Origin of the sequence: Actinokineospora enzanensis DSM 44649, from assembly GCF_000374445.1 — a bacterium.
Lineage (GTDB): Bacteria > Actinomycetota > Actinomycetes > Mycobacteriales > Pseudonocardiaceae > Actinokineospora > Actinokineospora enzanensis.
On sequence record NZ_KB894430.1, the window covers coordinates 1 to 53,289 of the forward strand.

Consider the following 53,289-nt stretch of genomic DNA (forward strand, 5'->3'; position numbering starts at 1 on the left):
CCCGAGGCCGAGCCGGAACCCGAGGCCGAGCCGGAACCCGAGGCCGAGCCGGAACCCGAGGCCGAGCCGGAACCCGAGGCCGAGCCGGAACCCGACACGGACGAGCAAGCCGAGTTGGAGCTCGGGCTCGACGACGCCCCGAAGCCAGCGCAGGTACCACACGCGGACGCTGGCGAACTAGATCCGGTCAAGGAGTCGGCAGCAGGTGTGGCTGTCGACCACGTCGCGCAACCGGTCGGGGCTGCGCCGGATGTCGACCCGATCGACCTGCTTGACGACGCGGTGGTTGAGGACGTCGACCAGCTCGAGGGTTGGGGCGGTGCGCGAGACAACCTCGACCAACTGGCCGACCTGTGGGCGGCCGAAGCCGACCTGGAGAGCGCACTCGGGCCTCCACAAGCCGGTGGCGACGTCGCTGCCGCAGCGGAGGACGAGGTTCCCGCCGACGTCGCTCCCATCGTGGAGGCTGCTCAGGACGACGTCCTGCCGAGCAACGGGGAACTGTGGGCGGCACCCACCGCAGCAGAGCCGATCGACCCGGTCGCAGAGCAGTGGTCAGCCCTGGTCGCTCAGGCCGCTGAACTGGACTTCGTCGTGCAGACCCGCTACGCGGGCGCTTCCGGTGTCGATCTGCAAACGCGCACGATCCACATCGCGTTCGACCAGCCACCTCACACGCGGGTGGTCGACCTGGTGGGGAAGCTCGTCGAGGTCGCGGTGCAGCGCACGCCAGTCGAGGCCATTCCGGCGGACCTGCTCCCCAGGCAACGCTCTGAGGAGGCGGCGCCGATCGCGCCGGAGCCGGTGGCGAGCGAGTTCGATCTGCCGAGGGCGTCGACGAGGTCGGACGAGGGTTCCGAGTGGGTGCCGATGACGAACACCCCCCTCTACGAGCAGATGCAGCGGGATCTCGGGCTGGCGGACCTGGTCGAACCGAACGGCCACGCCGCACCCGCAGACGGCGGAACAACGGAACGCGACACCCCGCTCTACGAGCAGTTGCGGCGGGATCTCGGGCTGGCGGATCTGCTGGAACCGAACGGCCAGGCGGCACCCGCCGATGGTGAAACACCGGAAGTGCGCACGTCAGCGCCGCCGGAAATGTCTGGTCAGCGGGATATACAAGATCGTGCGGGGGTCTCTGCGGAGGCTGCGGTCGAGACGCCGGCCCGCAAGGAACGCACCGGCCTGCCCGGTGCGCGCCCAGCGACCGCTGGGAGCGGGGTGGCCCGGCCGACCGGTGATCCGGTCGTGACGAGCCGCAGCAGGCACAACCGATGAGCATGTCGATGGAAACAAGGAGGAAAGACCAGATGACGCAGTCGGAGGCGGGGGAGACCTCCCCGCGAGCCTCGCATGAGGCGTACGTCAAGAAGGTGGTCGCCGAACTGGTTGAGCGCGGCGTCGAGGTGACAGATCTGGAGATCATCTCCAGCGCGACGCGCCACGCGGCATTGCGGGTGGCCGAGGCCGAGCCGATGGGCACGCAGTGGGACTCCGCCGAGTGGATCCGGATGCGCTGGACCGAGCGGGACGGCTGGGCCTACCAGGTCCGCTATCACGGCGAGGACCAGCCGCGGGGCGCGGTCTACTTCGGCGTCTCGGCCGCGCCGACGCCGAGTGACGTGGCGGACTGGATGCGCATCTGCCTGGTCCACCCGGAGTTCACGCCCAGCCGCGAGGACGGCCCGTTCATCGAACCGGACCTGGACTCGGTGTTGAAGACGTACGCGGCGACCGCCGGATAACCGGATAACGAGCCGGTGCCGCAGCCGGGGGGCTCGGGCGCCGGATAACTGATCACCACCATCTGATCGAGGGGGGACGATCGTGGGTGGCGCACGCCCAAAATCAGGGTCACCACATCACATTTTGTCGCTTTCGCGAGGTTCCAGCCTCGCGTTGATCGCGCTCGTCGCGTTGCTCGGCACCGCCTGCTCGCGCACGACGCCAGGCGGGCAGGGCACCGCATCGACGACGGCGCCCGGAGCCACGGGGACGACCGGCGTCCAGCGCTCGACCGTCGTCGAGGTCTGCTCCCGGTTCACCGTCGCCGCGCTCAGTTCCGACACGACGACCGACCGCGGCCCGGCCGACGCACGAAGCCGTGCGGCGCAGCAGTTCGGCACGCCCGAGCTGATCAACCAGCTCGGCGGTGAAGGCCGCGACCAGACCTGGCCGGTACTCGTCCAGCACAACGCCCGCGTGGTGGTCGACACCTCGGAGGTCCAGGACGACCCGCCGCCGGCGCGGGGCAACCAGGTGGGCGCGGCGGTGTCCGCGTCTCGGGTCGCCGTGGGCGCCGACGGCTGGCGGCAGGAGCTGCCCGGCACCATCGCCTACTGCTCGCTGGTCAACGAGGGCGCGGGCTGGCGGGTCGCCGCCGTCTCGTTCTCCGACGCCACGTCGAGCGAAGCACCGCGATGAGCACCGGGAAGAAGGCCGGTCTCGTCCTCGCGTGTCTACCCGTCCTGCTGGTCATCGTCGTCCTGACGCTGGTCCTGGGCGGCGGCGGTGGCGGCGAGGCCGAGGCCCGGAGCTCGTTCAAGGGGCACGTGCTCGGCCAATTCGATCTCAACAAGGACGCGGTGCCCGGCTGGGCGGTCCAACCACTGCTCAACGCCGCGAAGACCTGCCCCGAGATCACCGCACCGATCCTCGCGGCGCAGATCGAGACCGAGTCGCACTGGAACCCCGACGCCTACAACGACGGCTCGAAAGCCACCGGGCTGTCGCAGTTCATCCCGTCCACGTGGGCGGCCTACGGGACAGACGGCGACGGAGACGGCAAGGCCGATCCACGCAACCCGTTCGACGCGATCAAGTCCCAGGCCGTCTACATGTGCCACCTCGTCGACTTCGTGAAAAGCACCAAGGGGCTCAACGGGGAGATCGTCGACTTGGCGTTGGCCAGCTACAACGCCGGACCGGGGAACGTGCAGAAATACGGCGGAATCCCGCCGTTTCCGGAGACAACGAACTACGTCACCAAAATCCGCAATTTGGCAAATACCAAGTACGCCAACGTGACGAGCGTCCCGACGGCTTCGGGCCGTGCCGGGCCGATTATCCAAAAGGCCGCAGAACACGTGAACAAGACGATGTACTCCTGGGGCGGCGGCACTCTCGACGGACCCAGCGGCGGCTCGTCTCCCGATGTCGGCGTGATCGGTTTCGATTGCAGCAGCCTCGTCCGCTACTCCTACTACCAGGGAACGGGGCAAGCGATCACGTTGCCGCGCACGGCGGACGCACAGTACAACGCGACGAAGTCGCAGTCGATCGCGGTGGGCGATCTCCAGCCTGGCGATCTTCTGTTCTGGGGCAGGGGGACCATGCACCACGTCGCCCTCTATATCGGAAACGGACGCATGATCGAGGCTCCGGAGTCGGGCAAGAAAATCACCGAGACCAATATCCGGACGAACGGCGACTATGCGGGCGCGACCCGCGTGTTCGGCGGACCGCTTGATTCGGCAAAAAAGGCGTGAACCCTTTCTTCGGTTCAACATCATACCCATACGAGGAGGAGTGAAAAATGGCCAAATCAGGAACGCGGCGCCCACTGGTGACCTTTGCTGACATGGCGATGCCGGAGGACCCGGCAGACCACCCAGGCGTCAACGACACGGATGAGGAGTACGCCCAGCGGATCGGCTGGATGCACGCGAGGCTGCTGGTCGACGAGATGATCACCGCGCACGTGACCGGCGCGGAGACGCCGTTCGACCTGGACAAGGCGGTCGCCGCGGTCGACCGGGCGGACACGCCGGACGCGGTGAACTACACGGCCGCCCTGTGTGAATCCCTGGGCAGGCAGTCGAGCGAGTTCCGCTCGGCCATCGAGATGTTCCGCAGTGGGCGTGACTGGCTGGAGATGGACCGCAAGGACTACCCGGCCTGGCTGGTCGACCACATGGCGCGCACGGACGGCGTGCTCGACGACGAGGCGATCTCCCTGGCTGATCGGATCCTCGGCCTGAGCCGTGCGATCGCTGAGCAGGCCGAGGTGACCTTGCCCCGGTGGCTCGCCGGTGAGGGCCGCTCGATACCCGGTGTCCAGCCTCGCTGGACACGCGCCCGGCCGGCCGACGGCGCAGCGACGTCGACGGTCGGCGGGCTGGGGCGGGCGGGAACAGCCGCCGCCCGGCACGCGTCGACGTCGGCACACCGGCCACGCAGCACCAGGTCCGCTGGCTGAGGTGCTGGTCGTCCAGCCGAGCTGGACGACCAGCACCCTCTGCGGAACCTGCTGTACCCAAAGGAAAGGATCTCCGCCAATGGGAGACACGACCACGATCGCCGTCCCGGCAGACCCGCCGCGAGAACCGGGAGCCGTCTCGGTGCTGGCGTGCGGCGACTGGCTGGTGCCGGTACCGGCCGATTCCGAGCACGATGGCTGGATCTGCGTCCAGCCCGTCGGGCACCTGCCGACGCACGACCATCGGGCCGAGGACGACACGTCATGGTGAGCCCGGCCCGCAGGGTCACCTACAGCCGCCCCTCCGCCGCAGTGTCGGAGTGACGCTGCGGCGGGCAGCGCCTGGTCGAGGCCAGGCGCTGCTCAGCGTGTCCTGGGTCGGGCCGCCGGGTCGGGCTGGGCGCCGCCCACGGTCGAGCGTTCCCCGGAGAGCATCCGGCTGATCGCCGACTCCTTCGGCTTTCGGTCGACCCCGACCAGCCGCTCCGCGTTCTGCTCGAGTTCCTCGCCGACGTCGTTCGCCGTGGCCACCGTCTCCGCTACTCCCAGGCGTCGATCGCCCACGGCCTTCTGGATCTCCTGCTGCGCCAGCCGCGCGTGCCGGGCCAATGCCGAGCGCGCCACAGTGGACACCGCGCGGCCGACGTCGCCGACCGGCTCGGTGCTCATGCTGCTCAGCTCCGCCGCGCCGAGCGCCACCCGGTCCTCGGCCCGGTAGCCGTGGCGCGGATCTGCGGCGAGAACCTCGGCCTCCCACGCCACCAGGATCGGGTCGACGGGGCCCCGCTCAGCGACCGCCTGGATCGCCCGCCAGGTGTTCTCGTGTGCCTTGGACGCGGTGAAGTCCTCCGGCCGCAACCGTTGCAGTAGTCCGGACTCCTGCACCTGCGGATCGGCGAGCACCGCCTGGATCACTTGCCGCTCGGCGCGCTCGACGAGCCGGGGCGGTAGCGCGGCCGTCGGCACGACCACCGGCGCCTCAGCGGGGTTGGACTCGATCCGGCTGGTGATGTCGCCGCGGGAGCGCCGGATCTGGACTGTCAGGTCGGACAGGTTTTCCATCATGGCCTCGCGGGTGCCCTGCAGGGCCGCGATGTCGCCCTCCGCCGCCGGTTCGGCCAGGGACGCCTGTTCCATGCGCACGCCCCATTGTTCGACCTGGCGGCGTACCGACATCTCCACGACCATCTGGCCGTACCGGTTGTACTGCGCGGGCCCGGCTCCCGCGCCGGCGATGTAGAGGTCGGGCATCAGCGTGCGGGTGACGCCGTAGGTCTCGGCGAACCGGTGGGACACCAGCGCGTCCTGGACGGCCAGCACGTTGCGCGTCATCGCCTGCTGCGTCGCCTCGTCCAGATCGGACAGTGCGGTGAACTCGGCGGCGATCGGCCGCAGCTCCCCGGCGGCGTGCAGGCCTTCGATGGTCGCGAAGACTCCTTGGTGCTGCGGGTCGACGAAGTCCTGCGCGGACAACCAGGTGCTCATCTCCGCGATGCGCTCCGGACGGCGCAGCAACGCGCCGAGAACCGCCCGCTCGGCCATCCACGTCGCCGTGCCCGTCGCGCTCTGCGTCCAAGCGGTGAGGTCCGGACCTGGGCGGTCCGGCGCGGTCATGACGATCGCGCCGCGTCTGCCCTGGCGATCTCCGTGTCGGGGATGCGCATCGTGGCGTCCGCGTCGGCCCCGGCGATCTTCTCGTCGGCGATGCTCAGCGCCTGCTGGGCCGCGGTGAGCACCGCGGCCAGCGGATCGGGAGCGGGCTGGTAGCCCTCGGCGCCATCGAGCACGACGTACCAGACGCCGTCCATGCGGGCGGCGGTCAACACCATACGGTCCGGACCCAGTTCGTGGGTCCACCGCTGAGCCCGGCCCGCGTCGATGTGCGCGGCCATTTCCTCACGGCTGATCATCACCGTGTCCCCCCATCGTTGGTCGTGCCTGTTCATCGGCTGCTGCTGTTTCGTGTGTGGGTCTGCTGGTGGGTGATCTCGCGATGCTGCTGGACAGCGGTTTTCGCGCGCTCGGCGAGCCCGCTGATGTTCTTCTTGACGTTGAACAGCGCCGACTCGACCGGCACTTCCGTGCCGGTGGACACTGCGGCGATCCCGTACTGGCTGTCCGTCTTCGCCCGCGCCAACGCCGAGGACACCAGCGTGCGCAGCGAGCGCGCGACCCGTTCCGGTTTGATCTCCGGCGGCTCCGCCATCTTCGTCAACGCGCGGTTGGTCAGCATCGGCTGGTGGGCGAAACTGCCCGCCCGGCTCTCCCGGTCCACCGCGACGTAGTTGACCGGCAGGCCGCGAGCCTGCAGATCCTTGATCGTCCGCCAGGTGTTGGCGTGCCGGCTGCTGGAGAAGTCCTCCGGGGCCAGGTTGAGGACCGCCTCCGGGATGTTCTCCATCCGCCCGGCGTGCAGGGCGAGGTGGATGATGTGCCGCTCGGCACGATGTTGCAGCGGCGCGGTGATCGCGCGGAACCGCTCGGGCATCCGTATCCGGCCCGCCGCGGACTGGGAGACGGTTTCGTCGGCAACGCGCGGGACGGCGACGGCCACGGCATCCGGCCCGGTGTGCTTGACCGCCGCGACCAGCCGCTGGGCCATCGCGTCCACTTGCGACTCGATGAGCTCCAGGTTGCTCACCAGGGTCTGCGCGTTTCGTTCGCCGCGCTGGGGCCCGAGCATCTGGGCCGGCGCGACCAGCGGCGTCGCTCGCTTCATATTCATGCCCATGCCGCCCAGCTGGCGCCGGATCGAGTCCTCCAGCACCATGCGCCCGAGCCGCATCTGCGCGCCGGGGTCGTACACGCCGCGGTAGGGCACGCTCTCCGCCGGTGCCGCAGCGGTGATCTGGCCGATCAGGCGCGGGATGTCGAAGATCGTGTTCCTGCCGTACGGCGGCGGATCCGCGCGCAACGCGGTGAACAGCTTCAGGTAGTTCTCGTTCGCTGCCTCGAGTTGCCGCGCTTCGCTGGACATGTCGGCGACGTTGATGAGCGCGCCGTCGCGGTGCAGCCCGCGAATCGCCGTGTAGACCGCTCGCGTGTCCGGGGTGGAGAAGTCGCGGGCGCCCAGGAACTCCTCCAGGTCGGCCAGCGCCGCCGGCGTGTTCAGCAGACTGCCCAGCAGAGCGTGCTCAGGCATCAGCTCCGGGTTGTACCGGTAGGGCGTGGCCGTTTGCGGGTCAGCCTCCGCCGCGGCGTCCTCCTCGACCTCGCGTTGTTCCGGGTCCGTCTCTGCCTGTGGCTCGGGCGCAGCCTCGGCGCCGGACGGGGCGGGGGAGCCGTCCGGGGACGGTTGGCTCAACTCACGGAGGTCGATGGTTCCGAGTTGCACCAGCACGCGGGCCTGCGCGAACGCCTCCGGGTCACCAACGATCCGCTCGACGTCTGCGCCGATCGCGCGCAGTTGCGCCGACAAGGGCCGTCCCTGCTCGTAGCTGCCCAGGGCGCCCCGCTGGACATCGTCGTTGGGCAGCCGAGCGTCGAGCATGTCAGCGATCTGCCCGACGCGGACGGCCACCTGCAACGGCGGCCGATCCAGGCCGGCCACCTGCTGGGCCAGCCTGTGCGCGGGGTACTCGAAGCCCGCCGCCATCAGCACGCCGTCGACAACGGCCAGCCCGCCGAACACGTCGGCGGGAAGCTGGCTCGCTTCGGCGGACTGCAGCAGCTGTTGCACCGGGCGACGCAGGCCGCGAGGACTACGCAGGTGCTGGGCCTGCAGTTCCAGCGGGATGTCGGCGGCGGAGAGATTGGCCGGTGGCGGCTCGACCGCGGTGTTCATCGCCCGCAGCCGTTCGCCGAGCGCGTCGAACACCGCTACCGCGCCCGCGCGTTCCGGCGAGCCCGGATAGACCAGGTCGGGCACCGCGATTCCCTCGGCGGCAATACCGTCAGCCGCGGCGTCCAGGTGGACAGCGATCCGGGGCACCCCCGCATCGCGCAACATCCGGCCTGTCTCGTCGTCGACGCCGGCGCGGGCGCGACCTTCCGCCGCCAGCGCCCGCAGCGCGGTCGCCACCGGCTGCGTGTCGTCGCGGCTGAGCGCCTCTCGTACAAGCAGGGCGGCGTCCAGCTCCGCGCCGGTTGCCTGGATCTGGAACGCCCGCAGCAGGAGCTGCCGGGCCGAGTCGGCGCCCAGGACGGCGTCCGGTGCGTTTCCGGACGCGGACGGCTCGCTGGCGGACCGCTCGGCCGCAGGCGGACCGGGCGCCGTATCGCTGACCGGCGCGCTGGTCGCGGCGGCCAGTCGGTCGAACCCGTTGATGACCGGCTGGGCGGTCGGTTCTGTCGTGGTGACGGCAGGATCGTCGTCGGCCATGCTTTCCCCCTGGTTGAAGTCGAGTGATGGACGGCCGCGCTCGCCCGCCCCCTGCGGACCGCGCGGCGGTGGTGATCAGGTACGGCGGCGGATCGGGCCGGGCTGCGGCTGCACGGTCCGGCGAAGGACCTCCGGCCGGGTCCCGGCGACGGTGTTCGCGATGCCGCGCTGCGAGGCGGCCAGGCCACGCTCGCCCTGGGACGCGGCTTCGGCGTCGGCGTCTTCACGCCGTAGCGTGGCCGGGTCGTCGGGCACCGCCGCCTCGGCGGTGGCGACCGCCTCGTCGCCCTGGGCGCGGTTGCGCCACGCGGCGGCGTCGGCCTCGGGAAGTCCGTCCGGGTACAAGGCCTGCACCTTCTCGACGATCTTCGGGTCATCGGAGAACTTCTCGGCGATGAGCCGGTCGATATCGGGCGCGGTACGCCCGAGCATGATGTGCGCCTCCCGCCGATGGAACGTGTTGGCCGGATCGAGCTGGTCGACCCGATCGGCGAACTCCTGCAACGTGGCCGGATCGTTCGCGGGCTCGGCGACAGCGACCTCGGCCACTGCGACCTGCTCGGCCGGGGCAGCCTTCGCGTTCTGCTTGGCGCGTTCCTTCTTCGCCGCCTCGGTCGCCTTCTGCGCCAGTCCGGGGAACTTCGAGTTGAGGACGCCGTCGACCTCGTCGCCCCAGTGCCCGAACCCGACCTTCGCCTCCAGGCGGTCTGCGGGATTGCGGGCTTCCAGCCCCTTCGCCCACGCCACGGCGTCACGCGGGGACCGCACCTCGTTCAGCCGCGGCGGACGGCGGGCACGTTCCTCGGCGGCGGCAGGGGATGGGGCTGCCGCCCCGGTCCCGGCTGTCGCGCCGGCAGCGCCCGCCCCAGGCGCGGCGACTATCCGGTCGTAGGTCGGCGAGGTGCGGGACTCCTTGATGGCCCAGTGCGCCAACGCCGGCGGGTTGATGACGTCGTCTCGCCAGTGCGGCACCGCCCGCACGAGCGCGGCCAGGCGCGCGGGGTCAGCACCGACGCGCAGCACCTCCTGGTTAGCCAGCTCGTGCAGCTCGCGCCAGGCGGTGTGATGCGGATGTGCCGGATCCTTGACGATGATCCGGTCAGCGAGGTCGGGCGACAGCTCGCCCCGCAACGCGGACTCCCAGTCGTTCTCGCTGAGCACCAGGGGAGCGGCGTGCCTGCCGAGCTGGGCGGCGGCACCAGGCTGCTGCGCGGCCTGCGGCGGCTCGACAAACTGGCCGTCGCCGCGGGCGGCGAGGTCGTGCAGCCTGCCGAGATCCTCGGCGGTGCCGTGCTCACGCAGGTGCCGCGCCATCGCCAGCGCATCCTCGGCGTCCCGGCACACCACCATCGCCGTCGCCGTGGCACCGCCGCCCTCGCCCCAGGTGTGAGCCTCGACGCCCCACTCGTCGGTCGGCTTTCCCTGCGCGTCGACCATCCGCGCGGTCCAGACGCTGACCGGCTCGTCGCCCTGTTGGGCAGCGAGCGCGGACGGCACACGGCGGTGCCATTCGAGTTGTTCGTCATCGCTCATCAGCCGGACCGGCGGATGCTGCCGGGTCTCGTGCTGGAGTGCGGCGTGCTCGTCGTCGGAGTGCGCCAGGCGCCCGTCGCGTTCGCGGCGGGCGCGGATCCTCGCCGCCAGCCCGCTGACCGCGTTGAGTGCCTGCGCCCATTGCCAGACCTCCTGCGAGGCCGGCAGTAGCGTTGGCGCGTCTTCGCTCATCATTTCCCCCCGTATGCGCTGATGAGCGACCCGCACCCCCCGGCGCGGACAACGTCGTTCCTCAGCGGCCTCCTTGTGCTACCTCACCGTCCATCCCCAGTAGTGGTTCACCGTGTCGATCGCGTAAGCACGCGGCTGGGCCGCGGCTCGTGGGCACGCAAGGACAGCGGTCGGCGGAGTACCAGGCGGGGTTCGGAGGCGCGAAACGGCCGGGAGCGTCACGCTCAGGCGAAGATCCGGGGCGCTGCCCCGTTCGCGGGCCGTGCGGGCGCGCGAGGGCATGGAGGGCGCGTTCGCGTCCTCACGGGCGTTACGCCGAATGGCGGTCACCCACTTAACCCCCTGTGCATCCTCACGATGCGTGACCAAACCGTTCATGTCCCTTCCCCCTGGGCACTCCGGTACTGGTCAGCCTAACCGGGAATCACTACATCGAGTAGCCGTTACGGTTAATCAGTTTGGTTGATCTTCACTCCAATGGCCTGGACCAGGAGTTCGGACTACTACGAATGGGCACCCGAAGGGGCGTCCTTCCTGGGCGACTTCCACAGCCGTGGCGAACTCGTGCCAGACGATCAGCGAGTCCGGCACACGTGCCGCGGCGTCGGCCCGGTTGCCGCTTGCCACCGCGTACTCCTCGGCTACCCACCACGCCGAGTACCCAGGCACGCGGCACGCGTTCGGTGAACTCCTCCAGCAGGACGCCGGCCCGGTTCGGCCACCGAGGGGACCTGCCGGACGAGCTGGCCCGACATCTTGGCTCTGACCTGCTCGCGCTGTGTCCTGTCCGCGTGAACCTGGTGGGTAGGCTGACTCGATGCTGGATGACCGGAGTCTGCGAGTTCGCCGCAATGCCTCCTCGGCCTGCGCTGTGATCGCGGTCGCGGCCTGGGTCTTGACGTTGCTCGTTCTGGCCCGTAATTCCACTGTGGCTAGCACGTTTCGGACCGAATTTGGCGAGTTCGGGGTGACAGGGGCCACGGCAATCATCACGGCCTCGGTCCTCTTGCTGGTGGCTACGTTGGTGATCGGCTGGCGTGGCGCTCGAGCTCCACGCGATCTCATCACGGTGTTCGTGGTTACCGACGTGGTAGTGATGATCCTGATCGGCGTACTTTCGCTGTCAGTGGTCACCTTCGAGACAGGTGCCGGGATCATGCTGATTAGCGGCTGGCTGTTCGCGCTCCCGTCAATCGTCGAGTTGGTGCGGGCGCGCTTGTCGCGGCACTGAGGTCCAGTACCGACATCGTCGGCGTCGGGCGAACTGGTGGCCCCACCTCGCCCGCCCGAGTGGACTCAGCCAGGGCCCTTTCCACGACGCCGGGGCTGCTCATTCGGACCGGCGATGTCCCGACGCACGACCGGGCGCTCGCGGCGGGCGCCACCGGCCGCCGGCGGCGTGACCGGCCTGGCGGCGGCAGGGCGTCGACCCGCGCCAGCGGGTTGGGCCAGACCCGGCAACGCACCGGCCGCTCGGCGGGCGGCGTCGGCCTGATGGACGCGCCCGCGCATCTGCTGCCACGCGGCGATCTCCGCGACCAGGCCCGCCAGCGCCAGCAGGAGAGCGAGCCCGGCGAACTTCTCCTTACCGCGCCCGGACAGGGCGCCGACGGCCGCGATCCGCCGCGACGCCTGCCGCAAGTCACGCGCCACCGGACCCATCTGCTCGGGCAACACGCGGTGCGGCGTGCGAGCCGCCCGGTCGTACCGCTCGGTGATCTCCGTCAGCGGCCCCGCCTCGCGGCCTTCTCGGCCGCGAGTCATCGCGGCCAGCACCTCGCCGGCGGCGTGCGCGATCCCGTCCACGTCCTCACCACCGTCGCGGACCTGAGCGGTGGCACGGTCGACGACGGCGGCGGCGTGCTCGAGTGCGCTCTGTCGATCGGCGCCGGAGGCCCGACCGTCCTCGGCCCGCGCGATCGGCTCGACCGCGGGCGTGCTCGCCCAGCGGGCCATCAGCTTCGGCCACGTCAGGTCGGACGCGAGTTTCGTGCCCGAGTAGGACACCGGCTTGCCGTCGGCGGTGACGTCGCCGGGAAGCGACACCGTGTAGCCGCGGATCACGCCGTCGGCGCCCGTCGTCGTCTTCGGGTTCAGTCCCTCCCTGCGCAGCTCGCGCAGGAACTCCTCGCCGCTGCTCGCGCTGGCCGCGCACTGGGAAACCACCCGGCGAAGCTCCTCCCGCGCGGTGACGGCCCAGCCCTTCCGCTCGGCCTTGCCCTTCTCCCTGCGGGTCGGCACCTGTAGCGCGGTCTTGTCCGCACCGGCCGTGGCCACCAGCCCGAGCTCGCGCTCGATCTTGCGGCACTCCTCGCGCAGCTTCGGGTAGTCCCGGTACGGGTAGATCCGCTTGCCCGTGCGCTCGGACACCAGCGTCGCCATCAGGTGGATGTGGTCGTCCGCGTGGCGCACGGCGATCCACCGGGCGCCCGCCTGGTGGATGCCGGTGGCCTTCATCAGCCGTTCGGCGATCTGCTCCCACTGCTTGTCGGTCAGCGTCGGGTCGTCGGCGTGCAGCCGGACCGGGCAGTGCCAGACGTAGCCCTGACGCAGCACGACCGCCTTCTTCTTCTCGTCGTACTTGTAGTGCTTGACCCACGACGGGGCGTCCGGCGGCAGCGCGCCGCCGGCGCGCACGCGCTCCTCCCACTCCGGCGTGATCCCCGGCGGGTTGGACAGCGGAAGCCCCGCGTGCTCGGCCAACTCCTGCATCGTCTGGGTCAGCGGGGCGAGGTTGAAGTCGAACTCGCCGGGCTCGAGGATCTCGCCGTCCAGCTCGACCGCGGGCAGCTTGTCGGGGTGGTGCAGCCACGGAGCGCCGTCCCAGGAGCCGACCACGCGCGGGTTCTCGTGCTCCTCGAACTTGCCCGGCCCGAACAAATACTTGATCAGCCCGGCGGGCCGGTAGCCATGCACGACCTTCGCGATCATGGCAGCAGCTCCGTCCGGACCTTGGCCATCAGTTCGTCGGTCGCGAGCACCACGTTGCGCACCAGCCGCAGGACCGTGTCGGCCGCGACGGGGTTCTCGATCTCGCCGGTGGAGTTCGCCGCTTTGGCGACGTCGTTGAGGTTGCCGCCGATGTTGGTCAGCACCCGGCGGTTCTCCTGCAGCTCGGCGAACAGCGTGGTCACCGCGCCGGAGTCGAACAGCTCGCCGCGGTGCTGGCGCAGCGCGGCCTCGTACGCGGCCTTCTGGACGTAGGCCCCCGGCTTCAGCACCTCCTGGGCGGCGACCATCACGATCACGGCCCACTCGTCGTCGGTGTACCTCATCAGCCCACGAGGGGTTCGCTTCCCCGACGTCGACTGGTCGCGATAGCCCGCCTTCGCCGAGAGCTCGTCCCCGAGCGCGCTCTCGTCGTCTGCCACCGCCGCCCCCTTCCCGTTTCCGGCCCGCCGGCCCGAGGCGTGCGTTTCAGGCTGCCCGCCAAGGGCAGACTGCCAGGCCACGCCGTGGCCTGGTGTCAAAGAGTTACTCTTTGACCTATCTTGCTCTGCGGCAGGCGCGAAGTGGATCATGGTTTCGGCGGGTATCGGGCCGGGTCTACTGCGGCTTGGGACGCCGCAGACCGCCTCGTCCGAGTCGGGGTGAGCGGCCTGCGGCGGGCACGGGGTGCCGGGGCGGCTGACGCCGCGTGGACCGCCGTTCCTGGCGGGCTCTTCGGGCTGATCGGCCGCGACACGCGGGCGGAAATCGTTGGTGGCTGCCGCCGCGTTCGGCTACGGTGAGCACCAACCACACCAGGGTGAGCAGCCTTGGTCCGACGGCCCCGGCGACGGGGCCGTCTCTCGTTTCCCGGCCGGCCCCGGCCACTGCCGCAGACGCGAACACCCCGCCGCGCCGGATGGCGGGGCGGGGTGTTCTGGACGTCTGCCGCGGGCGTTGCAGCCCGCCGTCAGGTGGAGCTGACCGCCTTGGCGATGGCCTCGACGGCCGCGTGCCCGAACAGCTTCATCAGGTCGCACTGGAAGCTCGCGTTCACCTGGTCCCACATCATGTGCAGGACCTCGGCCGCGCCCTCGTCGACCTCCGCGCGCTCCTGGCTCTCCTTCCAGATCAGGTTGTAGCCGTCTGTGTCGGGCCAGGTGAGCACTACCTGGCCGTCCGGGAGCTGGAAGTGCAGCACCGGGCCGCTGAGGTTCGGGAAGTAGTCCTCGTGCACGTAGCCGATCGCGATCAGCCGTCCGTCCTGGCCGGTGCCGAACCGGCGCACGGCGGACAGGTCGAGCTGCGCATCGACGGCGGGGACAACGACCTGGGTGGTGACCATCTCGGTCATGGATGAACTCCTTCGAGGAATGACGGCCTCGGCGCCGTGTGGCGCCGGGGCCGTCGTCTGGCGGGGACGGTGATCAGGCGGCGTGCTTGTCCGACGTGGGGTCGAAGTAGGCCGTCACGGCGTCCTCGCCGTCCTCGAAGCGGCGGCGCAGCAGGGTCAGCGCGTTCTCGTAGACGGCGTTGAGAGTGTTGCGGCTGAACCGCGTGGCGTCCTGCTCAGCGATGACCACCTTGTTCGCCAGCGCGCTGTAGTTGAGCATGTCGCTGACACTGCCGCCCTCGTCCTTCACGCGGCCGACGCGCAATTGGGCGTCGTAGCGCTTGACACTCTTCCAGTGGCTGACCATCAGGCGGGCTTGCGGCTGCCAGCCGTTCTCATCGGCCGGGCCGACGTTCCACGTCGCGGTGATCGTCCGGTCGGCCACGGTCTTCACGGGCTCGGCCGCCGGGGTGAACGTCTCGGTCGCGCTGTTCTCCGTCACAGATTTCTCCTCGGTGTTGGTTTTCGATGCCGCCGGATATCCAGGGCGTCACCCCTGTTTCCGACATGAATAACGATACCTTATTATTGACACAGTGATTTGCGTTGGCGGTGTACTCGATCCAGGATCAGCGCAGTTTCATCTTCGTTGTCAGCGCGTGGGCGTAGCCCATGCTGAACGCGACGGTCACGCCCAGGAGGGCGGTCGCGACGATGGTGCTGACGACGACGGCGTCGTTCGCCGGTCCGGCGGGCACGAGCGCGATGAGCAGCAGGCCGAGTACCAGCGCGGCGGCCTGGACGGCCAGTACCCGCAGGCCGGAGCGACGCCAGCGCCTGGCTTCCTCGGCGATGTCCTCGCGCTTCAGCGTGACCGTGGCCGGCGGCTGGGTCGTGTCCTGGTCTTGGGTGTTCATCGCGCGTCCTCCCCCGTGACGCGCTGGGTGTGGAACTCCAGGGCTTCGCGGGCGTGGCCGCTGCCGTCCATCTCCCAGCTCGTGATCTCGATTGGCGGCTTCTCCTCTCCGATCACCGTAGCCTCGCCTGCGGCGAGCAGGGCGAGGGCGCGAGCGAGTACGGCCTGCTCCAGCGCGGTGAGGTCGTGCGGGTCGTGCACGACGTCGAGGTCGGCGTGGTCGACGGTGATGCGGTACAGCGTGCTCGTCGCCTTCTCCGCCAGGACTTGCCACTGGGTGCCGTCGGGTGTGGGGGCGAACGTGATGTTCATGGGCGCGTTTCTCCTTGCCTCGTGAGGGTGGATCGGGGTTCTGGGTGATCGGCGTGCCGGGACGGCAGCGGCCCGGCCGGGGGCGGCGGTGCACGCCCCGGCTCGGTGAACTGCGGTGCTTTCCGGGGCTTAGTGGTCGGACTGCGCGTGGGCGCGGCTGGCGAGGTCGCGCTCCATCGCCCGGTCGAAGCGGCGCACGATCGCGGCGACGGCGGTGTCCAGGTCGGGGCAGTCAGCCTGCTGGAGAACGAGGTCGTGGATCTCGCCGTAGATGTTGCGCACGTGCCAGAGTGCGTTGATCGTGCCGTCGGTCGTGACCTCGACCAGGCCACGTTCCTCGCCGTTGATCACGACGGGGGTGCGGCGCGATCGCACGCGCGGGGCGTTCGCGATCGCCTCGCGGTAGGCCGTCGAGCCGAACCACAGGCGGTGGTCGTGCGCGGCCGGACCGTCGTAGTCGACGGTGCTGGCCGCGTCGACTACGGCCCACTCGGCGGGCGAGCTGGCCGGGACCTGCTCGTAGTAGAAGTTCAGCCTCGGGCGGTGGCGAAGGGTGGCGTGACCGCTGGCCGATCGCGCGTCGAAGCCGATGCCCGCCAGGGCGCCCAAGCCACCGAAGCCGCCGGTGCCGTACACCTTGTCCATGTAGTCGTTCACCGGCCTGCTCAGGGCGTTGCACGCCTCCTGAGTGCCGGGCGCCACCGGCTTGTCCAGGCTCACGAACAGGGCGGCCGGGTCATCGCGCAGCGGCGCCTCGGGCGTTCCCGACCGGAAGACCACGCGCACCGTGACCTGGTCGTCGGGCATCGGCTCGCGTTCGCCGGTCTCCGGCTTGGTCGAGGTGGGCAGCGTGCCGTCGAGCATGAGTCTCCTCCTGGGAATTGGTTTTCGATGTCGCGGAATCCAGGGCGTCACCCCCGGTTCCGACATGACTAACTTTACCCTTCTTATTGGACGACGAATTGCGGGCCGACACCCGGTTGGCGTGGGTGTCGGCCCGTCGAGCGGAGCGGCGACCAGCGGGTTACTCGGCCTCCCTGCCGTCCTTGCTGTCCAGGCCCGCGACGATCTCGCCGATCGCGGCCGGGATGCTGGAGTTCGGAATCGCGACGTCGAGGCGGTCGAGGTCGAGGTCGGTGAGCGGTCGGCCCGCCCAGGCTTCCAGTTGCTCGTGGGTGATCAGCGATGCGGCGTCCGCGTCGAGACGGTGCTGGGCGAGTTGGGCGGCGAGTTCCCAGATCCGGATCACCTGCGGTGCCTGGAGTTCGCCGGGACCGGCTTCGCTGAGGTGTTTCCAGGTGCCGAGAACCCACGCCGGGTCGCAGTGCACCAGGTCGCGGTAGGCGACGATGGCGTCGGCGACGTCGGCGGTGCCCACCACGCGGATCGCGGCCGGGTCGGCCGGGTCGGCGGGGTGCTGCGGGTCGCCGGGGAAGTAGGCAACGAGCCAGTTCCGCGCGGAGTGCAGGATCACCCCGCGTTCGGTGGTGAAGTGGACGGCGTGTGGCTGGGGCCGCCGGATCTCCAGGACTGTGCCGGGGCGGCGGGGGAGCAGGGGCATGGGAGTTTCCTCCTGGTGTTGGTCTTCGAGTGGTCCGGTTCCGGGTTGTCACTCCGGGCCGGCGGGGCCGCCGCGCTCGTGGTGAGGGCGTGCGGGATCGGGGTGGCGGTCAGCCGAGAACGAGCTGGTAGCTGGTGGCCGACGCCTCGTGGAGTCCCCATTCGAGATGGGTGTCGCGGAACTTGTCGAAGCCGGTTCCGTCGATGCTGTCGACGCATTCCAGGCCGAGCATGTAGCGAATCCGGCGGCGGGAGTTGACCCGGCCGCCGTGGATCCACAGGCCGCGGCGCTTGCCCTCGCGGCAGATGTCGGCCATCTCCGCGCTGAGCTTGTACTCGGTGCTGCCCGCCATGAACAAGCACGTCAGGTTGGGCCAGTCCCACGGGATGCCGACGTCCTCGGCGCCATCCTGGACGCAGTACGCGAGCGGCAGATGGGACACCAGCCCAGCCCAGTCGGCGAACCGGCGCAACGTGGCGCGGGCGTCGAACGGGACGTCGGGCACCGTCATCCACAGCAGGTTCGGGTGCCAGGCGGGCAGCGGCTCGGGTGGCGTCTTGCCGATCGCGGCCCACGAGGCGGGCGGGATCGTGGCCAGCGGGGCGATCCGCTCGTAGGGGCGCAGGATCCGCCCGTACATGGCCTGCTCGATGTGGCCGATCTGGCGGATGAACGCCGTCTGGTCCCACTGGCAGAAGGCGTCGTTGTCAATGCCGGTCTTGAAGCCCGCGTCCAGGGTTTCGCGGAGCTTGCCGATGTGTCGGGGACGGGCGAGCCTGCCGAGATGGGTCGCACCGGCGCTGTACTGCTTTCGGCACCGTTGCAATGTGGGCAGGCCGCCGCCATTGAGGATAAGCACAATGACCGCCGGGAATTCCGTGGTTGGTTGGTTTTCGATGTCGCCGGATTCCAGGGCGTCACCCCTGTTTCCGACATGAATAAATATACCGTATTTAGTGACCGCGAAATGCGGGCCGACACCCGGTTGCGGAATGGGTGTCGGCCCGCTGTCAGTGCGTTTTCAGCGCGGAAGCGCGGCGGTCAGCAGGTGCTTTCGATGTCCAGCTCGCTCTGCTCGATGTTCCGCGTGGCCTTGATGACGTAGTGGGTGTAGTGGCTCTCCAGCTCCCAGTTGCGCAGTTGCCTGACCGATTCCCGTGCCATCACGAGACGTCGTTCCTTCGCCTCGGCCGAGTCATCGCTGCCGTCCTGCGCCATGCTCTCGGCAAGGAGTCGCCGGGCCTCTGTCATCACCCGGTGCTTCTTGTCCTCGATGGCCCGTCGGGCTGCTTGCTGCTGCTGGTACTCGGCCTGTTCGGCCTCCAGGACCAAGTGGTAGTACTCGGGCAACGGGAGACCGCAGTGCGTGCACGGCCCGCTGCTGCTGAGGAAATGGCTGACGAAGTTCTCCACGTTCGGCGCACCGGGGCACCCGGCGGCCAGTGCCTCGGCCATCGCGTCGTCCGGATCGGCGGGGCGGCATTCGTCGCAGCGCCCGAGGGTGGTCGCGATCTCGCCGGTGATGCGGGCGTCGCATTCTCGGCAGAGCACCCCGGCCTGGTAGAGCGCGAGCCGGACGTCGAGCGCGGCCCCGTTGTTGCCCTGCTCGTTCTCGATCATCGAGCTGAAGTTGCCCATCTCGACGGTCCGCCCGACCCGCAGCCACTCCTGTTCGGTCAGCGTTCCGCCGCCGATCTCGTCGCGGACGTACCAGCTCGCGGCCGTCCACAGGTAGATCGGCAGGGCGTAGCGGGCGGCGAGCTGCTCGATCACGTCGGCCGCCTGCTCGTGCGTGACGGTCTCGCGGGACAGCAGCCGCAAGTCGGCCAGCGACGTCGGCAGGTCCGGCTGGGCAACGTCGAGCGCGGCGAACAGCGTCTCGCCGCGGGCGATGCTCTCCTCGTCGGCGAGCACCTCACGCACCCGCTCGGCGAGCCGTTTCTGGTCGGCCGTCAGCTCGTGGTGCAGGTCGGTCAGCCACGCCCGGATGTTCTCCATCGGCGTCTTCCCAGTGCGATCGGCGAGGATCGCCTGGACCGCGACAGCGTTCGCGTGGTCGAGCTCGGCAGCCACGGTCAGCAGCGCCCGCGCCCACCGGGTGGCCAGATCGGCGGTGAGCGTCCACTCGGCGGCCTCGGCGATGAGCGAGGCACCGAACGGCGCGGTGTATCGGAGCGCGAGCCCGTCTTCGAGGTCCCACGTGGTGCCGGTCGCGGTGCGGGTGTCGGGTGCCAGCAGGGTGGTGAGGAGGTGCTCGGGCAGTGGCTCGTCGAGGTCGAACTGGTGGACGTAGCCGAGCAGGTGGGCGGCGGCGATGCGGGCCGTGGTGCTGTCGTAGGTGACGGTCACGCGGGCGTCCGGCAGGCCGGCCAGCTCGATGACGGCGTGCTCGCCGTCGCGTGCCCAGCACACGCCGCGCTCGGTGAACTCGCCGTCGTCGCCGATGGCGTAGCGCGCCCACCGCAGTGGTTTCGGTTCGATCGCGACCGCGATCGACTCGACGTCGATGGCGTCGGTTGTGGTCAAGGTGGGTCCTCCGGGTTGGTTTTCGATGTGGCCGGGACCTGGGCGTCACCCCTGGTGCCGACCGGAACGTGCGGACCGGTCCGCGTCCGGCGGACGTGGCCGGGAATGCGGCGGCCGGGCGCCGCGTGGATCTGCGGCGCCCGGCCGGTTGGTCATCGCGAGATCAGACGTCCCGCAGGGCCTCGCCCTTGAACTCGGTGAAGACGAGCGGACCGATGGTGTCGGTGAGGTGGTGGAGGACGGCGGCCGTGGCGCGCACGGCGGAGGTCAGCCGTTCCCGCGCGATGGCGCACAGCGGCGGACGGGTGAACAGGCGTTCCTGGCTGCGGTGCAGCGCACCGGCGAGCATGGTCACGACGTCGTCCACGCGCGCCGCGCCGCTCTCGACGACGGACACCAGCTCCATCAGCTTGAACACGTCGAGTTCCTGCGTCATGAGCTCCGCCAGGTCGAACTCGAATACCAGGTAGCGGGTGTAGCGCGATTCCCGGCCGTACGAGTAGACGTACAGCGTCGGGATGGTGGTGGGACCGCCTACACCGCAGAAGTGGCCTTCGAACTGGGTCATGCAATTTCTCCTCGGAATTGGTTTTCGATGTCGCCGGATCCCCAGGGCGTCACCCCTGTTTCCGACATAAGCAACTTTACCGCAATTAATGGCACGTCTTTTGTCGTTCAGTCCTTGTGGTAGTCCCACTGGCAGTCCGGGTGCTCAGCCCAGAACCGCGTCTTCTCCTCGTCGTTCGAGGCGAAGATCAGGGTGTTGCAGGGGCCGCACATCTCGACCGTCTTCCCCTGTGTGGCAAGCAGTTCCTCGATCTGCTCGGTGCGGTGTCCGGTGCCGAGCAGGTATTCGGCCTCGGGCGTGGTCGGGGCGCAGTGGCACAGCTCGCCGCACGTCTCGTCGGACAGGAAGCGGTGGTGCTCCTGGGGAAAGGGTTCGTCGACGTCGAAGAACGGGACGAAGTCGGCGAGCCGGGTCGGGAGTTCGGTGCAGTAACGGACCTGTCCTTCCGGGCTGTCGCCTTCCAGCCCTGGGTAGGTCCCTCCGCAGTCACGGCACCGGATCGGCGCATGGTTTCCGGCGGCGCTGGCCGCGTGCTGCTGCTCCAGGGCGTCGGCCGCGTGCTCGGCGCGGGCCAGGCTCTCGTCGTCCGCGTCCGGGCCCCCGGCCGCGTAGCCGAGCAGGGCGCGGCGCTCGTCCGGGGTGAGGCGGTCGCCGTCGCGGGCGAGGATCCGCAGCGCGGTCACCGTGCTCTCGTCGAGTTCGGCGATGACGTCGTCGGGGTCCTCCTCGACCCACAGCCAGCCGGGTGCGAGCTGGTAGCGGCCGTGCTCGTCGGGCCGGATCACCTCGGGTCGGTAGCCGTCGGTGTGCTCGTAGGAGCCTTCGACGAGGACCAGCGCGTCGCCGTGCCACTCGGCGCGGGTGGCGTCCCGACTGTCTCCGCTGGTGGTGTTGAGCCAGATCGCGACCTGTTCGGCGACCTCCTTGCGGAACAGGGGCACGGCGGCGAAGTGGTCCTGTGCCAGGCGGGCCTTGCGGTCAAAGCTGGTGGCGTAGTGCCAGGGCGTACCGAGCGTGGCGGGGTAGCGGGGTGCGTCGTCGAGGTGGACAAGCATCTCGCCGGGGCGGGTGATCGCGGGGTCGTGGGCGTCGTTCATCGCGTGTTTTCTCCTGGTGAGGGCAGGGTGGGGTGGCCGGGGCCGCTGTGGCGCGGCCCCGGCCGGGGGAGGGGTGGGTCAGTCGCAGGCGATGCCGAAGAACAGCCAGCCGGTGCGCGGTCCGCTGTCGGTGTCGGCGACCGGGATGGCGGCGGCGACGTCGCCGTAGTGGTCGCAGTACGGCTCGTCGAACCGGTCGAGCAGCCGGTTGGCCAGGGCCTTGGCGGCGGCGAGGGTCAAGGTGCCCTCGTGCACGACGGTGACCTTGTCCTTGGTGGCGATGGTGCCGCTGTCCTCGCGCCAGCCGACCTTGTGCGCGGCGGCCTGCCGGGCTTCCTGGAAGGCGGTGGCCAGTTCGGCGCCGGGCTGGTGGACCTCGAAGCTGATGCCGCCCATCAGGCAGCACCGCCCTTGGCTGCGTGGAGGACGGCGGTGAAGTCGGCCTCGGTGCGCACGGCGGTGTGCCGGTCGTGGTCGCGCAGCGCGGCGGTCGTCGCGAGCTGGTACACCCGGTCCAGTCGTGCGGCGGCGGCGGCCAGCGCGCTGGCGAGCCGGACCGCGCGGTCCTCGGTCAGCGGGTGGTCCTCCTGGGAGCGCAGCCACACGGTGAGCGGGGCGTGCCGCAGGTCGTGCAGGACGGCCAGGCCGTCGTCGACGTGCCAGGTGGTGACGATCCCGTCGGCGCGGTCGGGCTCGGGGTGGCGAACCTCCAGGGTGGGCAGCTCGTCCGTCTCGTCGTCCGCCGCGCCGGGGTAGGCGGCCACCTCGGTGGCCAGGTCGAGCACCATGTGGCGGTCGAGGGCGACGGCGTCGCCGACGTGCAGCCGGTAGCCGTCCCCGGTCCGCAGGGTGAGCAGCGCGTCCTTCGGTCCGGCGGCGCGCGGGTTGGTGCTGATCCACCGGTTGGCCACGACGACGTCGCGGGGCTGGCCGTCACGCTCGGGGAGCTTGAGCGTGGTCTGCGGGGCGACCGGCCCGGCCTCGCGCAACGTCCGCACGGCCTCGTCGATCGCGGCGCGCTCGGCGGGGTCGGCGCCCAGCCGGACGACCGGGCCGATCGGTCCCCATCCGATCAGGCCGTCGTCGAACCACGGGGCGTGCATCAGGCGGCCATGCCGCAACCAGTACGCGATCCCGTGGTCGAAGTTCACGACGAGCGGCTGGCCTCGCTCGGGCAGCAGGTACGGGCGGTGTGGCTCCTCGCCGCGTGCCCGGTCGAGCAGGCCCGGCACGACGAGCCTGACGGCCTCGGACCTGGCGATGGCCGGGGTCATCGGACGCGACTTCGACCAGGCGACCAGTCCGCAGTCCAGCACCGGCGCGAGCCAGGTCTGGCCGCCGACGCGCCAGAGGGCGGCGCTTTCGGCTGAGGTGTCGGCGGGCACGACCAGCAGCGGGTGCCCGGCCGGCGGAAGGTGGGGCAGCAGGTTTTCAGGGCGTGGCTGTTCCACGGAGTTTTCCTCCTCGGTTGGTTTTCGATTTCGCCGGAATCCCCAGGGCGTCACCCCCGTTTCCGACATCACTAACTATACCTTATTTATTGTGTCGCTCCTGGTGAACAGCGGTCGGTTGTGCGCGGACGCGCCCCACGCTTCGAGCGTTCGACCTACCATCGGGGTATGGGGGAAAAACAGATACGAACGAAAGCCGAAAAGGCGGGGGCCGACGCGCTCCGGCCGCAATTCGATGCTCTGGGCGACCTGGCGGTCGCCGCCGAGGCGGCGGGCCAGGCCGACGCATTGCGCGCGGCGGCGAAGGCCAGGGCACAGAAGATCCTCGACGACGCGGAGATCGAGGTCGTGCGGCGCTTCGACCGGTGGCGTGCGGCGTGGCAGAAGGCGCGGAAGGCGGGGTGGTCGGTCGAACGGCTGCGGGCCGCGCCGATCAAGCAGCAGCAGCCGCCCGCCGCGACGAAGGCGAAGAAGCCCGCGACGACGCCTGCCGCCACGACCTCGGGCGGGACCACGTCCGGCTCCGAGCTGGGTAATGCCGGGGCCGAGCAGGCGACCGGAACCGAGGTGCCGGTCCCGCCGCTGGCGCACTCGGCCTGACGAACGCGCACCGCGCCCGGCCCCTGCTGCGGGGTCCGGGCGCGGTGGTGGCGGTCGGTGCCGCCGGTCTCCGAGCTGGGTACAGGTCAGTCGCTGGGGAGCACGCGGTGCTGCTCGCGGCCGACCTCGTTGTCGTGCCCGCGATGACCGCCGTCGTCGATGTCCTCCTCTTCACGACGGCGGGCATCCCGACGCCACTGCGCCCACTGCTCTCGCCCCAGGTCGGACTTGGCGACGAGGACGAAGTCGTCCGCGTCCCTGCAGTCGTAGACCTGCACGGTGGTCGGTTCCAGCATCCCTGCGGCCTGGTATTCGTCGAGATGTTCGACCGCTGCCCTCCACCAGGAGGGCTTTTCGGATCCGACGAGCGTCCAGCACCGCGGCGACGGCAACGACGGCGACCACGCCACCAACTGCTCGCCGACCAGAACCATGGTGTCGGCGCGTCGTTTCGTCACCTCGAAGTTGGTCTCGGCTCCTCCGTGCTGCTGTTCGAGCTGTGGCGGCGTGACGTCGGCGAGGAACGTGTGGTGCTGTTCGGCGAAGGTGCCGTCGGCGCGGTGGCCGCGCACGACCACGTGGACTGGCCTGTCGATGTGCTCCTCGGCGTCGACATGGACGTGGAAATCGCCGGCGGGCGTGTCCTTCACCGTCGTGCTCGTTCCGAAAGCGTCGACCACGTACGGCTCGGTGCCGTCGGTGTCGGGGTCCTCCGCGAGTGCGCGGAGCGTCGCGCGCCCGACCTGTTCGGCGACCGGAACCATCGTCGTCCCAAGCGGAAGCGCGCTCAGCTCGAAGCGCTCACCGTGGTTGCGGCGGGCGCGGAAAAAGGTCTCGATCATCTCGGTGACCTCGACTGGTGGCTCGGCCGGGACGCGGTTTCCAGCGGCCACGGCCGTTGCCCACCGTCCTCGGACGTCGGCGGCCAGGCTGGCCAGGGCCTCGTCCTTGGTCAGGTGCAGTTCGCGGAAATGCGCCGGGCCGTCCCACCAATCGAGCTGCCACACCTCGGCCGGGTCGTCGACGACCTTCAGCGGCCCGTCCGGGCCGAACACGGCCCGTGCGGCTTCCTTCAGCGGCTCCACTCCGTCGAGCGAGTCCGCCGCGCTGCCGTAGAGGTGGGCCAGGATCGTCTTGTAGGTCTCGACCTTCGGGACTGCCCAGCGGTCGAAGATGTCGTGGGCCATGTCGTCGGCTCCTTCTCGTGGTCGATCGGGCGGAGGCGGGCGGCCGGGCGGCAGCCCGCATCGAGGGCCTTCAGCGGTTCGGGTGCTCGGTCCGCTCGCGCCCGGCCATCGGCCGGGCGCGAGCGGACCGGGCTATCCGGCGGCCGGGTGGATACCGGCGGTGAACCGGCGGGCCAGCAGGTCCTCGATCTGGCCGATGACCTCCATCCGTCCGGCCAGTTCGGCGTCGACGTCGAACACGCCGACCTCGATCACCTCGGGGCGCTTGGACGAGAACCGGACGCCGTACTGGTAGGCGTGCTCCTCCATGCCGGGGCACCGGGTGAGGTCGAACTGGTTGCAGTAGGCGCAGGTCTGGCCTTCACCGGGCACGCGCAGGGTCGGGTCGCCGAGCCAGATCACCTTGTGCGGCCGGGCGGTGTGCTCCGGGTCGCTCTGGGGCCGCTGGACACTCAGCGCCCACACCTTCCGGGTGGCCACCGGGGGAATCGGGTGGTCCACGATCGCCATCTCCGCCTCGGGGGACAGCACGACGGTCATTTCAGCCACGACCTCGAAAAGCATTGCTACTCCTAGGAATTGGTCTTCGATTTCGCCGGAATCCCAGGGCGTCACCCCTGTTTCCGACATGACTAACTATACCTGATTGTCGAACTTGTGTTTTGTCAGAAAGGAATGCTGGTCGTGTAGCAGTCAAGGATGTGCGTGAGGTCGCGAGCGACGGTGTCGACGACGTGACCGGTGATCTGCTCGATGAGCTGGCTGGTCAGCCTCCACAGCTCGTCGAATACGTCGTGCACTGCGTCCGGCTCGCCCGGCCGGTTGACCAGCTCGGCCAGCTCCTCGATCTCCATGCCGTCGTCCTGGCCGGTACGGCACGCGGTCCAGGTGTCCATCTCGGACATCAGGGTCACCCGGTCACCGCTGTGGAGCGTGACGGTGACGCGCGGGCCTCCGTCGGCGAAACCGATGCCGCTGACGCGGCCGAAGCCGTCCAGCGCCAAGGACGTCTCGAACTCCAGTCGGACGTCGCCAGGGGGAACGGTGAGCAGTGTTCCGACGCGCATGGTGTTTCTCCTTGCTGTGGTTGGGTTTTCAGGTCGCGCCGAGGGTGGCGTGGACCGGGTACCTCCGGCCCACGCCGCTCGGGCGGGATCAGGTGATGTCCAGCGCGCCGCGCCAGACCATGTGCGCGAGAGGGCGGATCGCGTCGTCGAGCGCCTGGGCGGCCTCGGCGTTGCCGGTCGGGGTGTCGGCGGGCACCGGGAACGCGCCGAAGATGGCGGTCACGGGAGCACCGCGGTACTGGTTGCGGACCTCCCACATGTGCGAGCGCAGGCCGGGGCAGACGACGGAGCCGAGCGAGCAGAACGGGCAGGGCTGGTCGGCGGGCGTCTCGCGGCCGACGAAACACACCACGGCGTCCGGAGCGAAGACGGGCATGATCGCGACCACCCAATCCAGGCGGTCACCCTCCCTGGCGAGTTCGGGCACCTGGTTGCGCAGCGTCCACGCGATCGTGCGGACGTCGCCGAGGACGCGCATCGACCACTGGGTGGCGTCCACGCGCTGGACCAGGACGCGGCGGTCGTCGTCGGGGTCGAGGCCGGCGAAGATGCGGCCGAACTTCGTGTCGATCACCACGGCGTAGACCGGGGACGATCCGAGGTGCACGCGGGCGGACACGCCCAGCTCGGTCAGGGCGGCGACCAGGGCTTCGGCATCGAGGCGGCGAACTTCGGCGAGCGTGCGCGCGGCGTCGTCCTCGCCCTCGGTCTGGGCTTGCCGGTACAGCTTGCCCGCGCGCATCTGCAGCTCGTCTAGCACGTCGACGCGGCAGCGGCAGTTCGCTCGGTCTGGGCTCGCGCTGTCCTTGCCGCTGCCGCTGCAGCGCGGGCAGTGGCGCACGGCGTATGCACCGGGCTCGACCGGCACCAGGTCCTCGTGGCCGGGGGCGGGGTTGGGCTCGCCGTGGGTGCAGAACGAGCCGCACGCCTCGCCCGGCTCGGCCGAGCACGCCGGGTCGTAGCAGGGCAGCTCGACTTGGGGAATCCCGGCGTCGAACGTCGTCGGGTGGAAGCGTTCGGGCACGACGCCGTCAGGGATGTTCATCGCGGTTCTCCTGGGAATTGGTCTTCGATGTCGCCGGAATCCCAGGGCGTCACCCCTGTTTCCGACATCACTAACTATACCTAAAACGATAGGGCAGATTTTCGCCTCTGTTCGATACCCAATCCAAAGACACAGGTCACCTTGCCTTTCGTGACGATTAGGCATATGTCTAATCGTCGCTTCTGTGTGGCCTGCCAGGGCCGATGCGGGGCGAGTCGGTCAGAACAGCGCGGCGGTGTGCAGCTTGGTCCAGCGCTGCTCGAACCCGGCCTTCTTCTTGTTGTGGACGCCGTGGGGCACGAGGGCCCACATCCACTCGATGGCGGGGTAGCGGATCTGGTCGTCGTCCGCGCGCTTGTGCCGCCAGGCGCGGGTGATGCCGTAGGCGTCGGTCTCGACCGTGACGCCGTCGAGGGCGCGCAGCCAGTCCCGCATCTCCTTCCGGCCGCCGGTCGCGGCGACGGCGACGCTGCGCCAGGAGTCGCCCTTGAGCGTCTCGTCGCCGTCCTTGGGCATGAAGAACCGGCGGACCTCCAGCACGTCCCAGACCTCGGTGCGGTCGATGCGCGAGCTGGCCAGCGCGAGCGCGTCGTCGAGCTGGTGGTCCCGCGCGAGGTCGACGGCGGTCTTGCCGACGCCGAAGGCCCCGATCCTGGGATTCAAGGCCAGCGCGGTGTACTCGAGTTCGATCGCGTACGCGGCGGCGTCGGGCTGGTCGCGCCACCGGGCGACGAGTTCGTCCCGGCTTCCCGCCGTCGCGCCGGTGAACGGGCAGAACGTGCAGCAGGAACGCGAGAACGGCTCGCCGAAGATCCCCAGCAGGTAGGTCGCGCAGTCCTGGCGATCCCAGTTCCACTGCTCCAGCAACGGGTAGGACGGCTGGCAGGGCACGGCCTTGCCCTTGGCCTCCTTCTCGCGGCGGGCCTCGGTGTCGCGCTTGGCGCGGCGGCCTTCCTCGGCGGCGAAGCCCACGACGTGGGTGTAACCGGGCTCCATGTTGTCGGCCACCCACCAGTCGAGCACGTCCCCCTTCGCGCGCTCAGAGCACCAGCGCCGTCCATTCCGGACGCTGGGCAGCGTCCCGGCCGCGCGCATCTCGTCCGAGAGCCGCCACGGGCCGCGCATGTGCATCCGCCGTGGCGAGCAGGTGTCGCTGAGCACGACGTAGCCGTGTTTCCTCTCCTGGCCGGCGCGGCAGAGCTGGACGTAGCGAATGCGGTGTCGCCGCATCAGCGTGAGCACGTGGCGTTCCATCAGCTCGCGCGTGCGGTCGTGCTCCTCGCCGGTCATCGCGGTTATCACGACCAGGTCGCCGAGGTCGAAGTCCCGGCTGGCCGGGTTGAGGATCCAGTGCGCCAGAAGGGAAACAGAGTCGATGCCCATGCCGAGCGAGAGGACGACCCGGCGGCGGGGCTGCGAAGTGGCGGTCACCGGAGCACCCCGTCCAGGCCGGGCAGGAACAGCGTCGGCTTCGGGTAGCGGCGGGCGGCCAGGCCGATCACGGTGCGGGTGCGCTCGCCGCGGGTACGGCCGATCCGGACGGCGTACTTGTGGTTGCCCTCGTGCCAGCGGCGGGTGATCCCGCAGGCACGCCTGGCGCGCTCGATCCACTGGCCGGGGTCGAGGTCGGTGGTCAGCGGCGGCGCACCGCGCCCGACCAGCCGGGCAACGACGCCGTGGCCACCGACTTCGCCGTTCGCGACCTTGGAGATCGAGCGGCGGTTCCACTCGGTGCCGTCCGGGAAGTAGTCCTTCCAGCTCGGTCGGGTCTGCCCGAGGTAGTCCATGTTCAGGCCCTGGTAGGCGACGCCGTAGTGGCCGCGTTTGACCTGCACGAGCTGGCCGTCCGGGCCGGGCTGCCAGAACTCGCTCGGGTCGGAGAACGCGATCACGCCCCGGATGCCGTGCTCGGCCGCGAGACGGAGCGCGCGAGTGGCGAACCACGACTCGCCGTTGGCGGGCACCGAGTCCCGCAGGACCATCCGGTTCAGGTCCAGGGATTCCTCGTAGGGAACGAGCTGGGGGAACGGGTTGGTCAGCGCGTTGGGGTGCGAGCCGTTGCCCAGGGAGATCACGCCGACCAGCTCGGTGGTCTGCTCGGCCTGGGTGTCGAACAGGCCGAACTGGAAGCGGGTCTGCGGGAAGACGCCGGTGTAGTGGTGCGCGGTCACGAACGTCTTGCCGGTCGCCTTGGGGATTTCGGCGACCGCGTAGCGGCCGGGGTCGAACCCGTCTTCTCCGGCGGGCCGGTACAGGGCGGACTTCTCGCGCCAGCGCTGGGTGCGGGTCGGTGCGGCGGGTGCGGGCATGGCGGATTCCTCTGGGTTGGTCTTCGATGTGGCCCGTACCTGGGCGTCACTCCTGGTCCGGGCCGATGGCCGGTGACGGTGCGGGAGCCGGGCCGGCTCCCGCACCGGTCGCTGGGGGTTCAGGCGCCCGTGGCGTCCCGGCGGGCCACGCGTTCGGCGCGGCGCGCGTCCTCCTCGGCCTGCCATTCGCTGAAGCGGCGGCCGTCCAGCCGCTTGGTGAAGTGCCGGATGTTGTTGGCCGACATGCCGACGGGGGACGGTCCGAGAACCGCGAGCCGGTCGTCGCCGAGCTGGGAATGCCATCCGGCCTCGGTGATGGCCTCCTCGGTGGGGAAGACGTCGGCGACGCGCTCGGTCTGCGGGTCGATCAGCGCGTCGTGCTTTCCGCCGAGGGAGAAGCACCAGTGGAAGTTCGCGGGCGGGTCCGGCAGAACGATCCGGCGGAATCGCACTACCTCTTTGGTGTAACAATAGAAATTGAGGGTCGGATGGGCGCGCATTACGCGCATCCAAGCCAATGTATACTCGTCCGAGAAAAAATCGCCTGCGTCGTGTACGCGAATCCATTTTCCAGCGAATTTGCGCGCGCCGAGCTCGGCGATCATGGCCTTTTCCCAGCCGTTCAGGTCGTCGAGGACGAACCGCAGGTTGGCCTCGTGTTTGCGCTTGACGTTCTTGAACCGGTACGCGCCCGCAAGGGCGTAACAAACGTTGTGGCAAATGCCTGCCGAGGGGCATGTGTTATAGGTGGTTCCGTCCTCGAAGCGGCCTGCCCACGCGGGAATCGTCCAGTTCCACACGTCAATTTTTCGCAACTGACCGTTCTGGGACAGCAAGTACACCGGGCGGTCGTCATCCTGGGGGATCAATAGCCCAGGGATTTGCTCTTGACGAGATTCCTCGCTCACGGGAAAGCCTTTCCGGGAGACGGATCGTGTTCAATCCGCCGCGACTGCGGTTGGTTTTCGATGTCGCCGGACTCCAGGGCGTCACCCCTGTTTCCGACACTTTTAACTATACCCAAAAGACTGTTTCTCGTTTTGTGGCAATGACTTCGCGGAATGCCTGTGATATGGCGCTGCCCCGGCCGGTCGTGCGAGGCCGGGGCAGCGCGGGGGCGTGGTCAGCAGCCGAGCCAGGCGCACCAGGTGGCGCTGACCGTCTTGAGCATCTGCGGGTAGTCGATGGAGGTCACGCGCTCCTGGGCGCCGGTCTCCATGTCGTCGGGCCAGAACCGTGCGGGGACGTGCTGCGGCGCAGTGATCCGCATGAGGGCGATGGTGCCCTCGATCCCCGTGGCGTCCGGCGTGGCCGCGGGCATGGGCTCGATGTCGAGGTCGATGCGCAGCGGCACGTCCGGCACATCCGCGCCGAAGTGGGCGTTACGCAGCGGGTCGTCGGCCAGCAGTCCGGCCAGGGCCGTGACCGTCTCGACGCCGATCACGGCGAAGTCGACCGAGGTGTCGATCAGGCCGCTGCGGCGCTGGTGCGCTCGTGGCTGCCAGGTCGGGACGGTCGGGCTGGCGAAGACGATCCGGCCGCCGGCGGGCTGGGTGTGCTCGAACCAGTGGGCCGCCATCCTGATCAGGATCGGCGGCCATCCGCCGATGCGGACGGTCGCGCCCGCGCTGTCCAGGCCGAGTGTGGTGATCAGGGCGTCGAGGTCGGCGTGGCCGTACTCGGTGCGGGGCATGGTGTTCCTTCCTTGCTGGTCTTCGATGTGGCCGGGCCTCCGGGTGTCATTCCGGTGCCCGGCCGGGAAAGCGGGGGACTCCCGGCGGCGGTTTGCCGGTCGGGGTTCGCACGCGGCGCGGTGTTCAGGCGGCCGGTTGGATGTCGGCGATCTCGGTCAGCCAGCAGCCGTCGTTCTCGCCGCCGTCGACGAGGAGGCGGACCGTGCCGTACTCGGTGATCTGCAGGCCGTGGCAGTAGCGGACGTGGCCGCTGACCAGGGTGACGATCGCCTCGCGGTCGCCGAAGTGGGCGATGGTCTCGCGGACGGCCACGTCGGGCATTGCGCGCATGGTGGTTCTTCCTCTGGGCGGGGTTGGCTGGTGCGGGCTGCGTCTTGGGGGACGGGGCTTGTCGCCCCGTCCCCCAAGATCGGCTCACCACCGGATCGGCAGGGCCTCGCAGGCGCGCAGGTAGGCGTGGGCGGCGGCCAGCAGGTCGCCGGTGAACGCGTCGGCGACTTCGTCCATCGTCAGGCCGGTGCCCTCCAGGTCATGGGCGTACAGCAGCCAGGACATGTTCAGGTCGGTCTGCACGCCGAAGCGGCGGCCGGTCTCGTAGCACTCGATGACGCCGTGCGCGAGGCCGTGGATGCTGCCGATGCCGATCTGCCATTCCTCGGCGTCGATCGTCCAGTGGAAGCCGCTCGCCTCGTGGATCTGGTCGATCGCGTGCCCCAGGGTGGTGGGGACGTACTCCCAGTCCGCCGCGTCGGTGACCGCCGTGACCTTGCCGGTCACCAGTCCCTCGGCGTAGATCCGGGCGGTCTGCTGCGGCGCGGCCAGCCATCCGTCGATCTGGCGGGCGATCACGAGCTCGATCGGCGCGAGCGTGGGGGCCGGTTCGGGCTCGGTGGCCTGGCCGTTGCGCCGGGCGTGCCGGTTGAACAGTCGATAGTCGACGTAGGAGATGAGGAACGCGCCGATCAGGACGGCCGCGATCCACACAATGGTGGAGGGCATAGAGGTCTCCCGTGTTGGATTGGTTTTCGATTTCGCCGGACTCCCAGGGCGTCACTCCTGTTTCCGACATGACTAACTATACCGTTCTAAAACATTCCTGTTTTGCCGCAAAGAATGCGCGAGGCCGCTGCCCCGGCCGTGGTTCGGCGGGGCAGCGGCGGGGTTCGCGTTCAGCAGGCGGTGCAGGACAGGCAGCCCGGCGGCACGGTGGTGAAGTCGGTGGAGGCGCGGAGCCTGACCGGCTCGGCGAGCTGGGCCCGGACGGCGGCTTCGAGCGCGGCGAACTCCGGGCCGTCCTCGGCCAGGACCACGCCGGGTTCCGGGCCGCCGGGCTCCTCGGCGAGCTCGAGGATCCGGCTCATCGGCATCGTGAGCTTGAAGGCGTGGTCGATGGCGTGCTCGACCTCGGCGTAGAGCGCGGCCAGCCTGGGGCGGCGGCGCACGGCGAGGATCAGGTCGGCCTTGTTGCTCATGATGCAGATCGAGCAGCTCAGTCGGGACATGCCGCCCCAGTCGCGGGCGCCGGGCTCGCTGTCGTACGCCCAGTGGTGGGCCAGGCCGCTGCCGTCGACGATCGCGTGCACGTCGGCCGTGCCGAGGTGGTGCACGGGCAGGTACTCGTCCTGCTGCCGGTGCGCGTTGGCGTAGCCGACGCTGTAGGTCGGACGGGTCGCCCTCTTCGTGCTCTCCTCGGCGCGCACGCCGGTGACGTTGAGGATTCTGACCGGGCGGCCGAGCTGGCGGCGGTGGTGGCGAACGAGCGGGGTCAGCGCGGCCCGGATCTTGTCCACTTTGGAATCGCTTGTGCACCATCGCCTTGCTGCGTCAGGGAACTTGCGCCACATCGCGGCCTGTTCGAGCAGGCTCTGGGCGCGTCGGGTGCCGTCGGGATCGGTGACGACGCGGTGGGTCTCGATGTGCCGGTCGGCCGGGATGCCGTAGTGCAGAGCGGTCTGGGCGACCAGCTCGCGGTTGCTCGGGTAGTCCTGGCCGTGGTGGTGGACCGATGGCCACTCCATCAGGCCCATGTCCGCGTGCACGGTGAACAGCCGGTCGAACACACCGGCCCGGCGGGCCTGGTCGGTGAGCCGGTCGAGCATGGCGTGGGCGTCCTTGCCGGACAGGCCCGCCACGATCAGGTCGTAGGCGGCCAGGTCGGGCTCGGGCCCGCTGGTGACCGTGCCCGGCACCGGGTGCTCTTCGGCGCGGTCGGTGGTCACGGCGTGCCGGACGGTGTCGAGGCCGATGAAGGCCAGTTGGGCCGGTGCGGACGGCATGGTGTCCTCTCGGGATTGGTCTTCGATGGCGCTGGTCGGCGGGGTGTCAGGCCCGCCGACCAGCGCGGGGGCGGGGGAGTTCAGAGCCGGGTGCCTTGCTCGGCGATGTCGCGCAGCAGCGCGGTCAGCGCGATCTCGCCGTGCGCGTCGAGCAGGACGGCCAGCTGGGCGTGGACACCCTGGTTGTTGATCCGGCTCGCCCGGTCGTCGGCGGCGTCGTGCAGCTCGTCGAACGCGGCGAGGAAGTCCAACTCGGGCCGCGCGCCGGTGTTGACCTGCTCGGAAGCGTCGGCGTTGAGCGTGTCGTACACCAGCTCGTCGAGGTGGTCGACGTCGGTGAGGCCGAGCTGTCCGACCAGCTCTTCGAGCCGGTCCAGGGCGGCGTCGGTCTCGGTCTCGGCCGCGGCGGTGTCGGTGATGGTCATGGTGGTCAGCTCCGTGGAGGTGGGTCGGTGGGCGGGGATCAGGCGACGGTGAGCGTCAAGCCGAGCTGGACGGCCAGCGGCCGGAGCCGGGTGAGGGCGCGCTCGGCCAGCGGTTCGGTCTGCTGCTGGCCGGGGGCGGGCAGCTCGATGCGGAAGACGTCGGTGTCGCTGTGGTCTTCGCGCTCGAAGGACTCCCAGCCGCACCCGTCCGGGGTCAGGTGGTCGAGCGCGGAGAACAGTTCGCTCTCGGCTGCGGCGTGCACCGCGTGCCAGCCGCCGTCGACGTCGGGCAGCTCCGGGGTGGGGCCGTCCTCGTCGTTCCACAGCTCGCGGCCATCGGCGTCGCGAATGGACACCAGATCGACGTCGCCGCTGCCGTGTTCTTCGTGGTAGTACCAGGCGGTGGTATCGACGAGGATGCTCGCGGCGGCCGGGAACGCCAGGCGCAGCATCCGGCCGGCGGAGGCCACGCGCAGCGCGGCCAGCCGCCCGGCGAACACCTCGGCCAGCAGGCTGGCGGCCTGGATCTCGGCCTCGTCCTGGGTGTCGTGCAGGGTCGTGCTCATGGCGGAACTCCTTGGGAAGTAACGGGTTGGGGTGCTGCTGGCGGGCGGGGCAAGTCGCCCGCCAGCAGCGGTGAGGGGCGGCTCAGGCCGCGAAGGGGAGCTCGTCGTACTCCAGCGGCGGGTAGCCGAGTGATTCCGCGATCCGGGCGAGCAGCCACTCGGCGGCCGGGGGAGTCACCGCGTTTCCGAGTTGCTTGACGCGCTCGCGGCGGGTGCCCAGCAGCGTGTAGCCGTCGTTGAAGGCCATCGCGGCGCGGATCTCGTCGGGCTCCAACATGCGGAACGTGGACTCGGCCAGCGCGGGCGGGAGGTCGCCCCGGTCCTCCAGTTCGCCGGAGGCCGAGACGCCGAACCGGGCGAAGTCGAGGTTGGCCGTCCAGCCGACCAGCGACTGGTGCCCGGCGGTGGTGATGGTGCGGGCGGGCTCGGTGACCGGGGTGCACATCATGCCGTCGCGGGCCGGGCCCCTGGTCCCGTTGTTGCGGACCAGCATGTGGTGGTTGCCGGACGCGGTGACCGTGGAGATCGGCTCGGTGATCGGGCGGACCTTCTTCTTGCAGCCGCCGCCGCGCAGTTCGGCGATGAACGCGATGCCGAACCGGTCGTGGCTGGTCACCGTGCGCAGGGGCTGGCTGGCCGGGTCGGCCTTGGTCTCGCTGCCGTAGTACGCGGTGATCAGCGCGGAGTCCGGCGGGCGGAGCAGGCCGGTCTCGGCGCGGGTGGTCTGGGTGCGCAGCGGCTCGTTGGTCGAGCGGGCCTGCTTCCCCTCACGGCCCTCGCACGGCACGATCAGGCCGCCGGGCGGGACGGCCAGGCCCTCGGTCTCGCGGGTGGTGCGGGTCCGCATCGGCAGGCTCACCGGCGTGGTGTCCTCGTTCCAGCCGCCTCCGGCCGGGACGAGCTGCGGCACGGCGTACTTCTTGAGCCCGGCGGTGATGCGGGCCAGGGTCGCGGGCTGCAGCGGCTTCTTGCGGTCGCCGATGCGCTGGCCGGGCAGCGACCAGTCGATCGCGGAGGCGGCCGGAGCGGCGAACGGCTCGACCTCGGCGTTGCGGCAGGTCGCGCTCGGGCACCGGTAGGTGTACTGGGCGCGGTAGCGGCCCCACCGGTCCGACGGCCACGACTTGCCCGGCTTCTTGAACACCTGCATGGCCCGCACAACCACGTCGCATTTCGCGCAGTAGGCGGCCGGGCGCAATTCCAGGTCCGGAGCCTTGTTCGCCCTCTTCCAGAAAACGACGTAAACACGGTCGCGAGACTGCGGGGCACGAAGGGTTTTCGCGGTTGGGAAGTGCATGGAATTGGCGTAGACGATTTTGAAGTCGTAGCCCTCGTTCACCATGCTCAACAGCCAGTCGTCGAAGTCCGTCCAGAACAGGACGTCCACGACGTTTTCCACCACGACGGCCTGATACTGGTGCACCTTCGTGAAGGTGACGACGTCCCACATGGTCGCCCGCGACCGCACGACAGCCTCGTCGGGCAGAGTCTCGCCGAACAGGTCCGGCTGCGTGTGGCGCTTGATTCCCTTGGCCTGACTGTGGTTCGTGCACTCCGGGCTGAACCAGCCGAGGTCGGTCTTGGGGAAGTAACGCGGGTCCACCGTGGACAGGTCGGTCACGGAGTGGTCCGCGTGCGGGAAGTTCGCGGCGTGACTCTGGACCGCGAGATCCCAGTGGTTAATGGCGTGGATGAGCTGAATTCCGGGAACTGCTTCTGCACCTTGGGCGCTGCCGCCCGCGCCACAGAAATGGTCGATGAGTGTAAGCATGGATGATCCCTCGTGCGTGAGAATTGGCTTTCGATTGGGCCGGTTCCCAGGGCGTCACCCCTGTTTCCGACACCAGCAACGTTACCGTATTCAGGCACACGAGTTTTTTCGCTAAGAGACGCTTAGAACGCGCCTCCGGCGATGTGCGGGTATTGCGGTCGGGCTATTTCTCGGTGATGCGGATGGCGATCCCGGAGTACTTCTTCAGCCCGGCGAGCTTGCGGACGTCGGCCATGAAGGCGTCCCACGTCTCCAGGCCGGGGCCGATCGGCTGGGCGAAGGTGGCCACGAGCTCCAACTCCGGCTCGCGCAGGAAGTGCCGCGCGGTCGCGACGCTCACGTCCGCCTTCCTTGCCAATTCGGTGGGCCCCACGGTCTGGCCGGGCGGCAGCGAGGCAACGACCTCCCTCATCCGCTTCCGGGCCACGCCCCAGCGTCGCGGCTCGCCGCTTCCGGCGCCACGCCCTGCCGGGACGGCGAACTCGTCGAGTGTGCTGCGCTGCCAGTGGTTGACCCCGAACGGCTTGTCGTCGGAGGGCGGGATCCGCAGCGACTTCACGCGGTCGCGGAACTCCGGCAGCGAGATGTCCAGGTAGGCCGCCGCGTCCCGCTCGGTGAGCAGGTCCTCGGGGTGGTCCTTGGTCGGCAACGTCGGCACGCTCTCGCCGGACGCCCACGCCGTGGCCTGCTCCTCGTCGTAGAGGAACGTCCTGGGCAGCGTCTTCTCCTCCGGCGTCTCGCCGAGCGGGTCGAGGTTGATGGCCGGCGGATGGCTCGGCTCGGTCCACGGCGCTTTCCTGCCGGGGTTCAGGGCGGCGACGCCCTTGCGGTCCAGTGCGTGGCGGCCGTGGCGGATCATGACGGAACCCTCTCCGGTGGCGGTCTTCGATCGCCCGCAGGGTTGTCATCCCCTATGGGGTAGAAGCAACTATACCGCACACGTTAGGCGGATTCGGTTCTGCCCGCGCCGGCGATAGACTGAGCGCGATCAGTTCACAGGGATTCCCTCGGAACTGGTTTTCGATGAGTGTGGAGCGCCGCAAGATCGGCCTGTCAAGCCAGCCGCTCCGGCGGAGCCGCACCTGGGTGCGGCGATCCCACGCGCTCCACACTCGCAAAATCTCCTGGTCAGCCCGCCAGCGCGGCGGCGTGCAACGCGGGCACGGCCGCCGGGGCGCTCGGCCCGAAGCGGTAGTGCGCGATCACCGCGGCACACCACGGAGCCAGCTCGCCGGACAGGCGCAGCGGCTCGGCCTGCAGGAACGACAGCACCAGCGCGGCGCCGTCCAGGCGCAGGTCGGCGATCGTGTCGTAGTTGAAGTTCAGCCACGTCGGCCCGGTGTCCGTGGCGACCTCGCACCACAGCCGCCGGGTGGTCACGACGACGCGCAGCAGCGGCGTCGGCCGCCACTGCGGCGCGGCCTCACGCCGGACACGGCGACGGCGGCGTCCGCGCTGGAACAGCGAGCCGAGCACGTACCCGGTCACGAACGGCTGCGAGCCCACGACCAGCGAGGACCCGGTGCCGCCGTAGACGACCTGGGCGGAGGCGTAGCGCGCGAAGGTCATCCCGCCGGGGATGACGGCGACCGCGTACTCGCCCGGCTCGGGCACCAGGGCAGGGGTCGGCGCGTCCACCTGCGTGAGGCGGCCGTTCGCCAGCAGGTGGGCGTGCGTCGACACCGCCTGAGCCCAGGCGTCAGTGCTGGACGTGTTGTGAAGCGCCACCGCGGTCTCCCTTCCCCGGCGTACTGGAACCGGAGAAGTCACCGTACCGGGAGGTCCCGACACGACGCCGCAGGTTTCGCGGACTGGCCGGGCGGCCCGGCGTTGCTCAGATTCTGGGTGGCCGGTCGCTGCGCGGCAGCATTTCCCGACGACGCGATCGTGATCGCGCCACTATGGAACCGATCATGAGTCCCCCCGGACGTCGATTCTCGACGTTCCCCCGAACGTCGTAATGACAGGCTACGCGTTTTCAGGCGGCCGTGTCGGGAGCGCGGCGCCGCCGACGGCGGCGGCGAGGCTGGTCCGGCTGGTCCGGCATGGTGAACCGTTTGCGGTGGAGGTCGATCAGCTCGCGGCCCCGGTCGAGGGCGGCGTGCAAGGTGAGGTCGTTCGCCAGGTCGCCGCGGTGAGCCAGGCGGGCGACGAATCGCCATGTCACGGCGAGCTGGTTGAGGAACAGCCGGTCCAGCGCGGCGGGTGCCTGGCAGCGGTCGAGGTCGCCGCGCAGGTCGTCCAGGTCGTCGGCGATGAGTTCGGCCAGGTCGTCGGCCGCCTCGGCGAGCACGGTCGCGCGCTCGAGGATGGTGGCGGCGACGGTGCGCAGGGCGGTGTCGATCTCGGGCCGGACGAGCCAGTCCAGCTCGGCCTGCAGCAGCTTGGCCTTGCGGTCCTCGAATTGCTTGCGGGCTCGGTAGATGGCCTCGTCCTTCGGCAGGCCGGCGACACCGAGTTCGAGGCGGCGGAGGTAGGAGTGCACGCTCTTGCGAACGGCGTGCTCGTCGTCGGGATTGACGAACCCGAGGATCGGGGCGAGGTCGACGAGGGTCATCCCGGCCTTGCGAGCGCCGGACAGCACGCCGAGCCGGACGCGGTCCTCATGTGCTCGGACGAAGTCGAGGATCGTCACGGCATCGGCGGCCTCGGCCTGCACCTGGTCGGTGTCGGTGACCGGGTTGCGCCAGACGTGATGGGCGATGCCGAGCAGGTCATCGGGGTCGGGCAGCCGGTCGTCGCCCTGGCGCTGGGTCCAGATCCGGGTGGCGGCGGCCTGCGCTTGTGCCCAGGTCGGTACCTCGCGGTGCGGGCGTCCCATACTCGAGCCCTACGCCTTCAGTGGCGGCCAGTCGACCCGGCCTTCGGAGTCGAGCAGCAACAGGTCGTACCTGCTGTGCTCCTGCAGAGTGCGCAGCACGGCAGTCAGCGGGACGTCCTTGCTCGCCAGCGGAGGGCACTTGGCGAGGTGGAGCGGAAACATCGCGGTGGCCACCGTCTTGTCGACTCCGCCCGGCGCGGTCGAGCTGATGGTGAGGTTGACGGGATCCACGGCCCTGCTCCTTCGACTGCTCGGCGTGGGGGACACGGTATCGGTCCGGGCCGACAGGACGCCGTCCCTCGCCCGCCACCAGTCAATCCCCGACGAAACAACCCCCGTCTGGTTAGGTCTATGGACATGACGACCCGCTACGTCGAGGCGCCAACCCGATTCCGCCCCACGGCCGACGATCCACCGGCAGTGCTGCTGCTCGGCGGAATCAGCGACTGTCCCGATTGGCAGGCCACGGCACGCGGGCAACTGGCCGACGAAACCTGCGTCGTCATCAACCCACGCCGGTCCGAGTTCGATGTCGCTGACCCCGAAGGCGAGCAGTCGCAGGTGCGGTGGGAACGCGAGCACCGGGACCTCGCCGAGCCGATGGTGGTGCTGTTCTGGTTTCCGGCAAGCCCGACGTTGCACCAGCCGATCGCGCTGCTGGAACTCGGCGCGGAACTCGCAAAACCGCCGCGCAAAGACCGGCTTGTGGTCATCGGCGCTGATCCCGGCTACCTCCGCCACGCCAACCTCGTCGCGCAGTGCTCCCCGGACCACACGGTTCATCAGACCTTGCACGACACGATCGACGCCGCGCGTCGCGCGCTGCGCAAGCTGGGGAAGCGCCAGAGGCGGACGTTCTCCCGCAGGGTCACCTACAAACTCGCAATCTGGGACAACCACACCAACCTGCCCCGGACGGTGACCGCCCACAGCTCGCGCGAAGAGAAGGCCACGATCCAAGGACTCCAGCACGGCACGCACCTCTTTACGATCCGGACCAGCGTGTGCAGGATCGGACGATTTCGGATCCGACGCCGTACCTGCTACGGCTCACCACCCACGAAATAAGCCCAGCACTCAACACGCCGTGCTGGCCGGTCGCGGTCTCAAGCCAGGTGAGGCGTTGTGCCGCTACGGTGGCAAGCGATGACGTCCCCAGTGCATTCCCTCGTCAAGCCCGGCCCGGATGACCACGCACGACTGCTCGGGCTGATCGGCGACGACGATCTCGCCCGTGGCCGCCGCCCGGTGGCCGAGCTGGACGATCGTGAGGCACGGCGGTACATCGTGAACTGGGCGGACGAGATCTACAACGCCGGCGGGTTCGGGCCGCTGCTTCGCCGCCGCCACCCGAATGCGGGCACCGGCTACGAGTCGTTCGACTCGACGCTGACCCGCCACGCGGACGCGGGTTTCCACGAGATCAGCCGCTGGAACATCACCCGCCACCACAACGGGAGCAGCTCCACTGACGAGCCGTGTGTGCTGCTGCTCCAGCGCGAACTCGGCATCCTCGCCCGCGTCGAAAGCTCGCATCGACCGGGGGAGGAGGTCCGGGGCACGAACAGGATCACGTGGTACTTCAACGCGCTGCTCACCGACACGGATGTGTTCACGGCGGTCACTGGGAAGCGTCTGCCCCGTATCTCCGATCGCTACGAGGCGGTGGTTGGCGAGCATCTGGTCGCCAACATGCCGGACGCGACCGGCTTCTTCGCAGATGAGGTTGCGTTCGGCGACGCTGGGATCGCAGAGCGGATCACGGTGCTGCGTGCCTCGTGCGCGTTCATCACCCCGTGGCGACAGCCCGCCGTACGCGACCTTGGCGGCTCACAGCGACGACCCGGAACCGCCACGCTCGCCGAGATCGACGCGGACAGCGTGGCCGGAAGAACCCACACCCTCCAGGTTCTCGCCGATCTACCGGACGAGGTTCACCATTTCCTTGGCGCCATTACCGGTCGATAGGCCCGAGGCCATCAGCTCGGTGAGGTTGCGGGATTCGCGACGTGCCGCAGGGCACGCTCGCTGCGACCAGCCGGTATGAGCACCCGACGGAGTACAGCGCGATGATCAAGCACGCAACGGCGTCCACCTTTCTGTTCCATCGGTTTCCGACCGAGTGGCGTCTCGGCCTGATCGTGCATCCCCGGTTGGGCAGGCACATGGTCGTCGGTGGGCATGTCGAGCCTGACGAGACGCCAGCGGCGGCGGCCGAACGTGAGGCGGTCGAGGAATCCGGTCGAAAGGTGCTGCTCGTGCCTGGCCCGGCGCTGGGCCTGCCGGACGGGTATCCGCATCGGCAGGTGCCGGCGCCGTGGTGGATCACCGAGATCGACGTTCCGGCCGACAATCATCTGGGCGAGCCACACGTTCACGTCGACCATCAGTACGTGGGGGTTGCCGAGTCGCCGCATCAGGTCAGCGAGCCCGCGCACCCGTTCGCCTGGGTAGCCGAGCACGAACTCGACAGCCTGCTGATGTTCGAGGACACGAGGCTGTTGGCGCGGTCGCTCTTCCCACACGTCACTGCTATCGCCGCATCGGACGGTGGCGCGCAGCTGCTTCGGATGCTGGCTGGGACCAGCCTGTCCTGACCAGGTGTGAGAGCGACGCGGTCCGGGTCAGCGACCGGCCAGGGCTGGCACGGCAGGGTGCGGCCAGCCCTGCAGACCGAACGACTCGCCGCGGCGGTAGAGCTCGACCCCGGCGTGCGTGTACGGCACGGTGTTGTCCGGGAGCTGGCCGAGAGGGAACCACCGGATCTGTGAGCACTTGTGCGGCTCGGCGTTGCGGGGTTCTCCGCGCCATTGGCGCGCGTAAAAGAAAAACCCCACGCGAGCGTGACCTTCGGGATTGAGGTAGTGCACGGTCGTGACCATGTCGAGGTCGTCGCGGTCCAGCTCGACGTCGATTTCCTCGCGGGCTTCGCGGATGATGGCGGCGACCATGTCTTCGCCCTGTTCGAGCTTGCCGGAGGGAAGGTTCCAGTCGCCATCGGCGTAGCCGGTGTCGAAGCGCTGGGCGAGCAGGACGTGCCCGTCGCGGACCAGGAGGAGCATGACGTCAACAAAGCTGGTGTACGGCACGTCGTGGTCATCCTGTGCTGGTCGGCGGCGTGGAAGGCCACAGGTTATCCGGCGAGGACCAGACCGGCGTCGGCGACCCGCCGGGTGATCCAGTCGACACGCTGTTCGGTCTCGAGTCCAGCCGGGACGTCGAGGATGGGCACGCCGAGCCGGTCGTAGAGCTCGCGCAGCGTGGTGGCGGCCTTGTCCTGCAGGCCGGAGACCTTGGCGCGGAAGCCGTCGGTGGGTTGGTCGTAGTGGTCGTGGGTGAAGAAAACGAGGTCGTAGGTGGGCGCCCAGGCTCGGCAGAAGTGCTCCATCGCGTCGAGCACCGCGGCGTCGAGGCTGCCGGGCGCGACGTCGAGCAGCATCCGGGCGTAGGCGAGCACGTTGACGATCGTCTTGTCGGCGATGAGGAGCTGGTGGTGGCGTGCGGTGCGCAGGTGGAACTGCAGGTGGGCGGCGAACACGTCGACTTCGGCGGCGAGGTCGAAGGTGCCGCGCCCGTGGATGACGATCTCCTCCATGAATGGGCTGGTCCGAGCTGGCTCGCCCATCGCGGCGACGTTGACGCCCTGGCGCCGGTAGGTGGCGGTCAGGGCGTGGATGAGGGTGGTCTTGCCGGAGGCGTGCGTGCCGTCGATGGCGATGGTCTGGCAGTCGCGGATCGTCACGGAGTCCCTTTCACAGCAGGTCGGTGAAGGTCGGATGGGCGAGCCATGCGAAGGAGTCGTCGAGCTGGTCGGCCAGCAGCCGGTTGACGTTGAGGGTGCCGCTCCAGCCGGCGCGGCCGGTGGCGCGGAAGGCGACCAGGGCGGTGGACAGGCTGTGGCGCAGGTTGAGCACGCTGACGCGTTCGCGGGCTTCGACGGAGCCCTGGTCGAGGTAGGCGCGGTGCAGCGCGGTCATGGACTTGGTGCGCAGCTCGGGCTGGGTGACGTCGAGCCGTAGCTCCGTGCAGACGTCGACCAGGCGGCGGGACTTGCAGGCCAGCACGTGGTCGGTGTCGTAGCGGGTGTCGATGACGCGGCGCTCGACTAGGTCGCCGTCCCGGCGGCTCCGCCAGGCCTGGCGGGCGCTGGCGACGTCCTCCAGGGGCGCGGCGCTCGCGTTGGCCAGGACGCCGAGGTCGCTGGTGAACTGGTGGCCGGTGACGTGGTCGGCGGCAGCGAACGCGGTGCTCACCGCCTTGTTGGCTGCGGCCAACAAGGCGGGGATCTCGTCCGGGTTCTCGATGTAGACGCTGGTGTAGGAGAAGGGCAGCTCGGTCAGGTCGACGGAGTCGCCGCTGCGGGGCAGCGCGGCGTAGACCACGGAGTAGCAGAACGGCTTGTTGCCGTTCTTGATCCGGTAGTTCTTGGTCCACTCGACGTCGATGGATGCCCAGAGCGTCGTCCCGGCGGTGCGGCGGGGTGCCCGGCCGTTCTTGCCGGGGATGTTCGTGGTGATGATCATGTCCGCTCCTTCGGGATGTCGGGGTGGTGGCCCGGTCCATCTTGGTGCCGGGCCACCACCGTGTGGGTCAGGGGGCGAGCGCGTCGGTCGGCTTCTCGGCGAGATGGTCGAGCTGGTCGAGGTGGTCCCAGGCCGCGTCGGCGACGAGGTCGTCGAGGTCGACCGGGCTGGTCCAGTCGTATCGGCCGGCGGCGCGGGCCGCGACGAGGGCGATCGCCAGCGTGCGGACGATGGCCTGTCGCACGGTCACTGCCAGCGAGGCGCCCTCGGGCGGGGCGAGCGTGGCGGCCTTGAGTGCGGCGTGCTCGCACACCGCGGCCAGGTCGGTCACCGCCGGTTCGCCGATGTCGTGCGCGGTGTCGATCACCTTGGCGGTCCCGCGTTCCTTGGCCTGACGTGCGGTCCACTGCTGGCGGACGCTGTCCACTCCGGGAAGCCGACGGTCAACGCCGAACGCCGTGAGCGCGGCGAGATCGGCGGCGACGTCGTGGCCGGCGAGGACCTTGGCGTGGCGTCGGCTGGCCACGAGGATCTCGTCGAACCGTTCGGGCAGGATGGCGGGGCTGTCGTCCGGTTCGCTGGTCAGCACCTCGAACCCGAAGTTGAGGCTCTGGCCGTCCAGCGACAAGGTGCGGGTGGAGTCGGTGTAGAGGTAGATCACGCAGGCCCACTCGGGGCGCCGCACGTACCCGGTCAGACCGACCGCGACGGCGGCCATCATCGGCCGCTCCGGAGCGAACGGGCGCTGGGTGGCGCCGTACGGCTCGATCGGCCAATGCAGGTTGGTGGTCCTACGCATGACTGCCACCTCGCTGGGTGGCGAGGATGCTGGTGCCCAGGTACTTCGCGACGTGGTTGCGCTTGAACCGGTAACGCTGCCAGATCTCGGTGATCGGCTCCTCGAGCACGTTGCCCAGCGGCTCGAACAAGTTCTTCGCGTCGTACACCGGCCAGGCGCTGGCCTGGCCGGTCGGCTCGATGCAGATCATGTGGCCTTCGGTGGACTCGTTCCACGTGGTCAGCCGGAGGGCAGGCTGCCAGCCGAACGTGGCAGCCAGGCTGGTCAGCTCGCCGAACTTGACCTCGGCTTCGGCCTCGGTGATGAACTCGCTCTCCTGCAGTTTGAGCGCGTTCCCCTTGCGCAGCGGCATGATGAGCTTGAGCTTGCCCGCGTCGATCGCGTCGGCGATCTGATAGAGGTAGGGCAGGCCGTGCAGGCCCGAGCGCAGCGCCACGCAGGACAGCGACAGCGGGAGCCCGTGCTCCTGGAACGCACGGATCCCGGTCATGATCTTGTCCCAGTCTCCGCGCAGTCGTGCGGTGATCGCACGCGGGCCGTCGAGACCGACGTTGACGTAGGCGATCTTGCCGACCATGCGCTCAGCCCACTGCGCGCCCCTGGTCGCGTTGGTCGGGATCCCGAGGATGAAGTCGGGGGCGTACATGTCGACGACGTCGCCGAAGTCCCGGCGCAGCAAGGGTTCACCGCCGGAGAGGAACACTCGTTGCACGCCCGCGAGGTTCGCGCGCATGGTGTCGAGCTGGTCCAGGGTGGGGTCGGGCAGTTGCAGCGTCTCCGAGCAGAAGTTGCAGTCGAAGTCGCACCTCTTGGTGATCTGCTGGATGACCGAGAGCGGGGCGTTGATCTGCTCGGCGAGCTCGTCGACGGACGTCTCGCCGTTGAGCCGGAAGTGGTGTCCTTCGGTGAAGATCACCGGCCCGGACTGTGCCTGAACCAGCGGTGCGGGGGCGGGCATGGTGGGCATACCGAGGTTGGTCACGATGGAACCCTTTCCTGTTCTACCTTGGGACAGAACAACATCAGCCCGTCCACAGTGGACGGACTGCTGGCTGTTACACCTCGCCTTCCGGGCCCAACACGACGCCGTCGTCGATCTCGACGAGCTCGTATCCCTCGGGCACCGCGAACGCGGTCAACCAGTCCTGTGCCTCCCGGCCGCCGCGGGCGAGCTGCTCCTCGACGTCCGGGGAGGGTGCGCTCCGAGCGCGGCCTGCGGCGGCGAGCTCGGCGTTGCCGTAATAGTTGTTGACCCAGCCGTGCTCGGTCGCCAGCTCGATCAGGCGGATGTTCACGCCGCGCGTCGTGTTCGCGCGCACCAGCACGCCGGCGGTGTTCAGCAGGGTGGCTTGGCCCATACGACGTTCTCCTTCTCTGTCAAGGCAAGTTGTTCGGCGGCGGGGGACTGGCCGGTCTGGGCGGCCGGGAAATCGTGACGATCTTCGTGCGGTACCTGGCCTCGTTGAGCGCCTGCGCGAACGCGGTCACGTAGGCGCCGAGGACGGCAGCGTCCTGCGCGTCGACGTCATTGAGTCCGGGCAGGTGAGCCTCGGTGAGAAGGAGGTAGACCTGGCTGCTGTCATCGCGTGCCGCGCGGCCGTCGCAGATCAGCCAGACCGCAAGCCGGGGATCCTGGATGATCAGCCGAGGGAGTTTGCCCTGGACGCGCTGGTGAGCTGGCTTCTTGCCTCGCTCCTCGGCGGTGATCACCGCGGCACGTAACGCGGCCGTCTCGGCGATGGGCACGACGTCGCGCGGCTCTGGTCGTTGAGCCATCACGCGGTCACGGAGGTGGATCGCGACCTGGCGAAGTGCGAGTGCCCCGGTAGCTCGGGGAGTTCGAGGATCGCTTCGACGACCTCAGTGAACAGGCCGACCTTGGTCCATCGCACCTGCCGCAGCCGCTCACGCGCGGCGTCGTCGAGCGCGTGCTGTTCGTCCTCTTTCAGGGTCTGCTGGTCGTCGCCGTCGAGTTCCGCGTCGTCCGGCATGAACGCGGACAGGTCGTCGGAGCTGGGCACGGTGAAGAGGTCGTCGGGACGGAACGCGTCGACGGGCACCCGGTAGGCGAACGAGCCGTCCCAGGACGCGAGGACGACCCAGGTCACGCCCTTCCAGAACCGCTGGAACATGCGAGCAGGTCGGTCACGATCCATCGCGGGATCGGTCACCAGCCGGTCGGACTGGGTGTATCCGGCGCGGCGAAGGCGCTCGACAGCACGGCGCACGGCGGTGGCGCCTTCGGCTGTCTCTAGCGCGCCCCACGGGTCGTCGAGGGCGAGGGCCTTGATCTTGCTGCGTTCCGTGGTCGGTTCCGGCATGGTTCTGGCTTCCCCGGTGGTTGTTATGGCTGGCAAGCTGGCGAACCGCCTCAGCTAGGTCTTGTCGCGGCCCTCGAAGAACCACTCCGGCGCTTGCTGAGCGGGTTTGCCTTGGTGCTGGTTGTCGGGAACTGGTTCGGCAGGGTTCTGGCCGGTCGGCTGATGCAGGTGCTCCGAAAGATCCATCGCGTACTTCAGGGCCTCGCCCACCGGCAGGAACTCCTCCCAGACCACGTTGTGGTCAAAGGGAAAGTCCGGGTTGTAGCTGGCCACGCAGTGCAGCAAGAGTGACGGCGCGTTGAAGCTCAACGTCACGACGTCGACGTAGCGCTCGCCTTCCTCGGTGTAGATCAGCGAGAGCTGGACGGCTCGGACCTTGTGAAGGATCGGGTTCGGCCTGACCTGCCAGCCGGCGCTCAGCAGCCAGCGGACACCGGACCTGACTTCGTCTTCGGCGGGCATGGTCATGCTGCCGCCTTTTGCTGCCGGGCCTCGGCCACGGCGGCGTCCCTGGCGTCCTGCCGGATGCGCGTGGCCCAGTAGATCAACCGGGCGAAGAAGATGAGCGCGGCAATGATCACGAACACGACCACCATCGGAGAAGTCACCGCCCTGCCATGACACGGAGCGCTGACCGCACGCTGGGCACCGCGGGGGATTCGATCTGCTGGTGCGGCAACGTCAAGCAGAACTCGACAGTCGCCTCCAGGTCGGGCATCGCGCACGCTGAGCGGCGCTCGTTGCGGCCGCGCCAGCCGGAGTCCGTGTTGAGATCAGCGGTGGCGCCGCACGCGCAGAACGACGTGCCGCCCGCCGGGAACTGGCTGAGCCAGCCGTCCGACCTGCGCTCCCACCACAAGGCGATGGTCTGCGCGCGGCAACGATGCAGGACCCACGGCAGAGAAGCGGCGTACCAGGGCACGCCGTCGAGATGCTTGACGACTGGATCGGCGGGAGTACCAGCGTGGACGCCTTCGCGTTGCCAACGACCGGACATGTCTCAACCGCCTCTTCCCGACCTTGGTGGTTCCCAGCGAGGCCCTGGGGGCGTGATCGAGCCAGGTCGGGGGTCCGGCTCGATCTCCTAGAGCCCCGCTGGGGGCTTGAGGCCGGCCGGGCGGTGTGGTGGCGGTTCCCGCGGGGGGTCCGGATTACCGCGTTAGCCCACGTCACAGGGACGCCAGGGGGGAGGAGCGTCCTCTGCTCCGCCCGGCCGGTTGCGGCTCTCCCGAACCGCGTCCTTACCATAGACCGAAAACTTAAGATGAAGTGTAGCCCGTATGGGTGGCGTACCTGATGGTGTGACGCACGGACTTGCGACACTGTGTGTGTAGACGCTGGTGAAGGTGCTGTAGTAAGCCCCGACTTCAGCGACGAGAACACGGGAAGCGAGGCAGGATGCCAGAGCAACGAGAAGACCCCAAGGCGCTGCGCTGGCTCATCGGCTCCGAGCTGCTCAACGCGCGGAACAAAGCCGGGGCCACCCAGGCGCAGGCGAGCAAAGCCGCAGGGTGCAGCCACGTAACGGTCAGCAACATGGAGTCAGGTTCGACAGCCCAGGAGCCTGCGCGCATCACGAAACTGATGAAGTTCTACAAGTGCGACCAGTCCGACATCGACCGTCTGGCTCGTCTCGCTGGTAGCTACGCAGGCAAGGGCGCCTGGTGGGCCGACTTCAAGGACGTCGTCGAAGACTGGTTCGCCACCTTCGTCGGCCTCGAGGGCCTGGCGAACGCCGAGTTCGTGTGGGAGCCGATGGTCATTCCGGGGATGCTGCAGATTCCCGCCTACCACGAAGCCCTGCTCGACAACCATCTTCGGTTCTCGCCGGCCGAGGTGCCGAACGTAGTCAGCTTGCGCCGCGCCCGCCAGGAGCGCTTGCGATCGTCCGAGAATCCGCTCGACTTCACCACGTTCATCGAGCCGCGAACCCTGGACCGCCTCGTCGGAGGCCCGCAGGTCATGCGACAGCAGCTCGAAGCCCTGCGAGAATGGAACAAGCTGCCGAACGTGCACCTCTACGTCCCATCCGAGGAGATCGCCGTTCACGACGGCCTCGACGGGGAGTTCACGCTGTTGGACTTCGCGGTGGCGCAGAGTATCGGCTACATCGAGTTCCAGGATGGAGCCCGCTACATCCAGGACCAAGATCGAGTCAGGACATACGATCTGGCCCGGAAGCGGATGTGCAAAGCCGTGGCGCAGGACCACGACGAGGCACGCCGCCTGGCCGAAGAGGCGATCGCCTCACGTCTCGACCGCCTCGCGGCAGCTTGAAGTTGAAGGAGGACAACAACATGCCCGGATCTAAGGAGCTCGTCTTCAGGGCCAGCTCCTACTCAAACGGCGGTGGCGGGTGTGTAGAACCCGCGCCGCATTCCAGGGGGGTGACTGTGCGTGACAGCAAGGACCCCGAGGGGCCGCGTCTGGAGTTCACCCACGATCAGTGGGCCAACTTCCTTCACGAGGTCAACAACGGACTGGCTTGCTCCAACGGTGCTGTCACGATTAGTACCGAGGAGCTCGCTCTGGTATATCGCGGCGAGCTGAAGCACACCTGCTGGCACCTGCACGCTGTGAACTCCGAAGTCACGCTGCATTTCACCGAGGGCGAGCGCGTCGCGTTCCTCGCCGGTGCTCGCGGCGGCGAGTTCAACTTCACCGAGTCCCCGGCTCTCGCTGCTGCTGCTGCGAGCTAATCCCCTGGCTCCCCACCACTGGTCCTGATCAACAAGGGCCGCCCGCAACTCCTGCGGGCGGCCCTTAATCGTTCTTTGACTGACGTAGTTGCGGTCAGCGGTCACTGCTCGGATGTCTGGGCCCCCACTGCTCAGCAAGGTCTTCAAGGGCGGAGTGCATGTCGGCCGTCAGGCCGGCCCGGTCATCGCTGATGCTCTCGGCCGTGATGACGACCGTGCCACGCCACGGGTAGTTGGGGTCGTAGCCGATGGCGCCGAGGACGTGGGCGGCCAGCGGGTTAGGTGGCATCGCCGCGGTGAAGGTGTCGTTGAACCAGGCCCGCAGGCGTCCCATGCCCTGGCTGGCCTTGTCGGGGATGTGCCCGACGATGGCGCTCTGGAGCTCGTCGGCCGTGGTGGTGTGGAAGGTTAGGCCGTCCTGCGGATGCAGCACGGCGAACTCGACGTCGGCTGTCATGCTTATTCTCCCTGTTCAGAGGCATTAGGAATCTGCTTCACAATGCTTTGGCGCTAGGACTGCCCGCGGTCCTCGTCGTCGTCCTCCGGCGGTTCCTCCTCGGCCGACACGATCTGGGTGAGCTGGGTCCGCAGCGAGGTGATGTCGCTGCCCCGGTCGGCCGTGGCGAGCGCCGTGAGCAGCCGTGTGCGCAGCCTGGTCAGGTCGTCAGCAGCGGTTCGGTTGCGCTCGGCGGCGGCCGTCGCCTGCTCGGCTCGGGTGGTGAGCCGGGCAACCTGGCCGGTCAGGTCGGTGATTTGGCTGTTCAGCCCGGTGATCGTGTCGGCGGTCTCGCGCTCGGTCTCGCGGCGTTGGCGCTCGAACTCCGTCTGCTGGTCGTCCAGCTTGGCGTCGAACTCGGTGCGCTGTTCCTGCAGCTTGGCGTCGGCCTCGGTGCGTGCGTCGTTGAGCGCGTTCTCGCACTCGGTGCGTTGTCGATCGAGTTGCCCGCGCAAGTCGTCCGTGGCGGTGGTGAGCTGCTGTACGCGCGAGGTGAGTTCGCCATTGGCGCCGGTCAGCTCGCCGATCCGGGTGGCCTGCTCGGAGATCGTGGTGTTCGCCGTCGCCAGCGAGTCGGTGGCCTCCTTGGCGGTTTGAAGAGCGGCTCCTGCGCGGGTGTTGGCCTCCTTCTCCCGGTCCTCCGCTTCCCTCTTCGCTGTCTTGGCCTCGTCGCGTTCGACGAGCGCCGCGCCCTCGTTGCGCCGGGCTTCGGCGGCGTCGTCGACGGCCTCCTGCTTGGCGGCGAGTGCGTCGTTGCGGGCGATGGTGGCGGCCTGGGTTTCCTGACGGGCCAGGTCGGCGTCAGCGACGGCCTGCTCGGCGCGAGCGAGCGCCTCGACGACTTCGCCGGCCAGGCGCCCGTCGAGCTGGGTGAGGTCGCCGCGCACGGGGTCGAGCACGGCGAACAGGGCGTCGAGGGCGGTGCGCAGGGCGTCGAGGTTGCGGGCCTGGGCGTCGACGTCGAGGTGGGACAGCGGGCCGGTGCCGCCGTAGACGGCCAGCCACAGGTCGTGGGCGTCGTCGAGGCGGGCGCAGGTGACGCCCTTGCCGCGGTGGTCCTGGCCCCAGACGTGCTCGCAGTGCCTCGGGCGCGGGCCTCCGCCCCTGCTGGCCGGTTTGCGCGGGTAGCGCTGGCAGAACTCGCACAGCTCCGGGTCGGCGAGCCGTTCGCGCCTTTCGTCACCGCGACGCAAGGCCGGAGGGGTGGGAGGCCGCTCGGCCAGCGCGTTCGCGTCGCTCTCAGCTGCCTCACCAGGGGAAACAGCCGGGTCGCGCTCATCCTCTGTCATGATCGAGATTCTACACGACTAAGTTAGAAAACTCTAACTGGTAGTCTTAGTTAGCTAACCTTGACTAGACAAGGAGTCATGTTTTCGATAACCTGTGTTATCGAATACAAGTAGATCTTTGTGCGTCGTGTGCGGCCCGAGCGCGGTCGTGGTGCCCGGCGCGGACTGGGGAGGCGGGGCCTGTGGAGACGACCGGGATGACAGCGGACGAGCTGCTCGGCGGGTGGGCGGCCGAGCGAGCGCGGCGCGAGCAGGCCAACCAGCAGCTCGTCGCGATGACCGCGCCGGCGGCGTACCGCGAGGGGGACTACGTGACCTTCGTGCTGGTCGCGAACGTCACGGCGACGGTCCGGATCGTCGAGATCGACGACGACGGTGGGACCAGCTACGCCTTCAGCAACGGGCAGATCGGGGCGTACCGCGATCACCGGGTACTGACGCTCTGGCGGGTAGCTACCCCTGACGAGGTCGAGCTGTTCGAGGCGCACGCCGTCGACCAGCTCGGCGAGCGGGTCGCATTGCCGGTGGGCGCGCGATGAGCAGCACCGAGAACGGCAGGCGCGACGAGTTTCAGCCGCCAGCGGCGTCGGACCGGTTCCGCAAGTGGTGCGCGAGGCACTACGCGCGGTCGTCCGGACAGCAGTGGCGCGTCATCTCCTGGATGTGCTGGACGGTGGTCGCGGTCGCTATTGGGGTCGGGCCGATGGCCCTCCTGCTGCTGGCCGATCTCCCAATCTTCGGGGTCGTCTGGTTCGCCGTGGCCGTGCTCGCGGTGGCCTGGGTGGCTCCGGCCACCCTGGACTGGATCGAGGCGGCGATCCCTGGACCCGTCCGCCGTGATGAATACGCGCTCCTGCTGCCTGACCACGCGGAGTTCCGGTCGGTGCCGACCACGCGTCTGCACAAGGCGATCGTGGGGCACGTCGCCGCCGTCCACCATGCCGACGGCGGCTCGCTGCGTTGGTGGTTCGCCCCCGACCCCGACGACACGCAGCCACCCAACCCGCTCGCGGACGCGGTGCTCGAACGGTTCGTTCAGCGCAGTTGGGACCGTGTCGGCGAGGGCTCCCCGGTGGGCGGGTTCCGTGGCCCGGTGGTCGTGACTCTCCGGCCGGGCCTATACGGCAATCTGGGCCTTAGCCGCGCCGCGCGGGAAGCCCTCGACACCCTCGTGGCGGTGTACATGACCGGCGAACTGCCGCCGGGGGCCTTGACCCGTGAGGAGATGCTCGCCCAGCTGATCAACGGTCTCACTGCCGCCGCGGAGCGGGTCGGTCAGAGCACCATCGACACAAGCTCACCGAAGAGGGGTGACCAGCGATGACCCATGACCACTCGACCGACGACACCGCGGAGACGACCGACCTGCTGGAGCGGGCGCGTGAGTTGGTTCGGGCCCGCGCCGCACAGCTGGGTACGTCCGTACCCGGCGCAGACGACCGGAAGATCGTGGTGCTGGTCGACGAGGCCAGCCAATTCCTCGGCGACGCGGCGGCCACCAGGGACGGGACGAGCATGGCCGAGCTGATGCGCCGGCACCTCCACGAGATGCGTGACCCGCGCGCCGCCGTCTACGAGAACTGCCCCGTCTGCGGTATGACGCCGCGCTGGTACGACGGCAGTCAGTTCGGCTGTTCCTGCTGTTCGGCGACGTCGTCGAGTTTCGTGGGCAGACTGCTGCCGATGTCCGCCGAGCATCTGCGCGAGGCTGTCGAGCTGGCCGTCGCCCACGACCGCGAGGACGTCGCGACTGCGCTGCGCGCAAGTGCGCAGGTCTTCGCTGGCACCCTGCGGCTCCGGTTCGAGCCCGCCGACAGTTCCAGGGCCGAGATCCAGGCCGACGCCCAGGTGCACGTGTGGCAACCCGGCCCTGGCGTGTACTTCGTGGTGGTCCGGAGCCAGGCCGCCGCAGCCGACTGCGCCGAGACCGGCTGGGCCGACGAGAACATCGCGATCACCCACTACGACCTCACCGGCCCGCAACCGGTGCGCCGCGTCGGCGCCGCCGTCTCGGCCGCGGCCGGGGTGCCCGAATCCGTGGCCGACGAGCTGGAGGCGTTCCACCGCACGCTTGCGGACGCGACGACGGCCTGGGTGGGCGGCGTGCGCGAGCTGCGCGAGCTCGACGCGCCGCTGCTGCCCGCGCAGCGCGGCTGGCCCAAGCCCCGGAACCCCGTGTCCTGAACAGCAAGACCCAGCCGAACCGTCCTTGATCGACCACGAAGACTGAGGGAGTTGACCGCAGCATGAGCAGCACGCCGACCGAGACCATCGCCTCGTTCGCCCACGAGGGCATCACCTACGAACTGGACCACCTCGGGATCGCGCAACCCGAGCAGTGGGGGCAGGTGGCGATCTATGCCGACGGCGACATGGTCGGCGAGGTGGTGGTGGAGTTCCCCGCCGCGTCCCACGCCGAGACCAAGTACCCGGCGCTGCCGGACGCCGCCGTGCTCGCGGAG

66 protein-coding genes (1 of these 66 only partly in view) are annotated in these 53,289 nt (G+C 69.3%); 17 read left to right on the forward strand and 49 right to left on the reverse strand.

The features are described from left to right. Positions 1–207: 207 nt before the first annotated feature. From C503_RS41030 to C503_RS0126900, 6 genes are all read left to right on the forward strand, one after another. Complete coding sequence (locus tag C503_RS41030) at positions 208–1,281, forward strand: hypothetical protein (RefSeq protein ID WP_156893527.1); 1,074 nt, start codon at positions 208–210, stop codon at positions 1,279–1,281. Positions 1,282–1,313: 32 nt separating this feature from the next. Continuing rightward, positions 1,314–1,748 (forward strand): DUF6292 family protein, encoded by a 435-nt coding sequence (locus tag C503_RS0126880; protein WP_018685320.1) that lies wholly within the window; start codon positions 1,314–1,316, stop codon positions 1,746–1,748. Between the two features lie 154 nt (positions 1,749–1,902). Next, positions 1,903–2,427: a hypothetical protein gene (locus C503_RS0126885; RefSeq protein ID WP_018685321.1), complete on the forward strand. Its 525-nt coding sequence runs from the start codon at positions 1,903–1,905 to the stop codon at positions 2,425–2,427. Beyond that, entirely contained in the window at positions 2,424–3,491 is a 1,068-nt protein-coding gene (locus tag C503_RS0126890) for a C40 family peptidase (protein ID WP_018685322.1), read from the forward strand. The genes C503_RS0126885 and C503_RS0126890 overlap by 4 nt, the downstream gene beginning before the upstream one ends. 92 nt (positions 3,492–3,583) lie before the next feature. Continuing rightward, positions 3,584–4,201: a hypothetical protein gene (locus C503_RS0126895; RefSeq protein ID WP_018685323.1), complete on the forward strand. Its 618-nt coding sequence runs from the start codon at positions 3,584–3,586 to the stop codon at positions 4,199–4,201. Between the two features lie 79 nt (positions 4,202–4,280). After that, on the forward strand, positions 4,281–4,472 hold the full coding sequence (locus C503_RS0126900) for a hypothetical protein (protein WP_018685324.1): 192 nt from the start codon (positions 4,281–4,283) through the stop codon (positions 4,470–4,472). A gap of 92 nt (positions 4,473–4,564) precedes the next feature. Here the strand turns inward: C503_RS0126900 and C503_RS0126905 are convergent, their stop codons facing one another. The 4 genes from C503_RS0126905 to C503_RS0126920 form a co-directional block, all read right to left on the reverse strand. After that, a complete protein-coding gene (locus C503_RS0126905; RefSeq protein ID WP_026316738.1) occupies positions 4,565–5,815 on the reverse strand; it encodes a DnaB-like helicase N-terminal domain-containing protein in 1,251 nt (416 codons plus the stop codon). Beyond that, on the reverse strand, positions 5,812–6,147 hold the full coding sequence (locus C503_RS0126910; protein WP_018685325.1) for a hypothetical protein: 336 nt from the start codon (positions 6,145–6,147) through the stop codon (positions 5,812–5,814). Before C503_RS0126910 ends, C503_RS0126905 begins: the two co-directional genes overlap by 4 nt. After that, positions 6,144–8,522: a DnaB-like helicase N-terminal domain-containing protein gene (locus C503_RS0126915; protein WP_018685326.1), complete on the reverse strand. Its 2,379-nt coding sequence runs from the start codon at positions 8,520–8,522 to the stop codon at positions 6,144–6,146. The genes C503_RS0126910 and C503_RS0126915 overlap by 4 nt, the downstream gene beginning before the upstream one ends. Positions 8,523–8,597: 75 nt before the next feature. After that, positions 8,598–10,247, reverse strand: coding sequence for a hypothetical protein (locus C503_RS0126920; protein WP_018685327.1), 1,650 nt, complete (start codon positions 10,245–10,247; stop codon positions 8,598–8,600). Between the two features lie 817 nt (positions 10,248–11,064). Between C503_RS0126920 and C503_RS0126925 the strand changes: the two genes are divergently transcribed. After that, positions 11,065–11,478, forward strand: a complete 414-nt coding sequence (locus C503_RS0126925; RefSeq protein ID WP_156893529.1) for a hypothetical protein — start codon at positions 11,065–11,067, stop codon at positions 11,476–11,478. A 65-nt stretch (positions 11,479–11,543) separates the two neighbouring features. On the opposite strand, the gene C503_RS0126930 is transcribed toward C503_RS0126925, so the two are convergent. The 14 genes from C503_RS0126930 to C503_RS0126995 form a co-directional block, all read right to left on the reverse strand. Beyond that, entirely contained in the window at positions 11,544–13,178 is a 1,635-nt protein-coding gene (locus C503_RS0126930) for a relaxase/mobilization nuclease domain-containing protein (RefSeq protein ID WP_026316739.1), read from the reverse strand. Next, positions 13,175–13,618: a hypothetical protein gene (locus C503_RS41035; RefSeq protein ID WP_018685329.1), complete on the reverse strand. Its 444-nt coding sequence runs from the start codon at positions 13,616–13,618 to the stop codon at positions 13,175–13,177. The genes C503_RS0126930 and C503_RS41035 overlap by 4 nt, the downstream gene beginning before the upstream one ends. 527 nt (positions 13,619–14,145) lie before the next feature. Then, positions 14,146–14,529 (reverse strand): hypothetical protein, encoded by a 384-nt coding sequence (locus C503_RS0126940; RefSeq protein WP_018685330.1) that lies wholly within the window; start codon positions 14,527–14,529, stop codon positions 14,146–14,148. A 73-nt stretch (positions 14,530–14,602) separates the two neighbouring features. Next, positions 14,603–15,010, reverse strand: a complete 408-nt coding sequence (locus tag C503_RS0126945; protein WP_018685331.1) for a hypothetical protein — start codon at positions 15,008–15,010, stop codon at positions 14,603–14,605. Between the two features lie 127 nt (positions 15,011–15,137). Beyond that, positions 15,138–15,425 carry a hypothetical protein gene (locus C503_RS0126950; protein ID WP_018685332.1) on the reverse strand — a complete coding sequence of 96 codons (288 nt, stop codon included), beginning with the start codon at positions 15,423–15,425 and terminating at the stop codon, positions 15,138–15,140. After that, complete coding sequence (locus C503_RS0126955) at positions 15,422–15,736, reverse strand: hypothetical protein (protein ID WP_018685333.1); 315 nt, start codon at positions 15,734–15,736, stop codon at positions 15,422–15,424. The genes C503_RS0126950 and C503_RS0126955 overlap by 4 nt, the downstream gene beginning before the upstream one ends. Before the next feature lie 129 nt (positions 15,737–15,865). After that, positions 15,866–16,600 (reverse strand): hypothetical protein, encoded by a 735-nt coding sequence (locus C503_RS0126960; protein WP_018685334.1) that lies wholly within the window; start codon positions 16,598–16,600, stop codon positions 15,866–15,868. 160 nt (positions 16,601–16,760) lie between these two features. After that, positions 16,761–17,297, reverse strand: coding sequence for a hypothetical protein (locus C503_RS0126965; protein WP_018685335.1), 537 nt, complete (start codon positions 17,295–17,297; stop codon positions 16,761–16,763). A 109-nt stretch (positions 17,298–17,406) separates the two neighbouring features. After that, positions 17,407–18,156 (reverse strand): hypothetical protein, encoded by a 750-nt coding sequence (locus tag C503_RS0126970; protein ID WP_018685336.1) that lies wholly within the window; start codon positions 18,154–18,156, stop codon positions 17,407–17,409. A 182-nt stretch (positions 18,157–18,338) separates the two neighbouring features. Continuing rightward, positions 18,339–19,823: a hypothetical protein gene (locus C503_RS0126975; RefSeq protein ID WP_018685337.1), complete on the reverse strand. Its 1,485-nt coding sequence runs from the start codon at positions 19,821–19,823 to the stop codon at positions 18,339–18,341. 163 nt (positions 19,824–19,986) lie between these two features. After that, the gene (locus C503_RS0126980; RefSeq protein ID WP_018685338.1) at positions 19,987–20,391 is read right to left on the reverse strand and encodes a hypothetical protein; all 405 of its coding nucleotides are present in this window, start codon (positions 20,389–20,391) and stop codon (positions 19,987–19,989) included. A gap of 107 nt (positions 20,392–20,498) precedes the next feature. After that, positions 20,499–21,488, reverse strand: coding sequence for a hypothetical protein (locus tag C503_RS0126985; protein WP_018685339.1), 990 nt, complete (start codon positions 21,486–21,488; stop codon positions 20,499–20,501). Between the two features lie 78 nt (positions 21,489–21,566). Next, the gene (locus tag C503_RS0126990; protein ID WP_018685340.1) at positions 21,567–21,884 is read right to left on the reverse strand and encodes a hypothetical protein; all 318 of its coding nucleotides are present in this window, start codon (positions 21,882–21,884) and stop codon (positions 21,567–21,569) included. Next, positions 21,884–22,939 (reverse strand): hypothetical protein, encoded by a 1,056-nt coding sequence (locus C503_RS0126995; RefSeq protein WP_018685341.1) that lies wholly within the window; start codon positions 22,937–22,939, stop codon positions 21,884–21,886. The genes C503_RS0126990 and C503_RS0126995 overlap by 1 nt, the downstream gene beginning before the upstream one ends. A 168-nt stretch (positions 22,940–23,107) precedes the next feature. Between C503_RS0126995 and C503_RS0127000 the strand changes: the two genes are divergently transcribed. Beyond that, entirely contained in the window at positions 23,108–23,539 is a 432-nt protein-coding gene (locus tag C503_RS0127000; RefSeq protein ID WP_018685342.1) for a hypothetical protein, read from the forward strand. An 86-nt stretch (positions 23,540–23,625) separates the two neighbouring features. Here C503_RS0127000 and C503_RS46275 read toward each other — a convergent pair whose 3' ends face one another. The 18 genes from C503_RS46275 to C503_RS46940 form a co-directional block, all read right to left on the reverse strand. Next, positions 23,626–24,726 (reverse strand): hypothetical protein, encoded by a 1,101-nt coding sequence (locus C503_RS46275; RefSeq protein ID WP_018685343.1) that lies wholly within the window; start codon positions 24,724–24,726, stop codon positions 23,626–23,628. Between the two features lie 132 nt (positions 24,727–24,858). Next, entirely contained in the window at positions 24,859–25,290 is a 432-nt protein-coding gene (locus tag C503_RS0127010) for a hypothetical protein (protein ID WP_018685344.1), read from the reverse strand. Positions 25,291–25,391: 101 nt separating this feature from the next. After that, entirely contained in the window at positions 25,392–25,793 is a 402-nt protein-coding gene (locus C503_RS0127015) for a hypothetical protein (RefSeq protein ID WP_018685345.1), read from the reverse strand. Between the two features lie 88 nt (positions 25,794–25,881). After that, positions 25,882–26,838, reverse strand: coding sequence for a hypothetical protein (locus C503_RS0127020; protein WP_018685346.1), 957 nt, complete (start codon positions 26,836–26,838; stop codon positions 25,882–25,884). Positions 26,839–27,057: 219 nt separating this feature from the next. Beyond that, a complete protein-coding gene (locus C503_RS0127025; RefSeq protein ID WP_018685347.1) occupies positions 27,058–28,269 on the reverse strand; it encodes a hypothetical protein in 1,212 nt (403 codons plus the stop codon). Beyond that, positions 28,266–29,147 carry a Mom family adenine methylcarbamoylation protein gene (locus C503_RS0127030; protein ID WP_018685348.1) on the reverse strand — a complete coding sequence of 294 codons (882 nt, stop codon included), beginning with the start codon at positions 29,145–29,147 and terminating at the stop codon, positions 28,266–28,268. The genes C503_RS0127025 and C503_RS0127030 overlap by 4 nt, the downstream gene beginning before the upstream one ends. Before the next feature lie 119 nt (positions 29,148–29,266). Next, a complete protein-coding gene (locus tag C503_RS0127035; RefSeq protein ID WP_245572599.1) occupies positions 29,267–30,055 on the reverse strand; it encodes a GP88 family protein in 789 nt (262 codons plus the stop codon). 215 nt (positions 30,056–30,270) lie between these two features. Then, entirely contained in the window at positions 30,271–30,840 is a 570-nt protein-coding gene (locus tag C503_RS0127040) for a hypothetical protein (protein ID WP_018685350.1), read from the reverse strand. A 124-nt stretch (positions 30,841–30,964) separates the two neighbouring features. Then, entirely contained in the window at positions 30,965–31,162 is a 198-nt protein-coding gene (locus C503_RS0127045; protein ID WP_018685351.1) for a hypothetical protein, read from the reverse strand. Positions 31,163–31,255: 93 nt separating this feature from the next. After that, positions 31,256–31,840 (reverse strand): hypothetical protein, encoded by a 585-nt coding sequence (locus tag C503_RS0127050; protein WP_018685352.1) that lies wholly within the window; start codon positions 31,838–31,840, stop codon positions 31,256–31,258. A 170-nt stretch (positions 31,841–32,010) separates the two neighbouring features. After that, entirely contained in the window at positions 32,011–33,117 is a 1,107-nt protein-coding gene (locus tag C503_RS0127055) for an adenine nucleotide alpha hydrolase family protein (RefSeq protein ID WP_018685353.1), read from the reverse strand. A gap of 80 nt (positions 33,118–33,197) precedes the next feature. Next, a complete protein-coding gene (locus C503_RS43635; RefSeq protein ID WP_018685354.1) occupies positions 33,198–33,542 on the reverse strand; it encodes a hypothetical protein in 345 nt (114 codons plus the stop codon). 38 nt (positions 33,543–33,580) lie between these two features. Next, entirely contained in the window at positions 33,581–34,108 is a 528-nt protein-coding gene (locus C503_RS43640; RefSeq protein ID WP_018685355.1) for a hypothetical protein, read from the reverse strand. Between the two features lie 82 nt (positions 34,109–34,190). Next, positions 34,191–35,879: a DNA cytosine methyltransferase gene (locus C503_RS0127070; protein WP_018685356.1), complete on the reverse strand. Its 1,689-nt coding sequence runs from the start codon at positions 35,877–35,879 to the stop codon at positions 34,191–34,193. 163 nt (positions 35,880–36,042) lie between these two features. Next, positions 36,043–36,738, reverse strand: coding sequence for a hypothetical protein (locus tag C503_RS0127075; RefSeq protein ID WP_018685357.1), 696 nt, complete (start codon positions 36,736–36,738; stop codon positions 36,043–36,045). Between the two features lie 269 nt (positions 36,739–37,007). Next, positions 37,008–37,607: a hypothetical protein gene (locus C503_RS0127080; protein ID WP_018685358.1), complete on the reverse strand. Its 600-nt coding sequence runs from the start codon at positions 37,605–37,607 to the stop codon at positions 37,008–37,010. 250 nt (positions 37,608–37,857) lie between these two features. Next, complete coding sequence (locus C503_RS46935) at positions 37,858–38,700, reverse strand: hypothetical protein (protein WP_018685359.1); 843 nt, start codon at positions 38,698–38,700, stop codon at positions 37,858–37,860. 9 nt (positions 38,701–38,709) lie between these two features. Beyond that, the gene (locus C503_RS46940; protein ID WP_018685360.1) at positions 38,710–38,931 is read right to left on the reverse strand and encodes a hypothetical protein; all 222 of its coding nucleotides are present in this window, start codon (positions 38,929–38,931) and stop codon (positions 38,710–38,712) included. Between the two features lie 126 nt (positions 38,932–39,057). Between C503_RS46940 and C503_RS46945 the strand changes: the two genes are divergently transcribed. From C503_RS46945 to C503_RS43645, 3 genes are all read left to right on the forward strand, one after another. Beyond that, positions 39,058–39,768 (forward strand): nucleoside 2-deoxyribosyltransferase domain-containing protein, encoded by a 711-nt coding sequence (locus C503_RS46945; protein ID WP_169514620.1) that lies wholly within the window; start codon positions 39,058–39,060, stop codon positions 39,766–39,768. A 78-nt stretch (positions 39,769–39,846) separates the two neighbouring features. Beyond that, positions 39,847–40,668 carry a hypothetical protein gene (locus C503_RS0127100; protein ID WP_026316741.1) on the forward strand — a complete coding sequence of 274 codons (822 nt, stop codon included), beginning with the start codon at positions 39,847–39,849 and terminating at the stop codon, positions 40,666–40,668. Positions 40,669–40,709: 41 nt separating this feature from the next. Continuing rightward, positions 40,710–41,297 (forward strand): NUDIX domain-containing protein, encoded by a 588-nt coding sequence (locus tag C503_RS43645; protein ID WP_018685363.1) that lies wholly within the window; start codon positions 40,710–40,712, stop codon positions 41,295–41,297. 27 nt (positions 41,298–41,324) lie between these two features. Here C503_RS43645 and C503_RS0127110 read toward each other — a convergent pair whose 3' ends face one another. The 11 genes from C503_RS0127110 to C503_RS0127160 form a co-directional block, all read right to left on the reverse strand. Beyond that, positions 41,325–41,789 carry an NUDIX hydrolase gene (locus C503_RS0127110; RefSeq protein WP_018685364.1) on the reverse strand — a complete coding sequence of 155 codons (465 nt, stop codon included), beginning with the start codon at positions 41,787–41,789 and terminating at the stop codon, positions 41,325–41,327. 44 nt (positions 41,790–41,833) lie between these two features. Beyond that, entirely contained in the window at positions 41,834–42,442 is a 609-nt protein-coding gene (locus C503_RS0127115) for an AAA family ATPase (protein WP_018685365.1), read from the reverse strand. Between the two features lie 10 nt (positions 42,443–42,452). Further along, positions 42,453–43,223, reverse strand: coding sequence for a hypothetical protein (locus C503_RS0127120; RefSeq protein WP_018685366.1), 771 nt, complete (start codon positions 43,221–43,223; stop codon positions 42,453–42,455). 67 nt (positions 43,224–43,290) lie between these two features. After that, the gene (locus C503_RS43650; RefSeq protein WP_018685367.1) at positions 43,291–44,022 is read right to left on the reverse strand and encodes a hypothetical protein; all 732 of its coding nucleotides are present in this window, start codon (positions 44,020–44,022) and stop codon (positions 43,291–43,293) included. Beyond that, positions 44,015–45,004 carry a radical SAM protein gene (locus C503_RS0127130; RefSeq protein ID WP_018685368.1) on the reverse strand — a complete coding sequence of 330 codons (990 nt, stop codon included), beginning with the start codon at positions 45,002–45,004 and terminating at the stop codon, positions 44,015–44,017. The genes C503_RS43650 and C503_RS0127130 overlap by 8 nt, the downstream gene beginning before the upstream one ends. Positions 45,005–45,077: 73 nt before the next feature. After that, positions 45,078–45,380 (reverse strand): hypothetical protein, encoded by a 303-nt coding sequence (locus C503_RS0127135; protein WP_018685369.1) that lies wholly within the window; start codon positions 45,378–45,380, stop codon positions 45,078–45,080. Between the two features lie 19 nt (positions 45,381–45,399). Continuing rightward, positions 45,400–45,798: a hypothetical protein gene (locus C503_RS0127140; RefSeq protein WP_156893531.1), complete on the reverse strand. Its 399-nt coding sequence runs from the start codon at positions 45,796–45,798 to the stop codon at positions 45,400–45,402. Further along, on the reverse strand, positions 45,798–46,343 hold the full coding sequence (locus tag C503_RS0127145; protein WP_018685371.1) for a hypothetical protein: 546 nt from the start codon (positions 46,341–46,343) through the stop codon (positions 45,798–45,800). Before C503_RS0127145 ends, C503_RS0127140 begins: the two co-directional genes overlap by 1 nt. A 54-nt stretch (positions 46,344–46,397) precedes the next feature. After that, positions 46,398–46,811 carry a hypothetical protein gene (locus C503_RS0127150; protein ID WP_018685372.1) on the reverse strand — a complete coding sequence of 138 codons (414 nt, stop codon included), beginning with the start codon at positions 46,809–46,811 and terminating at the stop codon, positions 46,398–46,400. Continuing rightward, positions 46,808–46,951 carry a hypothetical protein gene (locus C503_RS46280; protein ID WP_156893532.1) on the reverse strand — a complete coding sequence of 48 codons (144 nt, stop codon included), beginning with the start codon at positions 46,949–46,951 and terminating at the stop codon, positions 46,808–46,810. Before C503_RS46280 ends, C503_RS0127150 begins: the two co-directional genes overlap by 4 nt. Further along, entirely contained in the window at positions 46,948–47,265 is a 318-nt protein-coding gene (locus tag C503_RS0127160) for a hypothetical protein (RefSeq protein ID WP_018685374.1), read from the reverse strand. The genes C503_RS46280 and C503_RS0127160 overlap by 4 nt, the downstream gene beginning before the upstream one ends. A 476-nt stretch (positions 47,266–47,741) precedes the next feature. Between C503_RS0127160 and C503_RS41060 the strand changes: the two genes are divergently transcribed. Together C503_RS41060 and C503_RS44120 are read left to right on the forward strand one after the other, a co-directional pair. Beyond that, complete coding sequence (locus C503_RS41060) at positions 47,742–48,620, forward strand: Scr1 family TA system antitoxin-like transcriptional regulator (protein ID WP_033401111.1); 879 nt, start codon at positions 47,742–47,744, stop codon at positions 48,618–48,620. Between the two features lie 20 nt (positions 48,621–48,640). After that, complete coding sequence (locus C503_RS44120; protein ID WP_084477343.1) at positions 48,641–49,042, forward strand: DUF397 domain-containing protein; 402 nt, start codon at positions 48,641–48,643, stop codon at positions 49,040–49,042. 94 nt (positions 49,043–49,136) lie between these two features. On the opposite strand, the gene C503_RS0127175 is transcribed toward C503_RS44120, so the two are convergent. Continuing rightward, positions 49,137–49,499 carry a hypothetical protein gene (locus C503_RS0127175; protein ID WP_018685377.1) on the reverse strand — a complete coding sequence of 121 codons (363 nt, stop codon included), beginning with the start codon at positions 49,497–49,499 and terminating at the stop codon, positions 49,137–49,139. Positions 49,500–49,552: 53 nt separating this feature from the next. Beyond that, on the reverse strand, positions 49,553–50,827 hold the full coding sequence (locus tag C503_RS0127180; protein ID WP_156893534.1) for a coiled-coil domain-containing protein: 1,275 nt from the start codon (positions 50,825–50,827) through the stop codon (positions 49,553–49,555). A 197-nt stretch (positions 50,828–51,024) separates the two neighbouring features. On the opposite strand from C503_RS0127180, the gene C503_RS0127185 reads away from it, so the two are divergent. The 4 genes from C503_RS0127185 to C503_RS0127200 form a co-directional block, all read left to right on the forward strand. Beyond that, positions 51,025–51,366 carry a hypothetical protein gene (locus C503_RS0127185; protein WP_026316742.1) on the forward strand — a complete coding sequence of 114 codons (342 nt, stop codon included), beginning with the start codon at positions 51,025–51,027 and terminating at the stop codon, positions 51,364–51,366. Continuing rightward, positions 51,363–52,151 carry a hypothetical protein gene (locus C503_RS0127190; RefSeq protein ID WP_018685379.1) on the forward strand — a complete coding sequence of 263 codons (789 nt, stop codon included), beginning with the start codon at positions 51,363–51,365 and terminating at the stop codon, positions 52,149–52,151. The genes C503_RS0127185 and C503_RS0127190 overlap by 4 nt, the downstream gene beginning before the upstream one ends. Then, complete coding sequence (locus C503_RS0127195; RefSeq protein WP_018685380.1) at positions 52,148–53,011, forward strand: hypothetical protein; 864 nt, start codon at positions 52,148–52,150, stop codon at positions 53,009–53,011. Before C503_RS0127190 ends, C503_RS0127195 begins: the two co-directional genes overlap by 4 nt. Positions 53,012–53,073: 62 nt before the next feature. Next, a protein-coding gene (locus tag C503_RS0127200) for a hypothetical protein (RefSeq protein ID WP_018685381.1) crosses the window boundary here: on the forward strand, positions 53,074–53,289 show its beginning. 234 nt of this gene lie beyond the right edge of the window; 216 of the gene's 450 nt are visible here — the first part of the coding sequence; its start codon is at positions 53,074–53,076; its stop codon lies beyond the right edge, outside the window.

What these genes read in the sequence shown, in the direction of transcription:
- C503_RS0126880 (WP_018685320.1), top strand. Translation starts at nt 1,314, where the DNA reads ATGACGCAGTCGGAGGCGGGGGAGACCTCCCCGCGAGCCTCGCATGAG.
- C503_RS0126890 (WP_018685322.1), top strand. Translation starts at nt 2,424, where the DNA reads ATGAGCACCGGGAAGAAGGCCGGTCTCGTCCTCGCGTGTCTACCCGTC.
- C503_RS0126895 (WP_018685323.1), top strand. Translation starts at nt 3,584, where the DNA reads ATGGCGATGCCGGAGGACCCGGCAGACCACCCAGGCGTCAACGACACG.
- C503_RS0126900 (WP_018685324.1), top strand. Translation starts at nt 4,281, where the DNA reads ATGGGAGACACGACCACGATCGCCGTCCCGGCAGACCCGCCGCGAGAA.
- C503_RS0126905 (WP_026316738.1), bottom strand. Translation starts at nt 5,815, where the DNA reads ATGACCGCGCCGGACCGCCCAGGTCCGGACCTCACCGCTTGGACGCAG.
- C503_RS0126910 (WP_018685325.1), bottom strand. Translation starts at nt 6,147, where the DNA reads ATGAACAGGCACGACCAACGATGGGGGGACACGGTGATGATCAGCCGT.
- C503_RS0126915 (WP_018685326.1), bottom strand. Translation starts at nt 8,522, where the DNA reads ATGGCCGACGACGATCCTGCCGTCACCACGACAGAACCGACCGCCCAG.
- C503_RS0126920 (WP_018685327.1), bottom strand. Translation starts at nt 10,247, where the DNA reads ATGAGCGAAGACGCGCCAACGCTACTGCCGGCCTCGCAGGAGGTCTGG.
- C503_RS0126925 (WP_156893529.1), top strand. Translation starts at nt 11,065, where the DNA reads ATGCTGGATGACCGGAGTCTGCGAGTTCGCCGCAATGCCTCCTCGGCC.
- C503_RS0126930 (WP_026316739.1), bottom strand. Translation starts at nt 13,178, where the DNA reads ATGATCGCGAAGGTCGTGCATGGCTACCGGCCCGCCGGGCTGATCAAG.
- C503_RS0126940 (WP_018685330.1), bottom strand. Translation starts at nt 14,529, where the DNA reads ATGACCGAGATGGTCACCACCCAGGTCGTTGTCCCCGCCGTCGATGCG.
- C503_RS0126950 (WP_018685332.1), bottom strand. Translation starts at nt 15,425, where the DNA reads ATGAACACCCAAGACCAGGACACGACCCAGCCGCCGGCCACGGTCACG.
- C503_RS0126955 (WP_018685333.1), bottom strand. Translation starts at nt 15,736, where the DNA reads ATGAACATCACGTTCGCCCCCACACCCGACGGCACCCAGTGGCAAGTC.
- C503_RS0126960 (WP_018685334.1), bottom strand. Translation starts at nt 16,600, where the DNA reads ATGCTCGACGGCACGCTGCCCACCTCGACCAAGCCGGAGACCGGCGAA.
- C503_RS0126965 (WP_018685335.1), bottom strand. Translation starts at nt 17,297, where the DNA reads ATGCCCCTGCTCCCCCGCCGCCCCGGCACAGTCCTGGAGATCCGGCGG.
- C503_RS0126980 (WP_018685338.1), bottom strand. Translation starts at nt 20,391, where the DNA reads ATGACCCAGTTCGAAGGCCACTTCTGCGGTGTAGGCGGTCCCACCACC.
- C503_RS0126985 (WP_018685339.1), bottom strand. Translation starts at nt 21,488, where the DNA reads ATGAACGACGCCCACGACCCCGCGATCACCCGCCCCGGCGAGATGCTT.
- C503_RS0126990 (WP_018685340.1), bottom strand. Translation starts at nt 21,884, where the DNA reads ATGGGCGGCATCAGCTTCGAGGTCCACCAGCCCGGCGCCGAACTGGCC.
- C503_RS0127000 (WP_018685342.1), top strand. Translation starts at nt 23,108, where the DNA reads ATGGGGGAAAAACAGATACGAACGAAAGCCGAAAAGGCGGGGGCCGAC.
- C503_RS46275 (WP_018685343.1), bottom strand. Translation starts at nt 24,726, where the DNA reads ATGGCCCACGACATCTTCGACCGCTGGGCAGTCCCGAAGGTCGAGACC.
- C503_RS0127010 (WP_018685344.1), bottom strand. Translation starts at nt 25,290, where the DNA reads ATGCTTTTCGAGGTCGTGGCTGAAATGACCGTCGTGCTGTCCCCCGAG.
- C503_RS0127015 (WP_018685345.1), bottom strand. Translation starts at nt 25,793, where the DNA reads ATGCGCGTCGGAACACTGCTCACCGTTCCCCCTGGCGACGTCCGACTG.
- C503_RS0127020 (WP_018685346.1), bottom strand. Translation starts at nt 26,838, where the DNA reads ATGAACATCCCTGACGGCGTCGTGCCCGAACGCTTCCACCCGACGACG.
- C503_RS0127030 (WP_018685348.1), bottom strand. Translation starts at nt 29,147, where the DNA reads ATGCCCGCACCCGCCGCACCGACCCGCACCCAGCGCTGGCGCGAGAAG.
- C503_RS0127040 (WP_018685350.1), bottom strand. Translation starts at nt 30,840, where the DNA reads ATGCCCCGCACCGAGTACGGCCACGCCGACCTCGACGCCCTGATCACC.
- C503_RS0127045 (WP_018685351.1), bottom strand. Translation starts at nt 31,162, where the DNA reads ATGCCCGACGTGGCCGTCCGCGAGACCATCGCCCACTTCGGCGACCGC.
- C503_RS0127050 (WP_018685352.1), bottom strand. Translation starts at nt 31,840, where the DNA reads ATGCCCTCCACCATTGTGTGGATCGCGGCCGTCCTGATCGGCGCGTTC.
- C503_RS0127055 (WP_018685353.1), bottom strand. Translation starts at nt 33,117, where the DNA reads ATGCCGTCCGCACCGGCCCAACTGGCCTTCATCGGCCTCGACACCGTC.
- C503_RS43635 (WP_018685354.1), bottom strand. Translation starts at nt 33,542, where the DNA reads ATGACCATCACCGACACCGCCGCGGCCGAGACCGAGACCGACGCCGCC.
- C503_RS43640 (WP_018685355.1), bottom strand. Translation starts at nt 34,108, where the DNA reads ATGAGCACGACCCTGCACGACACCCAGGACGAGGCCGAGATCCAGGCC.
- C503_RS0127070 (WP_018685356.1), bottom strand. Translation starts at nt 35,879, where the DNA reads ATGCTTACACTCATCGACCATTTCTGTGGCGCGGGCGGCAGCGCCCAA.
- C503_RS0127075 (WP_018685357.1), bottom strand. Translation starts at nt 36,738, where the DNA reads ATGATCCGCCACGGCCGCCACGCACTGGACCGCAAGGGCGTCGCCGCC.
- C503_RS46935 (WP_018685359.1), bottom strand. Translation starts at nt 38,700, where the DNA reads ATGGGACGCCCGCACCGCGAGGTACCGACCTGGGCACAAGCGCAGGCC.
- C503_RS46945 (WP_169514620.1), top strand. Translation starts at nt 39,058, where the DNA reads ATGACGACCCGCTACGTCGAGGCGCCAACCCGATTCCGCCCCACGGCC.
- C503_RS0127100 (WP_026316741.1), top strand. Translation starts at nt 39,847, where the DNA reads ATGACGTCCCCAGTGCATTCCCTCGTCAAGCCCGGCCCGGATGACCAC.
- C503_RS0127120 (WP_018685366.1), bottom strand. Translation starts at nt 43,223, where the DNA reads ATGATCATCACCACGAACATCCCCGGCAAGAACGGCCGGGCACCCCGC.
- C503_RS43650 (WP_018685367.1), bottom strand. Translation starts at nt 44,022, where the DNA reads ATGCGTAGGACCACCAACCTGCATTGGCCGATCGAGCCGTACGGCGCC.
- C503_RS0127135 (WP_018685369.1), bottom strand. Translation starts at nt 45,380, where the DNA reads ATGGGCCAAGCCACCCTGCTGAACACCGCCGGCGTGCTGGTGCGCGCG.
- C503_RS0127140 (WP_156893531.1), bottom strand. Translation starts at nt 45,798, where the DNA reads ATGGCTCAACGACCAGAGCCGCGCGACGTCGTGCCCATCGCCGAGACG.
- C503_RS0127145 (WP_018685371.1), bottom strand. Translation starts at nt 46,343, where the DNA reads ATGCCGGAACCGACCACGGAACGCAGCAAGATCAAGGCCCTCGCCCTC.
- C503_RS0127150 (WP_018685372.1), bottom strand. Translation starts at nt 46,811, where the DNA reads ATGACCATGCCCGCCGAAGACGAAGTCAGGTCCGGTGTCCGCTGGCTG.
- C503_RS41060 (WP_033401111.1), top strand. Translation starts at nt 47,742, where the DNA reads ATGCCAGAGCAACGAGAAGACCCCAAGGCGCTGCGCTGGCTCATCGGC.
- C503_RS44120 (WP_084477343.1), top strand. Translation starts at nt 48,641, where the DNA reads ATGCCCGGATCTAAGGAGCTCGTCTTCAGGGCCAGCTCCTACTCAAAC.
- C503_RS0127175 (WP_018685377.1), bottom strand. Translation starts at nt 49,499, where the DNA reads ATGACAGCCGACGTCGAGTTCGCCGTGCTGCATCCGCAGGACGGCCTA.
- C503_RS0127180 (WP_156893534.1), bottom strand. Translation starts at nt 50,827, where the DNA reads ATGACAGAGGATGAGCGCGACCCGGCTGTTTCCCCTGGTGAGGCAGCT.
- C503_RS0127185 (WP_026316742.1), top strand. Translation starts at nt 51,025, where the DNA reads ATGACAGCGGACGAGCTGCTCGGCGGGTGGGCGGCCGAGCGAGCGCGG.
- C503_RS0127190 (WP_018685379.1), top strand. Translation starts at nt 51,363, where the DNA reads ATGAGCAGCACCGAGAACGGCAGGCGCGACGAGTTTCAGCCGCCAGCG.
- C503_RS0127195 (WP_018685380.1), top strand. Translation starts at nt 52,148, where the DNA reads ATGACCCATGACCACTCGACCGACGACACCGCGGAGACGACCGACCTG.